Annotated in this window: 44 protein-coding genes; 27 read left to right on the forward strand and 17 right to left on the reverse strand. The window is 72.7% G+C overall.

From position 1 onward, the window contains the following. Nucleotides 1-372 precede the first annotated feature (372 nt). The 3 genes from ABZT74_RS15275 (at nt 373) to ABZT74_RS15285 (ending at nt 3143) form a co-directional block, all read left to right on the forward strand. The gene (locus ABZT74_RS15275) at nt 373-1272 is read left to right on the forward strand and encodes a universal stress protein (protein WP_356435238.1); all 900 of its coding nucleotides are present in this window, start codon (nt 373-375) and stop codon (nt 1270-1272) included. A gap of 240 nt (nt 1273-1512) precedes the next feature. After that, nucleotides 1513-2433: an NADP-dependent oxidoreductase gene (locus tag ABZT74_RS15280; protein WP_356174997.1), complete on the forward strand. Its 921-nt coding sequence runs from the start codon at nt 1513-1515 to the stop codon at nt 2431-2433. Beyond that, the gene (locus tag ABZT74_RS15285) at nt 2430-3143 is read left to right on the forward strand and encodes a GNAT family N-acetyltransferase (protein ID WP_355872779.1); all 714 of its coding nucleotides are present in this window, start codon (nt 2430-2432) and stop codon (nt 3141-3143) included. The genes ABZT74_RS15280 and ABZT74_RS15285 overlap by 4 nt, the downstream gene beginning before the upstream one ends. A gap of 41 nt (nt 3144-3184) precedes the next feature. Here ABZT74_RS15285 and ABZT74_RS15290 read toward each other — a convergent pair whose 3' ends face one another. After that, a complete protein-coding gene (locus ABZT74_RS15290; protein WP_356175118.1) occupies nt 3185-3652 on the reverse strand; it encodes a MarR family winged helix-turn-helix transcriptional regulator in 468 nt (155 codons plus the stop codon). A 183-nt stretch (nt 3653-3835) separates the two neighbouring features. Here ABZT74_RS15290 and ABZT74_RS15295 point away from each other — a divergent pair, with 183 nt between their 5' ends. The 6 genes from ABZT74_RS15295 (at nt 3836) to ABZT74_RS15320 (ending at nt 10347) form a co-directional block, all read left to right on the forward strand. After that, a complete protein-coding gene (locus ABZT74_RS15295; protein ID WP_356435340.1) occupies nt 3836-4897 on the forward strand; it encodes a hypothetical protein in 1062 nt (353 codons plus the stop codon). A gap of 190 nt (nt 4898-5087) precedes the next feature. Beyond that, on the forward strand, nt 5088-5897 hold the full coding sequence (locus ABZT74_RS15300; protein ID WP_355872776.1) for a putative protein N(5)-glutamine methyltransferase: 810 nt from the start codon (nt 5088-5090) through the stop codon (nt 5895-5897). 114 nt (nt 5898-6011) lie between these two features. Further along, the gene (locus ABZT74_RS15305; protein ID WP_356435241.1) at nt 6012-6815 is read left to right on the forward strand and encodes an alpha/beta hydrolase; all 804 of its coding nucleotides are present in this window, start codon (nt 6012-6014) and stop codon (nt 6813-6815) included. A gap of 136 nt (nt 6816-6951) precedes the next feature. After that, nucleotides 6952-8967, forward strand: a complete 2016-nt coding sequence (locus ABZT74_RS15310; RefSeq protein WP_356175006.1) for an NADPH-dependent 2,4-dienoyl-CoA reductase — start codon at nt 6952-6954, stop codon at nt 8965-8967. Nucleotides 8968-9163: 196 nt separating this feature from the next. After that, nucleotides 9164-9613, forward strand: a complete 450-nt coding sequence (locus ABZT74_RS15315; protein ID WP_356175009.1) for a spore-associated protein — start codon at nt 9164-9166, stop codon at nt 9611-9613. A 191-nt stretch (nt 9614-9804) separates the two neighbouring features. Then, nucleotides 9805-10347, forward strand: coding sequence for a PadR family transcriptional regulator (locus tag ABZT74_RS15320; protein WP_356435244.1), 543 nt, complete (start codon nt 9805-9807; stop codon nt 10345-10347). A 63-nt stretch (nt 10348-10410) separates the two neighbouring features. Here ABZT74_RS15320 and ABZT74_RS15325 read toward each other — a convergent pair whose 3' ends face one another. Together ABZT74_RS15325 and ABZT74_RS15330 are read right to left on the reverse strand one after the other, a co-directional pair. Then, entirely contained in the window at nt 10411-10956 is a 546-nt protein-coding gene (locus tag ABZT74_RS15325; RefSeq protein ID WP_355872765.1) for a hypothetical protein, read from the reverse strand. 221 nt (nt 10957-11177) lie between these two features. Continuing rightward, nucleotides 11178-12161, reverse strand: a complete 984-nt coding sequence (locus ABZT74_RS15330) for a fibronectin type III domain-containing protein (protein WP_356435247.1) — start codon at nt 12159-12161, stop codon at nt 11178-11180. Between the two features lie 408 nt (nt 12162-12569). Here ABZT74_RS15330 and ABZT74_RS15335 point away from each other — a divergent pair, with 408 nt between their 5' ends. Then, entirely contained in the window at nt 12570-13277 is a 708-nt protein-coding gene (locus ABZT74_RS15335) for a glycoside hydrolase family 75 protein (protein ID WP_356175018.1), read from the forward strand. A gap of 105 nt (nt 13278-13382) precedes the next feature. Here ABZT74_RS15335 and ABZT74_RS15340 read toward each other — a convergent pair whose 3' ends face one another. Continuing rightward, nucleotides 13383-14147, reverse strand: coding sequence for an SDR family NAD(P)-dependent oxidoreductase (locus ABZT74_RS15340; RefSeq protein WP_356175021.1), 765 nt, complete (start codon nt 14145-14147; stop codon nt 13383-13385). Between the two features lie 170 nt (nt 14148-14317). Between ABZT74_RS15340 and ABZT74_RS15345 the strand changes: the two genes are divergently transcribed. Then, complete coding sequence (locus tag ABZT74_RS15345; RefSeq protein WP_356435251.1) at nt 14318-14977, forward strand: helix-turn-helix domain-containing protein; 660 nt, start codon at nt 14318-14320, stop codon at nt 14975-14977. Between the two features lie 439 nt (nt 14978-15416). Here ABZT74_RS15345 and ABZT74_RS15350 read toward each other — a convergent pair whose 3' ends face one another. From ABZT74_RS15350 to ABZT74_RS15365, 4 genes are all read right to left on the reverse strand, one after another. Then, nucleotides 15417-15860: a PTS fructose transporter subunit IIA gene (locus ABZT74_RS15350; protein WP_356435253.1), complete on the reverse strand. Its 444-nt coding sequence runs from the start codon at nt 15858-15860 to the stop codon at nt 15417-15419. Further along, the gene (gene dhaL, locus ABZT74_RS15355) at nt 15853-16452 is read right to left on the reverse strand and encodes a dihydroxyacetone kinase subunit DhaL (RefSeq protein WP_356435257.1); all 600 of its coding nucleotides are present in this window, start codon (nt 16450-16452) and stop codon (nt 15853-15855) included. Before dhaL ends, ABZT74_RS15350 begins: the two co-directional genes overlap by 8 nt. Before the next feature lie 151 nt (nt 16453-16603). Beyond that, entirely contained in the window at nt 16604-17596 is a 993-nt protein-coding gene (gene dhaK / locus ABZT74_RS15360; RefSeq protein ID WP_355872745.1) for a dihydroxyacetone kinase subunit DhaK, read from the reverse strand. A 327-nt stretch (nt 17597-17923) separates the two neighbouring features. After that, entirely contained in the window at nt 17924-19105 is a 1182-nt protein-coding gene (locus tag ABZT74_RS15365) for an acyl-CoA dehydrogenase family protein (RefSeq protein WP_356175031.1), read from the reverse strand. A gap of 320 nt (nt 19106-19425) precedes the next feature. Here ABZT74_RS15365 and ABZT74_RS15370 point away from each other — a divergent pair, with 320 nt between their 5' ends. Beyond that, nucleotides 19426-19998 (forward strand): TetR/AcrR family transcriptional regulator, encoded by a 573-nt coding sequence (locus ABZT74_RS15370; protein ID WP_355872740.1) that lies wholly within the window; start codon nt 19426-19428, stop codon nt 19996-19998. 36 nt (nt 19999-20034) lie between these two features. Here ABZT74_RS15370 and ABZT74_RS15375 read toward each other — a convergent pair whose 3' ends face one another. From ABZT74_RS15375 to ABZT74_RS15385, 3 genes are read right to left on the reverse strand one after another with little or no spacing between them, the layout of a single operon-like run. Beyond that, nucleotides 20035-20955 carry an ATP-binding cassette domain-containing protein gene (locus tag ABZT74_RS15375; protein ID WP_356435260.1) on the reverse strand — a complete coding sequence of 307 codons (921 nt, stop codon included), beginning with the start codon at nt 20953-20955 and terminating at the stop codon, nt 20035-20037. 8 nt (nt 20956-20963) lie between these two features. After that, nucleotides 20964-22037 carry an ABC transporter permease gene (locus ABZT74_RS15380; protein ID WP_356435263.1) on the reverse strand — a complete coding sequence of 358 codons (1074 nt, stop codon included), beginning with the start codon at nt 22035-22037 and terminating at the stop codon, nt 20964-20966. Beyond that, nucleotides 22037-23056, reverse strand: coding sequence for a sugar ABC transporter substrate-binding protein (locus ABZT74_RS15385; RefSeq protein WP_356435265.1), 1020 nt, complete (start codon nt 23054-23056; stop codon nt 22037-22039). The genes ABZT74_RS15380 and ABZT74_RS15385 overlap by 1 nt, the downstream gene beginning before the upstream one ends. Before the next feature lie 372 nt (nt 23057-23428). On the opposite strand from ABZT74_RS15385, the gene ABZT74_RS15390 reads away from it, so the two are divergent. The 3 genes from ABZT74_RS15390 to iolD all read left to right on the forward strand — a co-directional run bounded on the left by ABZT74_RS15390 (nt 23429) and on the right by iolD (nt 27250). Continuing rightward, complete coding sequence (locus ABZT74_RS15390) at nt 23429-24307, forward strand: deoxyribose-phosphate aldolase (protein WP_356435267.1); 879 nt, start codon at nt 23429-23431, stop codon at nt 24305-24307. 187 nt (nt 24308-24494) lie between these two features. Continuing rightward, nucleotides 24495-25379: a 5-deoxy-glucuronate isomerase gene (gene iolB / locus ABZT74_RS15395; RefSeq protein ID WP_356435269.1), complete on the forward strand. Its 885-nt coding sequence runs from the start codon at nt 24495-24497 to the stop codon at nt 25377-25379. Continuing rightward, nucleotides 25379-27250: a 3D-(3,5/4)-trihydroxycyclohexane-1,2-dione acylhydrolase (decyclizing) gene (gene iolD, locus ABZT74_RS15400; protein ID WP_356435343.1), complete on the forward strand. Its 1872-nt coding sequence runs from the start codon at nt 25379-25381 to the stop codon at nt 27248-27250. The genes iolB and iolD overlap by 1 nt, the downstream gene beginning before the upstream one ends. 67 nt (nt 27251-27317) lie before the next feature. Here iolD and ABZT74_RS15405 read toward each other — a convergent pair whose 3' ends face one another. The 3 genes from ABZT74_RS15405 to ABZT74_RS15415 form a co-directional block, all read right to left on the reverse strand. Further along, nucleotides 27318-28475: a Gfo/Idh/MocA family oxidoreductase gene (locus ABZT74_RS15405; RefSeq protein WP_356175047.1), complete on the reverse strand. Its 1158-nt coding sequence runs from the start codon at nt 28473-28475 to the stop codon at nt 27318-27320. Nucleotides 28476-28583: 108 nt separating this feature from the next. After that, entirely contained in the window at nt 28584-29279 is a 696-nt protein-coding gene (locus ABZT74_RS15410; RefSeq protein WP_356175050.1) for a type 1 glutamine amidotransferase domain-containing protein, read from the reverse strand. Nucleotides 29280-29454: 175 nt separating this feature from the next. Next, nucleotides 29455-30018 carry a PadR family transcriptional regulator gene (locus ABZT74_RS15415; protein ID WP_356435272.1) on the reverse strand — a complete coding sequence of 188 codons (564 nt, stop codon included), beginning with the start codon at nt 30016-30018 and terminating at the stop codon, nt 29455-29457. Between the two features lie 82 nt (nt 30019-30100). Between ABZT74_RS15415 and ABZT74_RS15420 the strand changes: the two genes are divergently transcribed. Both ABZT74_RS15420 and ABZT74_RS15425 read left to right on the forward strand, forming a co-directional pair. Next, complete coding sequence (locus tag ABZT74_RS15420) at nt 30101-30493, forward strand: nuclear transport factor 2 family protein (RefSeq protein WP_356175056.1); 393 nt, start codon at nt 30101-30103, stop codon at nt 30491-30493. Between the two features lie 51 nt (nt 30494-30544). After that, nucleotides 30545-30919, forward strand: a complete 375-nt coding sequence (locus tag ABZT74_RS15425; protein ID WP_355872715.1) for a four-helix bundle copper-binding protein — start codon at nt 30545-30547, stop codon at nt 30917-30919. Nucleotides 30920-30937: 18 nt separating this feature from the next. Here the strand turns inward: ABZT74_RS15425 and ABZT74_RS15430 are convergent, their stop codons facing one another. Further along, on the reverse strand, nt 30938-31522 hold the full coding sequence (locus ABZT74_RS15430; RefSeq protein WP_356435275.1) for a histidine phosphatase family protein: 585 nt from the start codon (nt 31520-31522) through the stop codon (nt 30938-30940). A gap of 251 nt (nt 31523-31773) precedes the next feature. Here ABZT74_RS15430 and ABZT74_RS15435 point away from each other — a divergent pair, with 251 nt between their 5' ends. From ABZT74_RS15435 to ABZT74_RS15450, 4 genes are all read left to right on the forward strand, one after another. Further along, the gene (locus ABZT74_RS15435) at nt 31774-32964 is read left to right on the forward strand and encodes an acyl-CoA dehydrogenase family protein (RefSeq protein ID WP_356435278.1); all 1191 of its coding nucleotides are present in this window, start codon (nt 31774-31776) and stop codon (nt 32962-32964) included. 9 nt (nt 32965-32973) lie between these two features. Continuing rightward, complete coding sequence (locus ABZT74_RS15440; protein WP_356435281.1) at nt 32974-33828, forward strand: oxygenase MpaB family protein; 855 nt, start codon at nt 32974-32976, stop codon at nt 33826-33828. Nucleotides 33829-33897: 69 nt separating this feature from the next. Further along, nucleotides 33898-36174 carry a serine/threonine-protein kinase gene (locus ABZT74_RS15445; protein WP_356435284.1) on the forward strand — a complete coding sequence of 759 codons (2277 nt, stop codon included), beginning with the start codon at nt 33898-33900 and terminating at the stop codon, nt 36172-36174. Nucleotides 36175-36331: 157 nt separating this feature from the next. Further along, complete coding sequence (locus ABZT74_RS15450; protein WP_356435288.1) at nt 36332-37897, forward strand: NAD(P)/FAD-dependent oxidoreductase; 1566 nt, start codon at nt 36332-36334, stop codon at nt 37895-37897. A gap of 77 nt (nt 37898-37974) precedes the next feature. Here ABZT74_RS15450 and ABZT74_RS15455 read toward each other — a convergent pair whose 3' ends face one another. After that, a complete protein-coding gene (locus tag ABZT74_RS15455; protein WP_356435291.1) occupies nt 37975-39780 on the reverse strand; it encodes a serine hydrolase in 1806 nt (601 codons plus the stop codon). Nucleotides 39781-39962: 182 nt separating this feature from the next. Between ABZT74_RS15455 and ABZT74_RS15460 the strand changes: the two genes are divergently transcribed. The 3 genes from ABZT74_RS15460 (at nt 39963) to ABZT74_RS15470 (ending at nt 44284) form a co-directional block, all read left to right on the forward strand. Then, on the forward strand, nt 39963-41075 hold the full coding sequence (locus ABZT74_RS15460; protein ID WP_355872696.1) for a nitronate monooxygenase: 1113 nt from the start codon (nt 39963-39965) through the stop codon (nt 41073-41075). Continuing rightward, nucleotides 41072-42622, forward strand: coding sequence for an acyl-CoA synthetase (locus tag ABZT74_RS15465; RefSeq protein WP_356175077.1), 1551 nt, complete (start codon nt 41072-41074; stop codon nt 42620-42622). Before ABZT74_RS15460 ends, ABZT74_RS15465 begins: the two co-directional genes overlap by 4 nt. Before the next feature lie 165 nt (nt 42623-42787). Beyond that, nucleotides 42788-44284 carry an acyl-CoA synthetase gene (locus ABZT74_RS15470; protein WP_356435294.1) on the forward strand — a complete coding sequence of 499 codons (1497 nt, stop codon included), beginning with the start codon at nt 42788-42790 and terminating at the stop codon, nt 44282-44284. Here the strand turns inward: ABZT74_RS15470 and ABZT74_RS15475 are convergent. Further along, nucleotides 44250-45290: an NADP-dependent oxidoreductase gene (locus ABZT74_RS15475; RefSeq protein WP_356435297.1), complete on the reverse strand. Its 1041-nt coding sequence runs from the start codon at nt 45288-45290 to the stop codon at nt 44250-44252. The two genes, ABZT74_RS15470 and ABZT74_RS15475, sit on opposite strands and share 35 nt — an antisense overlap. Nucleotides 45291-45389: 99 nt before the next feature. Here ABZT74_RS15475 and ABZT74_RS15480 point away from each other — a divergent pair, with 99 nt between their 5' ends. The 3 genes from ABZT74_RS15480 to ABZT74_RS15490 all read left to right on the forward strand — a co-directional run bounded on the left by ABZT74_RS15480 (nt 45390) and on the right by ABZT74_RS15490 (nt 48161). Continuing rightward, complete coding sequence (locus ABZT74_RS15480) at nt 45390-46298, forward strand: LysR family transcriptional regulator (protein ID WP_356435300.1); 909 nt, start codon at nt 45390-45392, stop codon at nt 46296-46298. Nucleotides 46299-46472: 174 nt separating this feature from the next. Next, nucleotides 46473-47492: a winged helix-turn-helix domain-containing protein gene (locus tag ABZT74_RS15485; RefSeq protein WP_356175088.1), complete on the forward strand. Its 1020-nt coding sequence runs from the start codon at nt 46473-46475 to the stop codon at nt 47490-47492. A 255-nt stretch (nt 47493-47747) separates the two neighbouring features. Further along, nucleotides 47748-48161: a hypothetical protein gene (locus ABZT74_RS15490; RefSeq protein ID WP_355872679.1), complete on the forward strand. Its 414-nt coding sequence runs from the start codon at nt 47748-47750 to the stop codon at nt 48159-48161. Nucleotides 48162-48332 lie beyond the last annotated feature (171 nt).

A 48332-nucleotide genomic window follows, 5' to 3' on the forward strand; every position in this document is an offset into this window, starting at 1 on the left:
CGACTGATCCGCGCCCGCCGTGGAACCCGCGGACCACTGCGCCGGCGAACAGGAGTCCCGAAGACGTGACTCCGGCCGCCTCCGCCGTGACACCCGGTGCGACCCGGCTGCCCCGACGTCGGTCGGATACACCTGCCCGTCGGCGGACCGGGTCATGCGGGCAACTCCGGTGCGGCGCGCGCCGGTGGCTCGCCCGCGCCCCCTCGGGCGGAACACCGCCGACACGGGCCGACGCCATGCGCACCGCGACCGATCACCGAAGACCGATCACCGAGACGGGTCACCGAGACGGATCACCGAAGTCGGATCACGAATGGCGAACCGGCCACCGACCCACCAACCCTCGAACGACGAGAGACGAGAGGCAGCACCATGAACCCCGGCACCCGCACCATCACCGTGGGGATCGACGGCTCGCGAGCCAGCCTGGACGCGGCCGACTGGGCGGCCCGTGAAGCCGGACGCCGCCGACTCCCGCTGCGCCTGCTGCACGCGAGTCCGCGGCCGCACGTGCCCGTGCGCGTCCCGGACGTCGACGTGCCGGCCGGCCGGACGAGGTCCCCGCTCGACCGCGCGGCCATCCAGCTCTCCTACGCCCACCCGGCGTTGGACATCGTCGCGCGGGGCGCCGAGAGGCCGGCCGTGCCCGCGCTCATCGAGGCGGCCGCCGCGTCGCAGACGCTCGTGCTCGGCTCCCGCGGCCACACCGACCACACGGGCGTCGCCGGATTCCCGGCCGGCTCCGTCGCCCTGGCCGTCGCCGAGGGCGCCGAACGCCCGGTGGTCCTCGTGCCCGCGGGCGAACTCCCCGCGGACGAACGGGTTCCCGTCCCCGCGGGCGCCTCGCCGAGCGCGGCGGCCTACCGTCCCGTGGTCCTCGGTCTCGACCTGGCGCGCCCCGCCGACCAGTTGATCGGCCATGCCTTCGACACCGCCGCCGTCCGCGGCGCTCCGCTCCATGTGGTGCACGCCTGGACGCTGCTCGGGCCGGACGGTGCCACCAGCGTCGTTCCGTCCGCTGACGCGTCCGACGAGGAGACCGCCCGGCGGCATGCCCTGACCGGCGCGCTGCGGCCGTGGCGCAGCCGGTTCCCGGACACGCCGGTCGCGGAGCAGGTCGTCCACGGACGCCCCGGCCACCACCTCCTCGGCGCCTGCACCGGTGCGGGGCTGCTGGTGGTCGGCCGCCGCGCCGGCGAACGCCTGGGCCGCGCCGTGCGGACCCTGATCCACCAGGTCACCTGCCCGGTCGTGGTCGTTCCCCATGGCTGACGCCCCGGCCGGCGCTCCGCCGACGCCCGCACGGGACGCGGCCGCACCCGCCGCCGCATCCCCGTGCCGGGCCCCGGCGGCACGCTGATCATTGCGGCCGTATGAACTCTCCCGGCGGCCGGGAATAGCCGCGCCGCGATCATCCTTGCTGCTGAAGCCGACTCCGGTGGCCCGTACACCCACAACGGGTGAGCGGTCCGCGGCGACCGGTGACGACAGCGAGGGAGAGTGAGGGAGCAGATGCCCAAGGCGTACGTCTTCACACGCTACGGGGGCCCGGAGGCCGAGGCCCTGGTGGAGCGGGACAGGCCGAGCCCCGGCCCTGGCGAGGTCCTCGTCGCGGTGCGCGCCGCCGGCGTGAACCCGGTGGACTGGAAGCAGCGCACCGGTCACCGCCGCCCGGGCGGCGAGCCGCGCCCGCTGCCCGCCGTCTTCGGCAACGAGGTCGCGGGAGTCGTCGTGGAGACCGGCGCCGAGGTGACCACGTTCACCGTCGGTGACGAGGTCTTCGGCAACCCGGTGGACGGCGGATACGCCGAGTACGCCCTGCTGCCCGTCGCCGTCACCGCCCGCAAGCCCGCCGGTCTGTCCTTCGCGGACGCCGCGGCCCTGCCCGTCGCGGCGGCGACCGCGTACGACGGCATCCGGCAGCTCGGCCTTCCCGCCGGCGCCACCGTGCTGATCACGGGAGCCGGCGGTGGAGTGGGTGTGGCCGCCGTGCAGATCGCGCGGGACGCCGGGCTGCGCGTCGTCGGGGTCGCGAGCGAGGGCAAGAAGGACTTCGTCGAGTCGCTCGGCGCCGTGCACGTCCCGTCGGGGCCCGGCCTCGCGGAGCGGCTGCGCACGGCGGAGCCCGACGGCGTGGACGGCGTGTTCGACCTCGTCGGGGGAGAGGCACTGGAGGACGCGGCGACCGTGCTGGCCGACGCCGGGAAACTCATCACCGGCGCCGACCGCGAGACGGTCGCCAGGCTGGGCGGCACCGGAGTCGAGCGGGCGCGTACGGCGGCCGTGCTCGACGAGGTGGGCCGGCTCGCCGCCGACGGCAGACTGCGGCCCCACGTCACCCGGACGTTCCCGCTCGAACGCGCCGGTGAGGCACTGCGCGCCGTCGAGGACGGGCACGTCCGCGGCAAGATCGTGATCGAGGTGGCCGCGTGAGCACGCACCCCCTCGACAACCCGGCCCTCGGTTCCCTCACCGGCCCGCACGCCCACTTCGCCGAACGGCGTGGGCGCGTCCTGCGCTACCCGGTGGACGTGTCGCCCTGGCTGGCCCTCCCGGACGAGCCCGACGCCGACGACTGGGCGGATCTGGCGGCCCTGGTGGGACCCGGAGGCGAGGCACCGCTCGCCGGCTACGTCGGCGCGACGCCGGAGGGCTGGGAGGTGACGTTCAGCATCGAGGGTGTCCAGCTCGTCGACGACGGGCTCGCCGCGGCGCCGGACCCCGAGGCGGTACCGCTAGGCCCCGCGGATGTCCCCGAGATGCTCGACCTGGTGGAACGCACCCGGCCCGGACCGTTCCTGCCCCGCACGGTCGAACTCGGCACGTACCTCGGGATCCGCCACGAGGGCGCCCTGATCGCCATGGCGGGGGAGCGGCTGCATCCGCCGGGCTGGACCGAGATCAGCGCCGTCTGCACCGACCCCGCCCACCGCGGCAAGGGCCTGGCCGGCCGGCTGATCCTGGCCGTCGCGCACGGCATCCGCGAACGCGACGAGACCCCCTTCCTGCACACGGGAGCGGGCAACACCAACGCCATCCGGCTCTACGAGTCCCTGGGGTTCCGGCTGCGCCGCCCGACCCGCTTCCTGGCCGCGCGCGTCCCCGAGCACCTGGACGACGGGCGGACCGTGGGCGTCGGGTGACCCGCCACCGCTGAACCCCGGCGGGCCGCGGGCCCGTCGGCTCAGCGGCCGGGCGGACCCGCGGCCGGCCCGCCCGGCGCGGCGAGGTCCGTTCCCGTCGCGTTGTAACGCAGCAGATACGAGGCGAATCGGGCGAGGTCCTCCTCGGGCCAGCCCGTGAGCCGCTCCCGGAACGCCACCCGGCGGCTGCGGGTCACCTGGGCGAGGATCTCGGTACCCGTGCCGGTCAGATGCAGCACCTGGACCCGGTGGTCCTCGGGGTCCGTGCGCCGCTCGATGAGCCCGGCCCGCTCCAGTGCCGCCACCTGCCGGCTCACCGTCGACTTGTCGAGCGCGTAGTGCGCGGCGAGGTCGGTGGCCCGGCAGCCGCCGACCTCCTCGAGATGCCCGAGCAGGGTGTACGAGACCAGGGACAGCTCGGGGTGCATGCGGCCCGCCGAGGCGCGGGCCCGCCGGGCGAACACGGTCATCTCGCGCTGGATGGTCTCGACCGCCGTGTCGGCCGTCATGCCGCTCGGCGCCGAGGTGCCGCGTGCGCCGCCGTCCGTCGTCGACGGCGTCCCGGTGGTGACAACGGTCTCACCGGAGGCTTCGGATGCCATCACGGGACCTCCCTTCCCAGTCCTGGTTGTATAGTACAACTGGACAGAGAGTTGTATTTGCCAACCAAAGGAGTTCGCGTGCTCACCGGCCTGCGCTCACCGGCCCTGCGCCATGTGCTCACGCACCTGGTCACCCCGTTGCTGATGTGTCTCGGCATGGGGCTGGCCTACATGGGCGCGTTCGTGACGCCGGAGCCCCACCACCTTCCCGTCGCCGTCGTCGGCAGCGGCCCCGAGACCAAGGCCTTCGCCCAGACGGTCAAGGACCGGGCCGGGGACAAGCTCGACGTCCGTACCGTCACCGACCGCGCGCAGGCCGTGGACCTCCTCACCTCCCGTGACATCACGGGCGCCTACGTGCCGAGTGCCGAGGCGCCCGAACTGATCGTCGCCACGGCCGCATCCGACATGGGCGCCACCGCCGTCGAGCAGGTCTTCACGCCGGTCGCCGCGCAGCAGGGGCTGCCCCTGAAGGTCACCGACGTCGCCGCACCCGTCGACGACGACCCCACGGGACAGGGCCTGTTCTTCCTGCTGATCGCGCTCAGCATCGGCTCCTACGCGTCCGTCGCCGCGCTCGGCGCCGCGGGCACCGGACTGGCCCTGCGCGTACGGGCGTTGCTCGCCGTGGGAGTCTCCGCCGTGGTGAGCGGTATCGGCGCGGCGCTCGCCGGGCCGGTCTTCCACCTCGCGCACCACGACCTCACCACCGTCTGGGCGATGAGCTGGCTCTACTCCGCGGGCATCCTCTTCGTCGGCGTCGGACTCCACACCTTCCTCAAGCGGTGGACCACGCTCGCGATGATGGTGCTGTTCGTGATGCTCAACTTCACCAGTTCCGGAGGCCTGTTCCGGCCGGAGCTCCAGAACGGCTTCTTCGGCACCCTGCACTCCTTCTGGAACGGCGCCGGCTTCGTCGAGGGCGTCCGCAGCCTCCTCTACTTCGACGGTGACGGCCTCGCCGGCGACGTGGGGACGCTCGTGGGCTGGCTGGCGGCCGGTCTGGCGGTGACCGCGGTCGCCGGTGTCGTCGAACGGTCGCGCGGCCGGCACGCGGCGCAGGGCCCCGTCGTACCGGAGCGGCCGGAGCCGTCGACGACCCACGCGACGGAGGGCGCCGAGGAGGAGTTGGAGGAGTCGGTCGGCGTCTGATCGTCGGGCGCCGAGCGCTCCTGTAAGGTGGCCGTCCCGGCCGCGGACCGTCGCCGCCGGACGAGTGGACGAGGAGGTGAGACCCATTACCGCTGTGTCAGGTCGGGTGCTCTCCTCCGTGAACGACCGGGTCGCCTTCTCCAGGTGACCGCGAGAGCGCCCTTCGTTTCGTCGAAAGGCCCTCGGCTCCATGCCTCTGTCTCCTGATGGTCCCGGTTCCGCGTCCTCCCGCGACGCCACGGACTCCGTGGTCACCGCCCTTCGCTCCGCCGGCTGTGTGTTCGCCGAGGACGAGGCGGAACTGATCCTCACCACCGCCCGCACACCGGACGAGGCCGCCTCGATGGTGGACCGGCGCGTCGCCGGACTCCCCCTCGAACACGTCCTCGGCTGGGCGGAGTTCCACGCCCTGCGCATCACCCTCGAACCCGGCGTCTTCGTGCCCCGCCGCCGCACCGAATTCCTCGTCGACCAGGCGGTGGCGCTCGCGCCCGGCGCGTCGGTCGTCGTGGACCTGTGCTGCGGTTCGGGCGCGGTCGGCGCCGCGCTGGCCGCGTCCCTCGGCGGCCCCGAACTGCACGCGTCCGACATCGACCCGGCCGCCGTCCGCTGCGCCCGCCGCAACGTGGCGCCGTTCGCCGGCCGGGTCCACGAGGGCGACCTCTTCTCGGCCCTGCCCGACACCCTGCGCGGGCGCGTCGACATCCTGGCCGCCAACGTGCCGTACGTGCCCACCGACGAGGTCGGACTGCTGCCGGCGGAGGCCCGGGACCACGAACCCCTGGTCGCGCTCGACGGCGGGGCGGACGGGCTCGACCTCGTGCGCCGGGTCGCCGAGGGCGCGCCGCGCTGGCTGGCCCCCGGCGGCTGCCTCCTCGTCGAGACGAGCGAAGGCCAGGCCGCGACCGCCGTCGAGGCCTTCGCGCGCGCCGGCCTGATCGCCCGTCTCGCCGTCCCGGAGGAGGGCTGGGCCCACGTCGTGGTCGGCGTGAAGCCCTGACCGTACGGGACGCGTGGTGCGCGACATGCCGCGTTCGGGCCCCGGTCGACCGTTTGCGCCGCCCCGCGCGCCACACTCCCTCTGACCCCGCGCAGGCCAGAGGGAGACCCGGACATGAGCAGCGCCCCCGAACAGTTCGACGCATGGGAGATCCAGGAGTCCGGGCCCGCCGACGCGTCCACCCGGGTGCTGCTGCTGGCCGGCGCGCTGTGCAGCGCTCCGTTCTACGACGACCTCGTCGCCGCGCCGCCGCTCGCCTCCGCGCCGGTGCGGCTGGTGGCCGCGACGCTCCCGGGCCACGCGGGTACCACCCCGCCCGAGGACCTCTCCCTGGAGAACTACGCCGCGCTGGCGGGCACCCTGGCCGCCGAGCGCGGCTGCGACGTCGTCGTCGGCCACAGTCTCGGCGCCAACATCGCCCTGGAGATGGCGGCCGGAGGCCACTTCGACGGCCCCGTCGTCCTGCTCTCCCCGGCCTTCTCGGCGTCCGACGAGGACAAGGCGCTGGCGGTCGCCGACACCCTGGGGAGGGTTCCCGGCGTCGGCGCGCTGGCCTGGTCGGGGCTCCTGAAGGTGGCGCCCCGCGCGATGGCCGGCCATCTGCCCGAGGAGCGCCGCGCGGCGCTCACCGCCGAGTTCGGCAAGAACGATCCCGCCTTCTGCCGCGCGGCGGTCCGGCACTACTTCGCGTATTTCGGCCGGCACGGTTCCCTCGTCGACCGGCTCCGGGACTCCGGTGTGCCCGCCTGGGTCGTGCGCGGCGACCACGACGACGTGGGCCTCTCGCCGGAGGAGCGGGCCGGGCTCGAAGCGAGTCCCGAAGTGACGCTCGTCGACGTCCCCGGCGCCGGTCACCTGGTCATGATCGACCAGCCCGTGGCGGTCGCGGAACTCGTGGCCCGGGTCGCCCTCGGCTGAGCGGCCCGTCCGAAGCGCTCCCCGGCCGGGACCCCGACGTCCGTCGGCCGAGTGACCCTCCTCATTGTGCAACTAGTTGCACAATGCGTGGCGCGTCGTCTACAACAGACGTACGACACCGCCCACGGAGGGGCCGATGAGCCGTTACCCGCACCTGCTGAACCCGCTCGACCTGGGCTTCACCACCCTGCCCAACCGCGTGCTCATGGGCTCCATGCACGTGGGCCTGGAGGAGGCCGAGCGCGGCTTCGAGCGCATGGCGGAGTTCTACGCCGCCCGCGCGCGCGGTGGTGTCGGCCTGATCGTCACCGGCGGCATCGCCCCGAACGACGCCGGACGGCCGTACGAGGGCGGCGCCAAGCTGACCACCGAGGCCGAGGCCGACCAGCACGCCGGGATCACCGCCGCGGTGCACCGCGAGGGCGGCAGGATCGCGATGCAGATCCTGCACTTCGGCCGGTACGCCTACCACCAGGATCTGGTCGCCCCGAGCGCCCTCCAGGCCCCGATCAGCCCGTTCCCGCCGCACGAACTGAGCGACGCCGAGATCGAGCGGACCATCGACGACTACGCGCGCGCCGCCCGCCTCGCCCGGCGCGCGGGGTACGACGGCGTCGAGATCATGGGCTCCGAGGGCTACCTCATCAACGAGTTCATCGCCCAGCAGACCAACCGGCGCGAGGACCGCTGGGGCGGCTCGTACGAGAACCGGATGCGCTTCCCGGTCGAGATCGTCCGCCGTGTGCGCGAGGCCGTCGGCGACGACTTCATCATCATCTACCGGCTGTCGATGCTCGACCTGGTGCCCGGCGGTTCCACGCTCGACGAGGTCATCACCCTCGCCCGGGCCGTCGAGGCCGCCGGGGCGACGATCATCAACACCGGTGTCGGCTGGCACGAGGCCCGCATCCCCACCATCGCGACCTCGGTGCCGCGCGGCGCGTACGCCTGGGTGACCAAGAAGGTCATGGGCTCCGTCTCGATTCCCCTCGTCACCACCAACCGCATCAACACCCCCGAGATCGCCGAGCAGTTGCTCGCCGACGGGCACGCCGACATGGTCTCCCTCGCGCGTCCGATGCTCGCGGACCCCGACTTCGTGGCGAAGGCCGAGGCGGGCCGGCCGGAGGCCATCAACACCTGCATCGGCTGCAACCAGGCCTGCCTCGACCACACGTTCAGCGGCAAGATCACCTCCTGTCTGGTCAACCCGCGCGCCTGTCACGAGACGGAACTCGTCCTCGCGCCGACCCGGCTGCGCAAGCGCGTCGCCGTCGTCGGCGCCGGACCCGCCGGACTCGCCTGCGCCGTCAGCGCGGCCGAACGCGGCCACGACGTCACCCTGTTCGACGCGGCGGCCGAGATCGGCGGCCAGCTCAACGTGGCCCGCAAGGTCCCCGGCAAGCAGGAGTTCGACGAGACGATCCGCTACTTCCGCACCCAGCTCGAACTGCACGGCGTGGCCGTCCGGTTGAACACCCGGGCCACCGCCGACACCCTGGAGCCCTACGACGAGGTCGTCGTCGCCACCGGCGTCAGCCCGCGCACCCCCGAGATCCCGGGGGTCGACCACCCGAGCGTCGTCGGCTACCTCGACGTGCTGCGCGACGGCGTCCACGTCGGTGACCGCGTCGCCATCCTCGGCGCCGGCGGCATCGGCTTCGACGTGGCCGAGTACCTCACCGACAGCGGCGACAAGGCGAGCGAGGACCCGGCGACGTACTTCCGCAACTGGGGCGTCGACATGGACTACCGGGCACCCGGCGGTCTCATAGCCCCCGAGCGGCCGGCCCCGCCGCGCACCGTCCACCTGCTGCAGCGCAAGGCCACCAAGGTCGGAGCGGGACTCGGCAAGACCACCGGCTGGATCCACCGCAACGAGCTGAAGCACCGGGGCGTCACCATGGTCCCGGGCGTGACGTACGACCGGATCGACGACGCCGGACTGCACGTGACGGTGGACGGGCACAGCTCGGTCCTGGAGGTCGACACCATCGTGCTGTGCACCGGGCAGGACCCGCGCCGCGACCTCTACGAGGAGCTGCGCGCCATGGGCCGCGGCGTCCACCTGATCGGCGGCGCCGACGTGGCGGCCGAACTGGACGCGAAGCGCGCCATCAAGCAGGGCACCGAACTGGCGGCGGCGCTCTAGGTCTTCGCGCCAGGGGGCGATCGGGGGAGCGTTTCTCACCTGGTCGGTCGTGTCGACGGGCGAGCCCGCCGCCGCGGGCTCGCCCACCGGATTTCGTTCCGGCCGAACATCTTTCGCCGAGGCGCACAACCGTTTCGGAGTGTCGCGGGTCACATGAGGCAGGAGCAAACGTCTCCAAAGATCGCAAGGGGGAAATATGCGATTCAACCGTTCCGTCCTGGTGGCCGGCGCGTCCGCCGCACTGATGGTCGGTGCCACGACCGCACTGGCGGCGCCCGCCTCGGCCGCACCCAACACCACGCCGCAGAAGGTCTGCGGCAGCGCCTACAAGACGGTCAACTCGGCGCCCATCGGCTCTCAGGGCACCGTCTACCTGACGTACAACGCCTCGAACGGCAAGAACTGCGTCACGACCATCCGCAACAGCCCGGGCACCGCCGTGGACATGGCAGCGTGGCTCTACGTCTCCGACACGGGCCTGAGCGACGACGACTACGGGCGGTACACGTCGTACGCGGGACCGACGTACGTGTACGGCAAGGGCCACTGCATCGACTGGGGCGGCCAGATCAAGAACGTGTACACCCAGGTGTCCGGCTCCAACTGCGGCGCCTTCAAGGAGCAGCGCGTCACCTTCACGCGCTGACCGCGCGCTCCGCAGGGCCACCACGCACAACCCGATGGCGTGCGGGGACGCCTGACCCGACTCGCCCTGGCGGACTCACCGAGTTCCGCCAGGGCGAGTTGCCTGTCGCGCTGTCCGGGGGTGTGGGGCGGTGCGCGGGGGTGCGCGGCCGGGCATCGGGCGGCGTCCATGGCGCTCCTTAGGATGACCTCATGTCACTCCCGCACGCGATCCTCACCGCCCTGCTCGAGAAGCCCTCGTCGGGCCTCGGACTGACCCGGCGGTTCGACAAGTCGATCGGCTACTTCTGGTCGGCGACGCACCAGCAGATCTATCGCGAGCTGGGAAAGCTGGAGGCCGAGGGCTACATCAGGGAGCTGCCCGCGGAACAGCCGGCCCGGGGCCAGAAGAAGAGCTACGAGGTACTGCCCGCCGGCCGCGCCGAACTCGCCCGCTGGACGGCGACCTCCCAGGACCCCAAACCGCTGCGGGACACGATGCTGCTGCGGCTGCGCGCCGCGGCCGTCGTCGGCACCGAGGGCGTCGAGGCGGACCTGCGCCGCCATCTCGCCCTCCACCGGACCCAGTTGGCCGAGTACGAGGAGATCCAGGAGCGGGACTTCCCGCCGGGCAAGGACACCCCCGAGGACCGGCTGCGCCACCTCGTCCTGCGGGCGGGCATCGACCTGGAGACCTTCTGGACCCGGTGGCTGACGCACGCGATCGAGGAGTTCGCCGAGCTGGACAGGCCGTAGCGACCGCCCGCGACGCGAGTCGGCGGAGCGGTCGCCCGGTCCTCATCGATCTCGGGTGCCGGATCAGAGGCGGTGGGGCTTGGAACGGCGGCGCAGGAACCAGGCCGCCGCCACCGTGCCGGTCACGACCAGGGCCGCGCCTCCGGCGACGGTGGCCGTGCCGTAGTCCTTCACGGCGCCGCCGAGGCCGCCCATGACGCCGCGCGACGGCGAGGCCGAGGCGGTCGCCGAGATCGTGGGGGTGGAGGGGGCCGAGACGATGATGGACTGGGTGCCCGCCGTCGACCCGTCCCCGCACACCACGATGACCGTGTACGTGCCGGCGCCCACGCCCGTCCAGGACGCGGACTGACTGGTGCTGGTGCCCGTGAGCGACATCTGCCGCCCCTGTGCGAAGTTCGCCTGTCCGCTGGAGAGCAGCGAGGCGTTGCCGAAGCTGCTGCCGTTGCTCGGACAGGCGCTGGTGGTGACCGAGACCGAGGTACCGCTGGTGCTCACCGAGATTCCGGAACCCCATGCGACGGCCGCAGGAGCGGCCAGGGTGAGCGGAAGCGCAGCGGCGGCGGCCACGGTCAGGCCCGAGCGGAGAAGTGTCTGAGTGGTACGCATAGGAACTGCCCTCCAGCGGCACGGTTGGCGGTACTTCCCGTGCGCCGCCGAGGATCGGAGGGCCCGTGCTGCCTCAGGGAGAGCAAAAGCGCTCCGGGCCCGGCCCGCACGCCGACGGGGACCGGGCAGGTGACGGATTCCATCGTCCGGCGGACCGCGGACGGTGTTCCGGGCCGGCCGCCGGGCGAGGCACCGCACCCCGCCGGGCCGCCGCGCGGGCGTCAGCTCCCGGTCGTCACGGAGCGCTCCGCCGAGAACCCGCCCCAGGTGCCGTCGGGCAGCTTCGCCCTGAGGCGGACCCGGTGTGCCGCACCGGCCTCCCGGCCCACGTAGAAGCTGTAGGTGGCGGTGCCGCGGGGCGGGTCGCCGCCCCAGACGAGCGAGGTCGCGGCGTGTCCGTCGAGATGGATCTGGTACTCGCTGATCACGCCGTCCACCTCGGGCGCGATCCAGGACAGGTCGACGTAGTACGCCCCGTCCGCCCGGTGGGTCTTCGCCCGGAACGCCGTCGGTGCCGTGCCCCGGCCGTCGTCGGAACCCGGCGCGGTGCTGAGCCGGACGGTCTCGCTCGCCGGTGAGGTGTTGTCCGCCGCGTCGCGGGCGCGCACGGTGAAGGCGTAGGCCGTGCCGGGCCGCAGTCCCGTGACGACGGTCGCCGTCTGCGCGCCGCCGACGCTGTGGATCTTCGAGGTGCCCTGGTAGACGTCGTACGAGGCGACGCCGCCCTTGTCCGTCGACCGGGTCCACGACAACTGCACCGCCCGGCTGCCGACCGCCTTGCCGTGCGGGCCGCCGGGGCGGGTGGGCGGCGTGCGATCGGCCGCGACCGCGGCCGGGGTGGTGGCCCGCACCCGCTTGCTCGCCGGTCCCAGGGCTCCCGCGGAGCTCCGCGCCCGGACCGTGAAGAGGTAGGTGGTGGACGGTTCGAGCCGCGTGACGTCCACCATGTGCTCGGAGCCGGCGACCTCGTCGACCTCGGTGTTCCCGCGGTACACCGTGTAGTGGGCGACCGGCGGGTCCTCGGCGGCCAGGTTCCACATCACGTGGACGCTGGTCGCGCTGCCCGCCGCGGCGGTCACACCGAGCGGAGCCGCGGGCACTCGCTCGCCCTGCTCCGCTGACGGCGCGCCCCATCCGCAGGAGGGGAGCACGAGCAGCGCGCCGCACACCAGCACGCGCAGGACGGTGGGGGGAACGCCTCGCACGGGGCCGCCTTCCCTCGACGGGATTGGTCTGTACCTATAAGACACGGCTGACGCGGCCACATCAAGAGGGGTGACGGGCCGATGACCGGAGTGTGCGGGAGGTACGTATGCTGATCCCTGACGCGGCCTGAACTCGCCCTGATCGCCGGGGAGTTCCTGCCCACGGCGCGGACCCGCTGTCGTCGCTGATCCCGCGCCGGCGCGTGCGGTCGAGTGGCCGGAGCCGACCCCGGCTCGGGTCCTCGGCCGTGCGGCGCCCGCGGCGGACAGGGCGTCACGCCCCGGATTCCTTGCCTCGGTCCCGGGCAGGCGCGTGCATCGTCCGGCCCCTCTCCGGTGGACGCACTGTCAGCCGCCCACCACATTGGGGCAGGTGACTCCGTGTCCCCCAGGAGAGGGTCTCCCATCGTGCGTGTCCAGTCGCTGACGCTGGCCGCGGCCGCCGCCGCCCTGCTCGCCTCCGCTCCGGCGGCGCTGCCCTCGGCTCCCACGGCCGGCCACCCGGGCAGCCGCGCCCCGGCCGTCCGGGAGGGTTCCGTCGGGGCCGCCGACCTCCTGGCGAGGACGCGCGACTGCGCTCCCGTCTCCAAGGGGCGCTACCGCACCGACGACGGCACACCCGCCGACATCCCGGTCTGCGGCACCGGGAGCGCCGTCTTCTGGAAGGCCGACATGGACATCGACTGCGACGGCAGACCGGGCAGCCTGTGCAACAGCCGCACCGACCCGCTCTTCTCCGACGCCACGGCCTTCCAGCAGTCCGACGGCCGCTACCTGAGCGCCGAGACCCTGCCCTATATCGTCGTCCCCGCCCCCAGCAGCATCTGGAACCACCGGGACCAGGGCATCGGGGCCGGTTCGGTGGCCGCCGTGATCTACCGCGACCGCGTCCAGTACGCCGTCGTCGGCGACACCGGCCCGAGCGACATCATCGGTGAGGCCTCGTACGCGACGGCCGAGGCTCTCGGCATCCGCCCCGACCCGCGCGGCGGAGGCACCCCGTCCGGGGTCACCTACATCGTCTTCAAGAACTCCCGTGTCTCACCCATCGAGGACCACGCCGCCGCGGTGGCGGCGGGGGAGCGGCTGGCCCGGACGTTCGTGAGCGGGGGCTGAACCCGCCGCGGTGTCCCGAACGGCCGCGTGGCGACGGGCGTTCAACGGCCCGACGATGTGCGTGCCAGGCCGCCCGACGCTGAGCGCGTTCGCCGCGCGGGGCCGTCAGACGGCGGCCCAGCCGTTGTCCACGGGAAGGATCACGCCGTTGATGTTGCTCGCGGCGTCCGAGGCGAGGAACACGATCGCGGCCGCCTGCTCCTCGGCCTCGGCGGCCCGGCCGACGTTGCCCATGTAGGCGGCGAGGGCGGCGGGGCCGTGGGCGCCCGCCTCGATGTCCAGGGTGATCGCGGTCTTCGTGCCGCCCGGCGCGACGGCGTTGGTGCGGATGCCCTTGTCCCGGTACATCACCGCCAGCGACTTGGTGAGCCCCGCTACACCGTGCTTCGAGGCGGTGTACGCCGCCCCGGCGGCGCTGCCGCGCAGGCTCGCCTCGGAGGCGGTGTTCACGATGGCGCCCCGGCCGGCGGCGAGCATGTGCGGCAGGACGGCGCGGGCCAGCAGGAAGGGGGCGGTCAGGTTGACCCGGATGACGCGCTCCCACTCCGCGTCGCTCACCTCGGCCACCGCCGACATGCGGTCCATGATCCCGGCGTTGTTCACCAGTACGTCGATGCCGCCGAAGCGCTCCACCGCCGTGGCCGTCACCCGGTCGACGACGGCCTGTTCGCTCAGGTCGCCCGTCACCGACACGGCGGTGCCACCCGCCGCCTCGATCTCCGCCACGACCGCCGCGGCACCCCCGGGATTCAGATCGGCCACCAGCACGCGCGCGCCCTCGGCCGCGAACGCGAGCGCGGTGGCACGGCCGATGCCCGAGCCCGCGCCCGTGACGATGACGCTGCGGCCGTCCAGTCCCGTGATGGTCATGACGTTCTCCCAGAGGTGCGTACGAAGGTGCGGCGGAGATGCCGCGCGGTAACAGTACGACTTAATGTCGTTGAATGACAGAAAGTCTCGGAGGCTGCGAGGAGATCGCTAGACTCGGGCCCCGCCCCCGGTCCCGGGCGGCGGACGCGGGCGGATCCGAGGAGTCAGCGGTGGCGGACGGTTCGATCGGCGATCACGCGGGCCGGGGGCGCGGCCGCACCGGCCGACCCCCGCTCACCGACGAGCGCCGGGCCGCGTTCCGTCAGGAGATCGCCCGCGCGGCGGTGGAACTCTTCGTCGACCAGGGCGTGACCGCCACCACCGGAGAGCAGATCGCCCAGGTAGTCGGCGTCTCGTCGCGGACCCTGTGGCGCTACTTCCCGAGCAAGGAGAGCTGTGTCAGCCCGCTGTTCGCGGCCGGGATCGACGCGATCGCCGCGGCCCTGCGGGCCTGGCCCGAGGGCGGCCCGCTGGAGACCGCGCTGGAACGCGCCACGAGCGGCGAGGGCCTGATACCGCTCCCGCAGGTGCCACGGGTCCGCGCGCTGCTGCGGCTCACCCGCACCGAGCCGGGACTGCGGGCCGTCTGGCTCCAGGCCCATGACGACGCCGAACCGGCCTTCGCCCGCGCCCTCGCCGACCGGGCCGGGCTCGCCGCCGTCGACCTGCGCTCCGAGATCCAGGCGGCCATGCTCAACGCGGCGCTGCGCGCGGCGGTCGAGCACTACGCCTGGCGCACCGACGACGAGAGCGGTCCGGAGACCGCGCACTCAGAGGTGACCGCGACCGTCCGGTCGGCCCTCGGCGTGGCGGCGCGAGGGATCTCCTGACACGGCGCACCGACGGGGACGAGTCCGTTCCGGAGGCTGTGCGGCGCGAGGTGACCGCGACCGTCCGGTCGGCCCTCGGCGTGGCGGCGCGAGGGATCTCCTGACACGGCGCACCGACGGGGACGAGTCCGTTCCGGAGGCCGTACGGCGCGAGGTGACCGCGACCGTCCGAACGATCGGGTTCCCGCGCGTCTCCGCGCAGGATCCTCTGCCCCGACGCCCCGACGCCCCGACGCCCCGACGCCCCGACGCCCCGACGCCCCGACGCCCCGGCACCCCGACGCCCCGGCACCCCGGCACCCCGGCACCCCGACGCTCCAGGGACGGCGGCAGCCCCGGCGGCCCGCGCGTACGACGGCCCGCGTGTACGACGACAGCCGCGACGTGGACTCCGTCGCGGCTGCCGGGACGTCTCGGACTCGCCGGGGGCAGGTCGTCCTCACTCCTTGCGGTAGCTGTACGCCTCCGCTGCCGCCGCCTCCACCGCGGCGAGGTCCGCGCCCGCCGACGCCGTGACCACCGCGGCCACCGCGCCCTCGACGAACGGGGCGTCCACCAGGCGGGTGCTGTCGGGGAGTTCGTCACCTTCGGCGAGCAGCGCCTTGACCGTCAGTACCGCGCTGCCCAGGTCCATCAGCACGGCTACGCCGGCCCCGCCGTCGACGGAGGCGGCCGCCGCGGCGATGAGTTCCGAACTGGTGCCGAGACCGCCGTCCGTCGTGCCGCCGGCCGCGGCGACGGGAGCGGTCGTGCCGCCACCGGCCAGGCCCGTCGCCAGCTCGGCGACGGACGACGCGACGGCGGCACTGTGGGAGACCAGCACGATGCCCACGAGCCTTCCCGCGGTCCCGGTGGTCCGGGTGGTGTTCGTGGTGTCACTCACCGGCTGCCTCCAGCAGTGCTCCGATCAGCAGCGACGCGGATGTCGCGCCCGGGTCCTGATGGCCGATGCTGCGTTCTCCGAGGTAGCTCGCCCGGCCCTTGCGGGCCTGGAGGGGCGTCGTCGCCGCCGCTCCCTCCTCGGCCGCCGCCTTCGCGGCCCCGAACGACTCGCCCAGCGCGTCGACGGCGGGCACCAGGGCGTCGATCATGGTCTTGTCGCCGGGCGCGGCTCCGCCCAGCGCCATGACCGCGTCGACGCCCGCCTGCAGCGCGTCCGCGAGCTGTTCCTGGCTGACCTCACCGGCGTCCCCGAGTGCCTTGCCCGTCCGGCGCAGCAGGGTTCCGTACAGCGGCCCGGACGCGCCGCCCACCGTCGATATGAGCTGCCTGCCGGCGGTGGTGAGCACGGCCCCGGGGGTGTCCGGGCCCTCCTTCTCCAGCGTGGCCGCCACCGCGACGAACCCGCGCTGCAGATTGCTGCCGTGGTCGGCGTCGCCGATCGGCGAGTCCAGGTCGGTGAGCCGCTGCGCCTCGCGGTCCACGGACGTGGCGGTCGCCGTCATCCAACGGCGGAAGAATTCGGCGTCGAGCACGGAATCTCCTTGCGTGGTAAGGAAGTTGACCTTGAGTCGGCCGCTCGACCTCCGGTGGCGGCCGATTCCTGGCGGCCGGGTTCACGGCCACCGGAGCGATGACCGCGCTGCCCGGCTGTCTGTCTGCCTGCTCATGCCGAGCCGACCGCGCTCACACGCCCCAGCGCAGACCCGCCGTCTTCACCGGCGCGTCCCACAGGCGCAGCAGCTCCTCGTCGACCTGGCACAGCGTCACCGAGGCGCCGGCCATGTCCAGGGAGGTGACGTAGTTGCCGACCAGTGTGCGGGCGACCGCGACGCCGCGCTCGGTCAGGACGCGCTGCACCTCCGCGTTGAAGCCGTACAGCTCCAGCAGGGGAGTGGCGCCCATGCCGTTGACCAGGACCAGGACCGGGTTGCGCGGTGTGAGGTCCTCCAGGATCGCCTGCACGGAGAAGTCCGCGATCTCCCGCGAGGTCATCATCGCGCGCCGTTCCCGCCCCGGCTCGCCGTGGATGCCGACGCCTAGCTCCAGCTCCCCGGCCGGCAGGTCGAAGGTCGGGCTGCCCTTGGCCGGAGTCGTGCAGGCGCTGAGGGCGACGCCGAAACTGCGGGAGTTCTCGTTGACCTGCGTGGCCAGTGCCTGGACGCGGTCGAGAGGGGCGCCCTCCTCGGCCGCGGCGCCCGCGATCTTCTCGACGAACAGGGTCGCGCCCGTACCGCGACGGCCGGCCGTGTAGAGGCTGTCCGTGACGGCCACGTCGTCGTTGACGAGCACCTTGGCGATCTGGATGCCCTCGTCCTCGGCCAGCTCGGCCGCCATGTCGAAGTTCAGGACGTCGCCGGTGTAGTTCTTCACGATGAAGAGCACACCGGCGCCGCTGTTCACGGCCGCCGCCGCCCGCAGCATCTGGTCCGGCACCGGAGAGGTGAAGACCTCGCCGGGACAGGCCGCGGACAGCATGCCGGGTCCCACGAATCCCCCGTGCAGCGGCTCGTGCCCGGAACCGCCGCCGGAGACGAGGCCCACCTTTCCCGCGACCGGGGCGTCCCGGCGGACGATCACGCGGTTCTCGACGTCCACCGTCAGCTCGGGATGAGCCGCCGCCATGCCCCGCAGTGCGTCCGCCACCACCGTCTCCGCCACGTTGATGAGCATCTTCATGGGAACCTCCTGGTGAGAAGAGTCGCTGGGCTCCTTCTCCCATAATGCCCACGTTTGGGGCAGGTCCGTCGGTCGGCGGCCGCGGCGCGGCCCCGCTCGGGCCGACGCGGGCCGGAGGGGACCGGCCCCGCCCGCCGCGAACGCGCCCGACCGGCCGGGTGTCCCGGCCGGGGAGCGGATCGGCGGTGCGAGGAGCTCACCCTCGGAAGTATCGGCGCTCGGGCGGCGATGGTCACGTGCGCGGACGTCCTTCGGTGCACGCGGCGCGCACCCGCACCGGTCCGGCACGCCTCCGGTACGCCGTCTTCGCGTCCGGCCGCCCGGGTCCTACTTCGTCGCGTTGCGGACCTGGAGGGTGCCGCGTTCGCTGTCCTTCAGGCCGCGGCCGATGATCAGGCGCTGGATCTGGTTGGTGCCCTCGAAGATCTGCATCACCTTGGCCTCGCGCATGTAACGCTCGACCGGGAAGTCGCGGGTGTAGCCCGCGCCGCCCAGTACCTGGACCGCGTCGGTGGTGACCTTCATGCCGTTGTCGGTCGCGATGAGCTTGGCGATCGAGGCCTCGGACTGGAAGGGCAGGCCCTCGTCCTTCAGGCGGGCGGCGGCCAGTGTGGTGGCCCGGGAGGCCTGGACCGCCGCGGCCATGTCGGCGAGGACGAAGGCGAGGCCCTGGTGTTCGATGATGGGCCGGCCGAAGGTCTCCCGCTCCCGCGAGTAGCGCAGCGCGTGGTCCAGTGCCCCCTGGGAGAGGCCGGTCGCCACCGCGGCGATGCCGAGTCGTCCGCAGTCCAGTCCGGCGAAGGCGATCCGCAGGCCCTCGCCCTCCGCGCCGAGCCGGCGGCCGGCGGGGACCCGGGCGTTCTCGAAGCGGACCGTGGCGGTCGCGGAACCGGTCAGGCCCATCTTCTGCTCCGGGGGATCGGCCACCACGCCCGGTGTGTCGGCGGGGACGAGGAAGCAGGAGATGGCGTGCGAGTCCGAGTCCGAGGTGCGTGCCATGACCGTGTAGAAGTCGGCGTGGCCGCCGTGGGTCGTCCAGGCCTTGGCGCCGTTCAGCACGTAGTCGTCGCCGTCCCGTACGGCGCGGGTGCGCATCGCCCCCGGGTCGGAACCGGCGTGCGCCTCGGACAGGCAGTAGGCGCCGAGCAGCTCGCCGCCGAGCATGTCGGGCAGCCACTCCTTCTTCTGCTCCGGGGTGCCGAACGCGGCCAGGGCGTAGCAGGACAGGGCGTGCACCGAGACACCGACGGCCACGCTCGCCCACACGGCGGCGATCTCCTCCAGCACCTGGAGGTAGACCTCGTACGGCTGGTCGCCGCCGCCGAACTCCTCGGGGTACGGCAGGCTCAGCAGGCCGGCCTGTCCGAGCGTCCGGAAGACGTCACGGGGGAAGCGTCCCTCGGCCTCCGCCTCGGCGACGCGCGGGGCGAGCTCCTTCTCGGCGAGCTCGCGCGTCAAGGCGATCAGGTCGACGGCTTCCGGTGAGGGGAGCGTGCGGGTCGCGGGCATGGGACGTCCTCGGGGGTGCGGTCCCGCGCTGCGGGATTTTGATACTCCAGGCGATACAAGAGTATCGTTTTTGGTACCGCTCGGCCATGGGTGACCGTGCCGGCCTGTCGGGCGTCGGGTTCTGGGCGCCGAAGGTCCGGGTGAGGGCGTGTCCGGTCGTGTCCGCCCTCCCCGCTGAGTTCTCCGCAAGAGGGTTCGTCGCCGAGTCGCGGGGTCGCGCATTTCAGGAGTCGTCGGGTCGCCGGGCGGAGTCCGCCGTGTCCGGAGGCGCCTCCCAGGGGTGACGGTCGCCTCCGAGGGGGAGCGGTTACGCTGAGATCATGCCGTCCCCTCGCCGCACCGCGCGCCAGACCGACCTGTTGGAACGGCTCGTAGCGCTGCTGGTGGCCGAGGGGTTCGCGGCCTTCACGCTCGACGAGCTGACCGAGCGGCTGCGCTGCTCGAAGACCACTCTGTACCAACTGGCCGGCAGCAAGCAGGAGTTGGTGCGCGAGGCGGTGAAGCACTACTTCCGCGAGGCCGCCCAGTCCGTCGAGAAGCAGGTCGCCGACACCTCCGCGCCCTCCGAGCGTGTGGTCGTCTACCTGAACGCGGTCGCGCAGCAGCTGAGGCCGCTGTCCCGCCAGTTCCTCGACGACATGGCCGGGTTCGAGCCGGCCCGCGAGGTGTACGAGGCCAATACGCGGCTCGCCGCGGCCAGGATCAGGCAGCTGATCGCGGACGGCGTCACCGCGGGAGCCTTCCGCGATGTCCACGCCGCGTTCGTCGGCGAGGTCGTCGCCGCCACCATGCAGGAGATCCAGCGCGGCGAGGTGGCCGCGCGCACGGGGCTGAGCGACGCCGAGGCGTACGCCGAGCTGGCGTCCCTGATCGTCCACGCCGTCTCCCCCTGACGCGGCCGGCCCCGCAGGGCGGGAAGCGTGTGCGCCTCAGGGGGTCCCTTCCGTCGCCGCCTGCCCAGGGACCGGCGTGCGCAGGTCGTCCGCCTCCGGCAGCCCCGCCACGTCGACGCCACTCACCTGGGCCAACTCGTGCTTGAGCGCGGCGAGTTCGACGCCGCCCGCCATGTGGTGGGTGAGGTCCTCCAGACTCACCTCGCTGCGGGCGGCGCTGAGTTCGAGAGTGCCGAGGCGCAGCACACTGAAATGGTCGCCGACCATGTAGGCGTGGTGCGGGTTGTGGGTGATGAAGATGACGCCGAGGCCACGCTCCCGGGCGGCCGCGATGTACTTCAGGACGACACCGGACTGCTTGACGCCGAGTGCGGCGGTCGGTTCGTCGAGGATCAGGACGCGGGCGCCGAAGTGGACGGCGCGGGCGATCGCGACGGACTGGCGCTGGCCGCCGGAGAGGGTGCCGATCGGCTGGTCGAGGTCGTCGAGGGCGATGCCCATCGTGCGCAGTTCCTCGTCCGCGGTCCGCTTCATCCGTGCTGTGTCGAGACGGCGTACGGGCCACGGGCCCCTCGTCAGCTCGGAGCCGAGGAAGAAGTTCCGCCAGACCGGCATCAACGGCACGGTCGCCAGGTCCTGGTAGACGGTCGCGATGCCCTTGTCGAGCGCCTCGCGCGGAGTGCTGAAGCGCACCGCCGTGCCGTCCACGAGGAACTCGCCCTCGGTGTGCCGGTGCAGCCCGGAGACGATCTTGATGAGGGTGGACTTGCCTGCGCCGTTGTCGCCGAGCACGCAGGTCACCCGGCCGGGGTGGACGGTCAGCGAAACCCCGTGCAGGGCGCGGATGTTGCCGTACGACTTGCCGGCCCCCCGCAGTTCGACGATCGCGCGGGTGCCGTCCTCGGGCGGAGTGTCCGGGAGGTCGGCGCCCGATGGTCCGGATCCGTTGGCTGTCATGGGTCGGTTCACCTCCGGGTCGCCGTGCGGCGGACCAGCAGATTGACGAGCGTGGCGCCGAGCAGCATCACGCCGAGGAAGGCCTTGAACCAGTCGGGATTCCAGCCCGCGTACACGATGCCCTGGTTCACCATGCCGAACATGAAGGCGCCGAAGACCGGGCCGACCGCCGAGCCGTAGCCGCCGGTGAGCAGGCAACCGCCGATCACGGCGGCGGCGATGTAGATCAGCTCCTGGCCGACGCCCTCTCCGGACTGCACGGTGTTGAAGGAGAACAGCTGGTGCATGCCGACGAACCAGGCGCCGAATCCGACCGCCATGAACAGTGTGATCTTGGTGAACGTCACCGGGACGCCGACCGCGCGGGCGCTGTTCCGGTCGCCGCCGACCGCGAAGATCCAGTTGCCGTACTTGGTGCGCAGCAGCACCCAGGTGGCCAGCGCGGCGAAGACCAGCCACCAGACGATGGTGATCTTCACCTGCACGCCGCCGACGTCGAAGGACGACGCGAAGACCTTCTTCGCCTGGCCGAAGCCGTCCATGGTGCTGATGTCGTCGGTCGCGACATTGCCGGTGACCAGCTTGGTGACCGCGAGGTTCACGCCCTGGAGGATGAGGAACGTGCCGAGCGTGACGAGAAAGCTGGGCAGCCCGGTGCGGACCGTCATCCAGCCGTTGAACGCCCCGACCGCGAGCGAGGCGACGAGCGCGACGATCACACCCACCCATATGTTCATGGTGAGTTGATAGCTGAGCATGCTCGCGGTCAGCGCCGAGGTGATCACCGCGACGCCGGAGGACAGGTCGAACTCGCCGCCGATCATCAGCAGGGCGACGGGCAGGGCCATGATGCCGATCGTCGACGACTGGTACAGCACGGTCGCCATCGAAGCGCCCGAGCGCACCGGCGGCGCCGCGATCAGGAAGAAGACGAACACGGCGGCCGCGCCGAGGAAGACCCCGACCTCCGGGCGGGCGAGCAGCCGCAGCGTGAGCGGACGCCGCGTCCTTCGCCCCCCGGTCCGTGCGGGGCCGGGATCCGGCGGCGCGCTCACCGCCGGTTCGGCCTGCCGGGCGCTCATCACCTGGTGCCCTTCGTGGCGAACCTGGCGACGGAGTCGGCGTTGTTCTTGTCGACGAAGGCCGGACCGGTCAGCGTCGGCTGCTCGCCGCCACCGCTGTAGTTGCCGTTGTTCTTGTAGAGCCACAGTGAGTCCACCGCCAAGTAGCCCTGCAGATAGGGCTGCTGGTCGACGGCGAACTGGATGGTCCCCTTGCTGATGGCGCCCGTGAGCTCCTTGTTGAGGTCGAAGGTGGCGATCTTCGCCTTGCTGCCGGCGTCGGCGACCGACTGCACGGCGGTCAGGGCGTGGGGGGCGCCGAGCGTGAGGACGTAGTCGATCGCCGTGTCCTGCTTGAGTTTCGCGGTGATCGTCGACTTCACGGAGGGCATGTCGGTGCCGTTGACGTAAAGGGTCTCGGTCTTGCCGTCGAACGTCTTCTTCACGCCGTCGCAGCGCTGGGTGAGCCCGACGTTGCCCTGTTCGTGGACCACGCAGACGGCTTTCTTGGCGCCCTCGGAGTTCAGCCGCTTGCCCAGGGCCTCGCCCGCGACGGTCTCGTCCTGGCCGAAGAACTCCATCAGGCCGAGCTGCTTCCAGTCGCTGACACCGGAGTTGAGGCCCACGACCGGTATGCCGGCCGATGTCGCCTTGCCGACCACGGACTTCATGGCGCCCGGCTTGGCGAGGGTGATCGCGATGCCGTCGACCTTCTGGTCGATCGCGTTCTGGACGAGGTTCGCCTGGCTGCCGGCGTTCGGGTCGGCGGAGTAGACCAGCTTGATGTTGTCCTTGGCGGCGGCGGCCTCGGCCCCCTTGCGGACGATGTCCCAGAACGTGTCCCCTGGAGCCTGATGGGTGATCAGGGCAACTTTCATCTCAGGGGTGTTGGCCTTGCCGGCGGCGGCGCCGTCCGCGCTCTCCTCGGCCTTCTTGCCACCCGAACCGCTGGAGCAGCCGGCGGCGAGCAGGGCGGACGCGGCGACCAGAGCCACGAGGGGAGCGATTCTCCGTGAACGGGGGTGGGGCGTGCGATCCATCTTTCCAGCACCTCACTGTGCGGCCGGGGAAAGGGAACGGGGCGGCGTCGGGAGCGGGGCCCGTGCGGGACCCGGACGGCGAGGTCCGGGCGTGAGCCGGTGGAGCGGCGGTTCGTTGGGACGGGATACAAGCCCCTGCGACACCCCGCTGTCAAGACTTTGTTAAGACATCATTTCAGGAGCAGGTCCGAATGTCCGTACAAAGTCTTGACAGTCGGGAGTCGCGGGTCCTAGACCTGGATCCACCGGGCGTCCCGTTGCCCGCACCCCCACATCGGGAGCGTCCTGCCGGCGCGGGCCGGCCGTACCCCGGCCCACCACCGAGGCGCGGGTGAACGGGCTGACCGACGCCACCCCCGAACGGAGCCCGACGTGAGCATCACCATCCCCGACCTCGTCACGGTGCGCGCCCTCCACCCCGAGGCCATCGCCGAAGCGGCCGCCCGCCGGACCCGCCGCCCGCTCGTCGGCCCCACCGGGCGCCTGATGATCGTGGCCGCCGACCACCCGGCACGCGGCGCCCTCGGCGCGGGAGACCGCCGGCTCGCCATGGCCAACCGCGCCGACCTCCTCGAACGGCTCTGCGTCGCACTGTCCCGGCCCGGCGTCGACGGCGTGCTCGCGACCGCCGACATCCTGGAGGACCTGCTGCTGCTCGGCGTCCTGGAGGACAGGGTCGTGATGGGTTCCCTGAACCGGGGCGGACTCGCCGGCGCCTCCTTCGAGATGGACGACCGCTTCACCGGACACCGCCCCGAGGACATCGAGCGGCTCCGCTTCGACGCCGGCAAGCTCCTGCTGCGCATCGACCACGACGACCCCGGCTCGTTGGAGACGCTGGCCACCGCCGCCGGTGCCGTCGACGCCATGGCGTCGCGCCGACTGCCGCTGTTCGTCGAGCCATTCATCTCCGGGCGGGAGGCGGGCGAGGTCCGCAACGACCTCGGCGCCGAGGCGGTGACCCGTTCCATCGCCATCGCCTCGGGACTCGGCGGCACCTCCGCGTACACCTGGCTCAAACTGCCGGTCACCCGCGACCCCGACGACATGGCCCAGGTCCTGGAGACCTCCACCCTGCCCGCCGTCCTGCTCGGCGGCGAGGTCGGCAAGGACCAGGAGGCCGCCTACGAGAGATGGCGCAAGGCGCTGCGGCTCCCCACCGTGCAGGGCATGGTCGTCGGCCGCTCGCTGCTCTACCCCGCCGAGGGAGATGTGGAAACGGCGGTCGACACCGCGGTCGGCCTGCTCTGAAAGCCCGTACGAACTCCGCGCGAAAGCGGGTACGGGTACTCCGGGCACCCCGCGGACATTCACCGCCCCGCAAAACCCCGCGAACGCCCCCGCCCCGGGAGGGAGTCACCCGCCACCGACGCCCCACCGAGCCGCCGCCACCCCGTACCGCGTCACAGCGCGCGCACCCCCGTACAGGAGCCACCCGATGACCACCACGCACCACCTGCCCGCAGGCAGGGCCGGCACCGGCGGCTACGCCGTCGAGGTCTCGCCCGCGTCGGCCGGCTGGGCCCACTCGTCCCTGCGGGTACTGGAGCTGCCGCCCGGCGGCCGGCACACGTTCGCCACCGGCGACAGCGAGTGGATCGTCCTGCCGCTCGCCGGCGGCTGCACCGTCGCCGTCGGCGACGACACCTTCCCGCTGGCCGGGCGGACCGGCGTGTTCGACGGCGTGACCGACTTCGCGTACGTCCCGCGCGACGCGGAGGTCGCCCTCACCTCCCGCGACGGCGGCCGGTTCGCGCTCACCGGCGCCCGCTGCGACCGCCGGCTGCCCGCCCGCCACGTACCCGCGTCCTCGGTGCCGGTCGAGCTGCGCGGCACCGGCAGCTGCTCGCGGCAGGTCAACAACTTCGGTGCGGCGGATGTCTTCGACTGCGACCGGCTCATCGCCGTCGAGGTGATCACACCGGGCGGCAACTGGTCCTCCTTCCCGCCGCACAAGCACGACGAGCACCGGCCCGGCGAGGAGTCCGAACTGGAGGAGATCTACTACTTCGAGTTCACCGCGCACGACGGCGTCCCCGGCCTCGGCTACCAGCGGGTCTCGCCCTCCGGCCGCGGCACCGGAACCGATGTCCTCGCCGAGGTGCGCGACGGCGACGTCGTGCTCATCCCGGACGGCTGGCACGGCCCCTCCATGGCCGTGCCGGGCCACCACATGTACTACCTCAACGTGATGGCGGGCCCCGACCCCGACCGCGCCTGGCTGATCAGCGACCACCCCGACCACGCCTGGATCCGCGCCACCTGGCCCGACCGGCCGGTCGACCCCCGCCTGCCCCTCTACACCGCCCCCGAGAGGTCATGATGAGCCCGACCACCCGCCGGCTGACGACCGCCCAGGCCCTCGTCCGCTTCCTGGCCGCGCAGTTCAGCGAGCGCGACGGGGTCCGCCGCCGGCTCATCACCGGCACCTGGGGAATCTTCGGCCACGGCAACGTGGCGGGCGTCGGCCAGGCGCTCCTGGAGGCCGGCGAGGACGTCATGCCCTTCCACCAGGGCCGCAACGAACAGGCCATGGTGCACGCGGCCGTCGGTCACGCGCGCCACCTCAACCGCCTCTCCGCCCAGGCCGTCACCACGTCGATCGGACCTGGAGCCACCAATCTCGTCACCGGCGCGGCCCTCGCGACGATCAACCGTCTCCCCGTCCTGCTGCTGCCCGGCGACTACTTCGCGACGCGCCCCGCCGACCCGCTGCTTCAGCAGCTGGAGCACCCCGTCGAGGCCGACCTGTCCGTCAACGACACCCTGCGTCCCGTGTCGCGGTACTTCGACCGCGTCACGCGCCCCGAGACGCTGATTCCGTCCGCGCTGAACGCGATGCGCGTCCTCGCCGACCCCGCCGAGACGGGCGCCGTCAGCCTCGCCCTGCCGCAGGACGTGCAGGCGCAGGCCCACGACTGGCCCGAGGAGTTCTTCGCCGAACGCGTCTGGCGGGTCCGCCGTCCCGGCCCCGACCCGGCCGAACTCGCCGCGGCCGTCGGGGCGATCCGCATGGCCCGGCGCCCGCTCATCGTGGCCGGCGGGGGAGTGCACCACAGCGAGGCCGAGGCGGCGCTCGAGGCACTGGTCGACGCCACCGGCATCCCCGTCGCCTCCACCCAGGCGGGCAAGGGATCCCTGCGCCACGACCACCCCGCCGACCTCGGCGGCATCGGCCACACCGGCACCGCCGTCAGCGACGACATCGCCCGGACCGCCGATCTGGTCATCGGCGTGGGCACCCGCTACAGCGACTTCACCACCGCCTCCGGCACCCTCTTCCAGCATCCGGACGTCCGGTTCGTCAACCTGAACATCACCGCCTTCGACGCCCACAAGCTGGCCGCTCGCCCCCTCGTCGCGGACGCCCGGACCGGACTCACGGCCCTCGCCCAGGCACTCTCCGGCCACCGCGTGGACGCCTCCTACGAGGCCGAGTACCGCGCGGGACGGGCGCGTTGGGACGCCGTGGTGGACGCGGCATACGCGGCCGAGGACTCAGCGGTGCCCACCCAGACCCAGGTTCTCGGCGCGCTCGACGCGGTCGTCGGCGACGACGACGTGGTCATCAACGCGGCCGGCTCGCTCCCCGGCGACCTGCACAAACTGTGGCGGACCCGCGGCCCGCGCCAGTACCACCTGGAGTACGGCTACTCCTGCATGGGCTACGAGATCCCGGCGGCCATCGGTGTCCAGCTCGCCGCCCCGGACACACCCGTCTGGTCGCTCGTCGGCGACGGCACGTATCTGATGATGCCGACCGAGATCGTCACCGCCGTGCAGGAGGGGCTGCCCGTCAACCTGGTCATCGTGCAGAACCACGGATACGCCTCCATCGGCGGCCTCTCCGAGGGGACCGGCGGTGAACGCTTCGGCACGGCCTACCGCTACCGGGCCGCCGACGGCACCTTCACCGGGGACCCGCTCCCCGTCGACCTCGCTGCCAACGCCGCCAGCCTCGGCATGGACGTCGTCCGGGCGAAGACCGTGGGGGAACTGCGCGAGGCACTCGCCGCGGCCCGCGCCTCGGACCGGCCGACCTGTGTCCACGTCGAGACCGACCCGGCGCCCACCGCACCGCCCGCGGCGGCCTGGTGGGACGTGCCCGTCGCCGAGGTCGCCTCGCGCGAGGCCGCGTCGGCCGCCCGTGAACGCTACGACCGCGAGGTGACGGCCCGCCGCCACCACCTCTGACCCCCTCTGCCCCGCCCTGAGCCGACCGCTTCCTCCGCTCGTTCCGGCAGCCCGTCGGAGCGAGCCCTCACCCGCCGACGGCGACCCAGCCCCCCGACGCCGCGGAGCGCGCCATGGCGTCGAGCGCCGTCGCGGCGCGCACGGCGTCCTCCGGGGTGGCGCCGTAGGACGCGCCGTCGGCGATGGACCTCAGGAAGTCGTACGCTTCGATGACCTTGAGGTCGTCGTAGCCCATGCTGTTCGCCGCGCCCGGCTGGAAGGCGCCGTACTCCCCGGCGCCCGGACCGACGTACACGGTGCCGACCGGCTGGTCCTGGTAGCCGGTGCCGCGGCTGACGCCCAGTTCGCCCATGCGGCGGAAGTCCCAGAACACCGCGCCCTTCGTGCCGTGGACCTCGAAGCCGTAGTTGTTCTGCTCGCCCACCGAGACCCGGCACGCCTCCAGGACTCCGCGCGCGCCGGAGGCGAAGCGCAGCAGACAGCTCACGTAGTCCTCGTTCTCCACCGGCCCGAGGTCGCCGCCGGCCGCGCGGGTGTGGCCCGCCGTGGCACCGCCGGGGCGGGGCCGCCGCGGCACGAACACCGCGCTGTCCGCCGCCAGCGCGTCGATCTCGCCGAGGAGGAAGCGGGCCAGGTCGACTCCGTGCGACGCCAGGTCGCCGAGGACTCCGCTGCCGCCCCGCTCGCGTTCGAAGCGCCAGGTGAGCGCCGACTCGGGGTGCGCCGCGTAGTCGCTGAACAACCGCACGCGCGCGTGCGTGACGTCGCCGAGCTCGCCGGAGGCGATCAGCTCACGGGCGCACACGACGGCGGGCGCGCAACGGTAGTTGAAGCCGACCGCGCCCCGGACGCCCGCCGCGGCCACCGCGTCCGCGACCGCCCGGGCGTCCTCGGCGTCCCGTCCCACCGGCTTCTCGATCCAGAGGTGTCTGCCGGACTCCGCCACGGCCGTGCCGATCTCACGGTGCAGGAAGTTCGGCGCGGTGACGCTCACGGCCTCGACCCGGGGGTCGGCGAGGATCTCGCGCCAGTCGCGGGCGGCGGTGGCGAAACCGTAGTGGTCCGCCGCCTCCTCGGCCCGGCCGGGCACCTCGTCGGCGACGGCCACCAGCGCGGGCCGCAGAGCGAGCCCCGGGAAATGGTGCGGCACGCGCGCGTAGGCCTGGGTGTGCACCCGGCCCATCCAGCCGAACCCCACGACGGCGACCCCGAGCGTACGCATCACGACTGCTCCTTCCTCGGACCGGTCCGACACCCGCGCCGTACGGCTGCGCCGCGCAGGGCGGGTCAGCGGTCGCCGAGGGTCTTCCACGACCGGCCGGCCGTCATGCGCTCAGGCCACCTTCTTCAGCAACTCCGTGGCGAGCGGGGCGGCGGAGGCAGGGTTCTGGCCGGTCACGAGGTTGCGGTCCACGACGACCTTCGGGGCCCACGCCTCGCCCTCCTGGAAGTCGACGCCGGCGTCGACGAGCCGGTCCTGGAGCAGCCACGCGGCCTTGTCCGCGAAACCGGCCTGTGTCTCCTCGGTGTTGGTGAACGCCGTGACCCGGTAGCCCGCGAACGCGTTGGAGCCGTCGTCCCGGGTCGCCGCCAGCAGGGCCGCCGGACCGTGGCAGACGACGCCGAGCGGCTTGCCCGAGTCCAGCGCGGCGGTGAGCAGCCCGCCCGATTCGGTGTCGACCGACAGGTCCTCCATCGGACCGTGGCCACCGGGGTAGAACACGGCGGCGTAGTCGTCGAGGTCCACGTCGGACAGCTTGACCGGGTGCTTCAGCTCGCTCATGGACGCGACGGTGCGCGCCACCCGGTCGGAGCCCTCCTGACCGCCGTTGAGCTCGGGCGCCAGGCTCCCCTGGTCCATCGTGGGCTCGACGCCGCCCGGCGTGGCCACGACCACGTCGTGACCGGCGGCCCTGAAGGCCTCGTACGGGGCCGCGGCCTCCTCGGCCCAGAAGCCGGTGGGGTGGCGGGTGCCGTCGGCGAGCGTCCAGTGATCGGCGCCGGTCATCACGAAAAGGATCTTCGACATGGTGCGTCCTTCCGGGTGTGCGGACCCTGCTGGGCCGAGGTTCCGGCTACCCGTCCAGGTGTTCCGCACACGGATCGTCGGGGGCGGTTGCCTCCTCGACCGTAGGCGGGCCGGACGCGGGAGACCAACCGAGGTGCGCCCGGCGATCCCGGACGCCCTACCGTCACAGAGCGCTCTACCGCGGCACGGACGCGCGCCGTTCCAGGACGAGCAGCGCCCGTTCCGCCCACGCGATGTTCGCCTGCTCGAAGGCGCGTCCCCCCAGGAGGGTGAGATACGGGCCGACGCGGTCGGCGGTGGCCAGGTACGCCTCCTCCGTCCGCCCGTCGAGCAGGCGGTCGCCGATCCGGTCGTAGTGCGCCAGCTTGGCGCGCGCCCCCTCCAGCCGCTCGGCGATCGCCGCCCGTACGGCGTCGTCGTCCCCCTCGTCGAGGGCGTACACCTTGACCATCAGCTCGTCGCGCAGGGCGGTGGGCCGTGCGGGCGCCGCGGTGAAGGCGGCCAGCGTGTCCAGGCCCGTCGCGGTCAGGGAGAAGACCCTTTTGTTGGGCCGGCGTTCCTGGCGCACCAGCCGGGCCTCGATGAGGTCCTCGGACTCCATGCGGTCCAGCTCGCGGTACAGCTGCTGCGGGGTCGCCATCCAGAAGTTGGCCACCGAGGCGTCGAACCCCTTGGCCAGGTCGTACCCCGAGGCCTCGCCCTCCAGGAGCGCGGCCAGAACCGCGTGTCGCAATGCCATCCCCCAAGGCTAGACGGCATACACCGGCACGACTAATCTTATGCGCACCTAATCAATTAGTTGAGTATGAGAGGTGGGCGTGATGAACGCGTTCCGCAAGGCCGTGGAGGCCGGAGACCTCGCCGCTGTCGAGGAGCTGCTGGCCGACGACGTCGTGTTCACCAGCCCGGTCGCCTTCAAGCCCTACCCGGGCAAGCCGATCACCGCGGCCATCCTCCGAGGTGTCTGGCGCGTCTTCAGCGACTTCCGCTACGTCCGTGAGATCGCCGGGGCCGACGGCCGTGACCACGCGCTCGTCTTCGTCGCCAAGGTGGGCGACAAGGAGATCAACGGCTGCGACTTCCTGCACTTCGACGAGGACGGTCTCATCGACGAATTCACCGTGATGGTGCGCCCGTTGTCGGCGGCGCAGGCGCTCTCCGCCGCGATGGGCGCGGAGTTCGAGCAGATCTCCCGGGAGGCGGCCGGCGCGTGAGGCGTCCCTCCCGCGCCGTTTGAACCGACTCCGCGCGGCTACACGGTAGTTGTGACTTCCACGACATCCCAGCAGGAGCTCTTCCGCTTCCTGGAGGACCGCTTCGCCTGCGCCCAGGCATGCAGTCAGTGCGCCCGGGCCTGTGCGCTGCGCGCGAGCCTCATGAATCCCGACGGGCCCGAGGAACAGGCACTGGTGCGGCGCAAGGGCGTGCTGTGCGCGGAGGTCTGCGAGGCCACCTGCCACATGCTGTCCCGGCAGGCCGGACAGGACGAGCGAGATGTCCGGGCCCAGCTGGAGTGGTGCCGCGACGTCTGCCTGGAGTGCGCGGAGGTCTTCGACGGCTTCCCCGGCGCGGAGGGCTCGGCCAAGACTTGCCGCGAGTGCGCCCAGGCCTGCGCGGACTTCCTCGCCACCCTGCGCTGAACGCGCGGACGCGCGGGCTCAGGCCCGTCCCTCCAGGGGGCGTCCCGCGCGGACGTTCCACCGCCCCGCCCGCCCGCTGAACTCCGTGGCGGTGAGCGGCGCCACGTCGACCCGCCAGAACGCCGACTCCGGCGCCCCCAACGCCCGTACCAGCAGGGCCCGTACGACCTCGGGCTCCACGACCGCGACGATCCTGCCGTCCTGCTCGGCGGCCCGCTCCAGGCACCCCGCCACCCGGTCGCAGAACGCCCGTACCGACTCCCCGCCGTGCGGCGCCGCCGTGGGGTCCGCGAGCCACCGCCCGACCGCCTCGGGCTCCGCCGCGCTCACCTCGCCCAGAGTCGCCCCGCGCCAGCGGCCCACCTCCAGACCGGCCAGCTCCGGCACGTCGACGGCGCCGTCGAGGCCGAGCGCCTCCGCGGTCTGCCGGCAGCGCACGCCGGGGGAGACCCACAGCCGGTCCCCGGCCGGCACGGCACCCGCGTCGACGGCCGCCGCGGCGGCCCGCAGACCCGAGGCGTCTACCGGGCTTCCGTCGTCGAAGCGGGCCTCGCGCAGCGCCTCACTGATCGCCGCTGAGATCAGCGTCACTCGGCTCGTCATGCCTTCACTCTCACGCGTCCTCGGAGCCCTGCGAACGCAAGGACCCCGTCCTGTACGGGAATTGCCCCGCCGGCCGTCCGGCGGGCCCGCAGCACCCGGTCGCGCCACCCTAAGGCCCACCGCGCCGCACCCCGGCGGGCGCTCCCCGGACCATGTGCCCGCGTCATCGCCATTCCCCATTTGTGGAACACGTTCTACGGTGTGCGCCGTCAGGTCGGGTCCGGGAAGGTCCGGGAAGGCAAGGAGGCACCGTGCACCTCGAATACACGCCGGAGCAGCAGCGGTTGCGGACCGAACTGCGGGACTACTTCGCCGAGCTGGTGCCGGACAACGCCTACGCGCGCTACGGCGACCCGGCGGCCCAGAAACGCTTCTACCGCGAGACCGTCCGACGGCTCGGCACGGACGGCTGGCTGGGCGTCGGCTGGCCGCAGGAGTACGGCGGGCGCGGCCTGAGCCCGATGGAGCAGTTCATCTTCTTCGACGAGGCCGCCCAGGCGGGCGTACCGCTGCCGCTGATGGCCCTCAACACCGTCGGACCCACGATCATGCAGTTCGGCACCGACGAGCAGAAGGCCTACTTCCTGCCGCGCATCCTCTCCGGCGAACTCGACTTCGCGATCGGCTACAGCGAGCCCGACGCCGGAACCGACCTCGCCGCCCTGAGGACCAAGGCCGTACGCGAGGGCGACGAGGAGACCGGCCACTACACCGTCGACGGACAGAAGATCTGGACCACCAACGGCGACACCGCCGACTGGGTGTGGCTCGCCGTCCGCACCGACACCGACGCCCCGCCCCACAAGGGCATCACCATGCTCCTCGTCCCGACCTCCGACCCCGGCTACTCCTGCACCCTCATCAACACGCTCGCCTCGCACGACACCACCGCGAGCTACTACGAGAACATCCGCGTCCCCGCCACGCGCCGGGTCGGCCGGGAGAACAAGGGCTGGCGGCTGATCACCAACCAGCTCAACCACGAGCGCGTCACCCTCGCCGCGCACGGCACCATGGCCATCCGGGCCCTGCACGACGTCCAGCGCTGGGCCATGGAGACCAAGCTCGGCGACGGCCGCCGCGTCGTCGACCTCCCCTGGGTGCGCCGGGGCCTCGCCCGCACGCACACCCGCCTCGACGCCATGAAGCTCATGAACTGGCAGATGGTGAACGCCGTCCAGCAGGGCACCCTCACCCCGCAGGACGCCTCCGCCGTCAAGGTCTACGGCTCGGAGGCCCGCCGGGACGCGTACGCCACGCTCATGGAGATCGTCGCCGCGCCCGGCGTCCTGAAGGAGGGCTCGGCCGGAGCCGTCCTGCACGGCGAACTCGAACGCGGCTACCGGTCCGCGGTGATCTTCACCTTCGGCGGCGGGAACAACGAGATCCAGCGGGAGATCATCGCCTGGATCGGACTGGGGATGCCCCGGGTACGGCGTTAGCCTGGTCCGATGCAGCCCGACGGACGCGGCGACCCCGGCCTCTTCGGGCCCGGCTCGGTCACCTGGCAGATGCACGGCGACCCCATGATGTGGGTCGCCGGGGTCCGCGCGCTCTACCTCCAGGCGCTGCACCCCCGGGCCGTACGGGGTGTCTTCCAGAACTCGGACTTCCGGCGTGACGCCTGGGGCCGCCTGATGCGCACCGCCCACTTCGTCGGAACGACCACGTACGGCACGACCGCCGCCGCCGAGAAGGCCGGCGCCCGGGTACGCGGGATCCACCGCAGGCTCACCGTCACCGCCCCGGACACCGGTGAGCCGTACCGGGTCGACGAGCCGGAGCTGCTGCTGTGGGTGCACTGCGCGGAGATCGACTCCTACCTCCAGGTGCTGCGCCGCTCGGGATTCCGCCTCACGGACGCGCAGGCCGACCGGTACGTCGAGGAGAACCGGGTCGGCGCCCGCCTCGTCGGACTCGACCCCGCCGGAGTGCCGGCGGACCAGGCCGAACTGGCCGCCTACTTCGACAGGACGCGCCCGGAACTGGCCGCGGGCGCCGAGGCCCGCGAGGTGGACGACTTCCTCAGGCGTCCCCTCGTCCACCCGCTGCTCGTACCGGCGCGCGCCCTGCTGTGGCGGCGCGTGGCCCGGCTCGCGTACGAGGCTCTGCCGCCGTACGCCCACGCGCTGTACGGCCGGCCGGTCCCGTCGCCCGCCGCGGTCACCCGGAGTCTGCGCACCACGGGCACCACACTGCGCCTCGTGCCCGCGACACTGCGCTGGCAACTCCCGCCCAAGCACATTCTCTCGGCCGTGTCACGGCTCGGCCCCGGGTCCCGCCCGGCGCCGTACAAAGTCGGCTGACGGCTCGCCATACTGGACGGGGCCCGGGGGAGGGCCGAGATGGAGCAGTGACGGGGGCGATCACACGCGATGGCGGAGAGCAGGCTGATCCAGGGCCGGTACCGGCTGCTGGATCTCATCGGGCGCGGCGGAATGGGCGAGGTGTGGCGGGCGCGCGACGAGTCGTTGGGGCGCCACGTGGCCGTCAAGTGCCTCAAACCGCTCGGCCCGCACCACGACCAGGCCTTCACCGGCATCCTGCGGGAGCGGTTCCGGCGCGAGGCCCGGGTGGCGGCAGCCCTCCAGCACCGCGGCGTGACCGTGGTCCACGACTTCGGCGAGGCCGACGGCCTGCTCTATCTGGTGATGGAGCTGCTGGAGGGACTCAACCTCGGCCAGGCCCTGGAGGAGAACGAGAACCGCCCGCTCGCCGTCGACGAGGTGATCGACATCGCCGGGCAGGTGACCGCCGCGCTCGACTACACCCACCGGCAGGGCATCGTGCACCGGGACCTGAAGCCGGCGAACATCATGCGGCTGAACGACGGCACCGTGAAGATCTGCGACTTCGGCATCGCCCGGCTCGGGCACGACATCGGGTTCACCTCACGGCTCACCGGCACCGGCATCGCGATGGGCACCCCGCACTACATGTCACCGGAACAGATCAGCGGTTCGGACGTCGACGAGCGCAGCGACCTCTACTCGTTCGGCTGCGTCCTCTACGAGATAGCCACCGGGGCACCGCCGTTCGACCTCGAGGACGCCTGGTCGGTCCTCGTCGGGCACCGCGACACCGTGCCCGAGCCGCCCCGCCGCCACCGCGCCGAACTGCCCGAGTTCCTGGAGCGGATCATCCTGGACCTGCTCGCCAAGGAGCCCGAGCAGCGCCCGCGGGACGCCCGTGAACTCGCCCAGCGCATCGACGCCGGGCGCGCCACACCCCTGTACGTGCCGACGGTCGTCACCCCCGCGATCGGGCAGTCCTCCTCCGCACAGGGATCGCTCCGGTCCGTCGCCCCGTCGGGTCCGGGGCAGTCCGCCCGGGCCTCGCGGCTGCCCGCCTGGACACAGGGCATGACGACCGGCCACAAGGCCACCGGCGCGGGACTGCGCACCACACCACCGGACCCCTCGGCCGGACTCACCGGAGAGTGGATCGCCCGCCCCTCCACGACCGCGACGCCTCAGCGGTCCGCCCCCGAACGGCCCGCACCGTCGAAGGAGTCGCTCACCGCGCTCGCCGGGCGGCACGACGCGGGACTGAACCTCGGACGGCTCGGCCGGTGGGCCGAGGCGGGCGAGGCCCACCGTTCCGTCGCCGCCGAACGCGAGCACCTCCTCGGGCCCGACCACCCCGACACGCTCACCAGCCGCTACGAGGTCGGCTTCACCCTCAGCCGCACCGGGCGCCCCGCCGAGGCACTGGGCGAGTACGCCCGGGTCGCGCGGTCCCGCGAGCGCGTGCTCGGCGCCGACCACCCCGACACCCTCGCCGCCCGGCAGGAAATGGCGTACGTGCTGGGCCAGTTGGGCCGCCATTTCGAGGCACACCAGGCGTACACGTCGGTGCTCGCCGCCCGGGAACGCGTCATGGGCGCCGACCATCCGGACACCCTGCGCTGCCGCCACAACCTGGCCTTCAACCTGAGCCGGCTCGGACGCCTGGAGGACTCGTACCGCATGGCGAGCGAGGTCGCCGCCGCCCGTGGCCGGGTGCTCGGCGCGGCGCACCCCGACACCCTCGTCACTCGCTTCGAAGTCGGCTACGCGCTGGGCCAGTTGGGGCGTTGGACCGAGGCGCTGCAGACCTACCAGGAAGTCGCGGAGACACGCTCCCGGGCGCTCGGCCCCGACCATCCGGACACCCTCGCCGCCCGCTACGAGGTGGGCATCAGCCTCGGCCGGCTCGGCCGCAGCGCCCAGGCACTCGACCTGTACAGAGCGCTCGTCGACGACCGCACCCGGGCGCACGGCCCCGCCCATCCCGAGACCCTGCGCGCCCGTCACGGCCTCGGGGTGAACCTCGGCCGCATGGCCCGCTGGGAGGAGGCGCTGGCCGAGTCCCGTGACGTGTGCGCGCTGCGCGAGCGCGTGCTCGGCGGGGACCACCCCGACACGCTCGTCAGCCGCCGTGAGGTCGCCGTCGGCCTCGGCTGGCTCGGCCGCTGGTCCGACGCCCTCACCGAATACCGCCGCGTGGCGACCGCCCGCGAGCAGGTGCTGGGCGCCGACCACCCCGACACCCTGGCCAGCCGCAACGACGAGGCGCACTGCCTGGAACAGCTGGGCCACCGCCAGGAGGCCGTGGAGCTGTACCGGAGGGTGGCCGTACTGCGGCAGCAGCGGGCGGCCGGAGAACGCTAGCGGACCTTTGCCGACGGTCCGGGGCCGGGGCCAGGTCCGGGTCAGGGGCCGGACCTGCGGGAAAGGACCCGGGGAGCGCCGCCGCCCGCTCGTCCGGCCGCCCGCCGCCTGCCGCGCACCCCTGGCCGACGTAGATCATCACGTGCTACGAAGAACCATGCCTGCACACGAGGGATACGACGCCGTGATCGTCGGCGGGGGCCACAACGGACTCGTCGCCGCCGCCTACCTGGCCCGGGCGGGACAGTCCGTGCTCGTGCTGGAGCGGCTGGGGACCACCGGCGGCGCCGCCGTGTCCACCCGGCCGTTCGCCGGAGTCGACGCGCGCCTGTCGCGCTACTCGTACCTGGTGAGCCTGCTGCCCCGGAAGATCGTGCGGGACCTCGGCCTCGACTTCCGCGTCCGCGGCCGCACGGTCTCCTCGTACACGCCCGTCGAGCGGGACGGACGGCCGACGGGACTGCTCGTCGGCGGCGGCGAACGCCGTACCCGCGAGGCGTTCGCGCGGCTGACCGGGTCGGAGCGCGAGTACGAGGCGTGGCAGCGCTTCTACGCGATGACGGGCCGCGTCGCCAAGAACGTGTTCCCGACGCTCACCGAACCGCTGCCCACCCGCGAGGAGCTGCGGGCCCGCGTCGATGACGAGGAGGCCTGGCGGATCCTGTTCGAGGAGCCCGTCGGCGCGGCCGTCGAGGAGTACTTCACCGACGACCTCGTCCGCGGCGTCGTCCTGACCGACGCGCTCATCGGTACCTTCGCCGACGCCCACGATCCGTCGCTGCGTCAGAACCGCTGCTTCCTCTACCACGTGATCGGCGGCGGCACCGGAGCCTGGGACGTGCCCGTCGGGGGCATGGGCGCGCTCACCGACGCGATCGCCGGCGCGGCCCGCGGTGCCGGCGCGGTGATCGCCACCGGGCACGAGGTGCTCCGCATCGACACCGACGGCGAGTCCGCCGAGATCAGCTACCGCACGGCCGACGGCGAGGGCGTCGTCGCGGCCCGGCACGTCCTGGTGAACGCCTCACCGCAGGAACTCGCCCGGCTCACCGGGGACGAGCCGCCGGCCCCCGCCGAGGGCGCGCAGCTCAAGGTGAACATGCTGCTGAAGCGGCTGCCGCGGCTGCGCGACACCTCCGTCGACCCGCGCGAGGCGTTCTCCGGGACCTTCCACATCGCCGAGGGATACGAGCAGCTCGCCGCCGCGCACGCACAGGCCGCGTCCGGGGAACTGCCCGCCGCGCCGCCCTCGGAGATCTACTGCCACTCGCTCACCGACCCGAGCATCCTCGGCCAGGACCTGGCCGAGCAGGGGTACCAGACCCTCACGCTCTTCGGACTCCACACGCCGGCCCGGCTGTTCGAGCGCGACAACGACGGCGTACGGGAGGAGTTGCTGAAGTCGACGCTGGCGCAGTTGGAGGGGCACCTCGCCGAGCCGCTCGCGGACTGTCTGGCCACCGACGCGGACGGCAGGCCGTGCATCGAGGCGAAGACCCCGCTGGACCTGGAGCGCGACCTGCGGCTGCCGGGCGGCAACATCTTCCACCGTGACCTCGCCTTCCCCTACGCGCAGGAGGGCACCGGCCGCTGGGGGGTCGAGACGCGGCACGCCAACGTGATGCTGTGCGGGGCGGGCGCCGTGCGGGGCGGCGGAGTGAGCGGGGTGCCGGGCCACAACGCCGCGAAGGCCGTACTGGAAGCTCTGAGCGCGGCCGGCTAGGCGGCGGACCGGTTCCGCCCTCGTCCCTTCGGCGGGCGGGGCGGGACGGAACCGGCGTCGAGCGGTGGGGCGTGGCGTCAGTCCCGGGACGGCTCCCAGCCCGCCGGCGTGATCCGTGCGGCGTCGGCGGGGCGGCTCTCGTCGAAGACGACGCGCCCGCCCGAGGTGACCCGCAGGGCGTCGACGTACGCGCCCCGGCCGACGTACAGCGTGTCCGTCGTGTACCGCCAGCGCAGCGTGAGTGCCCGGTCGGCCGGCAGGTCCGCGCCGAGCCGGTGCCAGACCCGCCCCGACCAGCCGGTGGCCGTGCCGGCCGGATGCTCCTGCGGGTCCTTTGACCCGCGCCGGGTCGTGAAGGGGACGGGCTTCCAGTTCGCGCCGCCGTCGGTGGAGGCTTCGAGGGCGAGCAGGTCGGACCCGGGCTCCGTGTCCCACCACAGGGCGCAGCCGAGGCGCGGGGAACCGGCGGTGGTGTCGAGCGGGGGCAGCGTCAGGGTCGCCGTCGTGGCGCTCGCGGTCCCGGCGAACCAGGACGTACGGCCGGACGCGGGACGCACCGGGACGGCGCGCGCCATGCCGGTGCCCGCGGCGACCCGGGGAGCGGAGCCGGACCGCCAGGTGCGCACCGGGTGGACGGAGTTGCCGAGCACGATCAGGAACGAGTCGGTCGTCGGGTCGAGGACGATCGAGGTGCCCGTGAAGCCGGTGTGGCCCGCCGTGCGCGGCGTCGCCATCGCGCCCATGTACCAGTGCTGGTAGAGCTCGAAGCCCAGCCCGTGCTCGTCGCCCGGGAAGGCGGTGTTGAAGTCGGTGAACATCAGGTCCACCGTCTCGGGCCGCAGGATGCGGGCCCTGCCGTAGGCGCCGCCGTTGAGCAGGGTCCGGCCGAGGACCGCCAGGTCCCAGGCGCAGGAGAAGACACCGGCGTGACCGGCGACCCCGCCGAGGGAGTACGCGTTCTCGTCGTGGACCTCGCCCCACACCAGTCCGCGGTCCAGTCCCGACCAGGGCAGCCGGGCGTCCTCGGTGGCCGCGATCCGGGGCTTCCAGGAGGCGGGCGGGTTGTAGCGGGTGCGGTCCATGCCGAGCGGGCCGGTGATCTCGTCGCGCAGGAGCACGTCGAGGGTCCGGCCGGTGAGCTTCTCCAGGACCAGTTGGAGCGAGATGAGGTTCAGGTCGGAGTAGAGGTAGGCGGTGCCGGGCGGGTTGAGTAGTTTCTCGTCCCAGACGAGCTGGAGTTTCCCCTCCCGGGTCGGCGCGTTGTAGAGAGGGATCCAGGAGCGGAACCCCGAGGTGTGCGTCAGGAGTTGACGGATCGTCACATCCGGCTTGCCGCCGCCCGCGAACTCCGGGAGGTACGAGGCCACGGCGGCCTCCAGTTCCAGGGCGCCCCGCTCGATCTGCTGCACGGCGAGGATCGACGTGAAGAGCTTGGAGACCGACGCGAGGTCGTAGACCGTGTCCCGTGTCGCCGCGATCTGCTCGTCGGCCGGGAACTCCACGCCGGAGTCGGTGCTCTCGTCGTAGCCCGCGTACCGCACGGCCTTGCCGATCGGCTGGTGCAGGGCCACGGTGGAACCCCGCCCGGCGAGCAGGACCGCACCGGCGTACCAGGGGTGCCGGGGTGAGGGTCCGAGGAACGCCTCGGCGTCCGTCACCAGTTGGCGCAGTGGTCCGCCGAGCAGGCCTGCCTGTTCCGGGGTGCCGTGCCGCAGGGTCCGCCGGCCGTCCGCCGCCGCGGCCGCGGCGGGCCCCGCCGGGAACGGGCCGAGAGCCAGTGCTCCGCCCACCGCCAGGACGCCCGCACCCCATTGACGGCGCGTCAGCCCGCCGCCCGTTCTGTACCGCTCCTCGGCCGTTCCGTCCTTCGCGCCTTCGGTCATCGGGGGATCCTCCCGCTCGGGCCGCCTGAAAGTATCTTTCTGGATCTGCCGTGCCGAGTGAAAGTTTCCCGTCAGGCGTGGGTGTGTCAACCCCTCCACGACGGACGCGCGGGCGTCCAGAAATCTGACGGAGCATCAGAAAAGGTCTTCCCTCGTCCGGAGGTCTGCGGCATCCTGCGGCCATGCAGACGGAGCTGAGCAAGAGACTGGGAGTCGAGCACGCCATCTTCGGCTTCACGCCGTTTCCCGCCGTCGCCGCGGCCATCAGCCGCGCCGGTGGACTCGGCGTGCTCGGCGCGGTCCGCTACACCGCCCCCGACGAACTCGAACGCGACCTCGACTGGATCGAGGCGCACATCGACGGCATGCCCTACGGACTCGACGTCGTCATGCCCGCGAAGAAGGTCGAAGGGGTCAGCGAGGCCGAGGTCGAGGCGATGATCCCCGAGGGGCACCGCCAGTACGTCAGGGACACCCTCGCCAAGTACGGCGTACCCGAACTCGCCGAGGGCGAGGCGTCCGGCTGGCGCATCACCGGGTGGATGGAAGAGGTCGCCCGCGGCCAGCTCGATATCGCCTTCGAGCATCCGATCACCCTGCTCGCCAACGCGCTCGGTTCACCGCCCGCCGACGTCATCGAGCGCGCGCACGCCCAGGGAGTGCTCGTCGCGGCCCTCGCCGGCAGTGCCCGGCACGCCCGCAAACACGCCGAGGCGGGCATCGACATCGTCGTCGCGCAGGGCTACGAGGCCGGCGGGCACACCGGGGACATCGCCTCGATGGTGCTCACGCCCGAAGTCGTCGACGCCGTCGACCCGTTGCCCGTCCTCGCCGCCGGTGGCATCGGCAGCGGACAGCAGGTGGCCGCCGCGCTCAGCCTCGGCGCCCAGGGCGTGTGGCTCGGCTCCATCTGGCTGACGGTCACCGAGGCCGACCTGCACGCGCCCGGCGTCACCCGCAAGCTCCTCGCCGCCGGATCCGGGGACACCGTGCGCTCGCGGGCCCTGACCGGCAAGCCCGCGCGCCAGCTCCGCACCGAGTGGACCGACGCCTGGGACGACCCGAACGGTCCCGGCACGCTGCCCATGCCGCTCCAGGGACTCCTGGTCGCCGACGCCGTCTCCCGCATCCAGAAGTACGAGGTGGAGCCGCTGCTCGGCACACCGGTCGGACAGATCGTCGGCCGGATGAACAGCGAACGCGCCGTCCAGGAGGTCTTCGACGACCTGACCCGCGGCTTCGAGCGCGCCGTGGACCGCATCAACCGCATCGCCGGCAGGGAGGACCCCGCATGAGCACCGCCCCGAACGGCTTCTGGGCCCAGGCCGCGGCCGACCCCGACCGCGTCGTCCTCGTCACCCCCGCCGGCGAGGAGTGGACCGCGGGACGTCTGCACGCGGCCTCCAACCGGCTCGTCCACGGGCTGCGCGCCGCGGGCCTCTCGACCGGCGACGCGTTCGCGGTCGTGCTCCCGAACGGCGTCGAGTTCCTCGTCGCCTATCTCGCGGCCTCGCAGGCCGGCCTCTACCTCGTCCCCGTCAACCACCATCTCGTCGGCCCGGAGATCGCCTGGATCGTCTCCGACTCCGGTGCCAAGGTCCTCGTCGCCCACGAGCGGTTCGCCGACGCGGCCCGGCACGCGGCCGACGAGGCGAAACTGCCCGGCGACCGGCGCTACGCCGTCGGCGCGATCGACGGCTTCCGTCCCTACGCCGAACTCCTCGACGGACAGCCGGAGTCGGTGCCCGCCGACCGCACCCTCGGCTGGGTCATGAACTACACCTCCGGCACCACCGGCCGCCCGCGCGGCATCCGGCGCCCGCTGCCCGGCAGACTCCCCGAGGAGTCGTACCTCGGCGGATTCCTGGCCATCTTCGGCATCCGCCCCTTCGACGACAACGTGCACCTCGTCTGTTCGCCGCTCTACCACACCGCGGTGCTCCAGTTCGCGGGCGCGTCGCTGCACATCGGCCACCGGCTGGTCCTGATGGACAAGTGGACGCCCGAGGAGATGCTCCGGGTCATCGACGCGCACCGGTGCACCCACACCCACATGGTGCCGACCCAGTTCCACCGGCTGCTGGCCCTGCCCGAGGAGGTGCGCGCCCGCTACGACGTCTCCTCCATGCGGCACGCCATCCACGGCGCGGCCCCCTGCCCCGACCATGTGAAGCGCGCCATGATCGAGTGGTGGGGCCACAGTGTCGAGGAGTACTACGCGGCCAGCGAGGGCGGCGGGGCCTTCGCCACCGCCGAGGACTGGCTGAAGAAACCCGGCACCGTCGGCAAGGCCTGGCCCATCAGCGAACTCGCCGTCTTCGACGACGCAGGAAACCGGCTGCCGCCCGGTGAACTCGGCACCGTCTACCTGAAGATGAGCACCGGCGGGTTCTCCTACCACAAGGACGAGAGCAAGACGCGGAAGAACCGGATCGGCGACTTCTTCACCGTCGGCGACCTGGGCTACCTGGACGAGGACGGCTACCTCTTCCTGCGCGACCGCAAGATCGACATGATCATCTCGGGGGGCGTGAACATCTACCCGGCCGAGATCGAGTCCGCGCTGCTCACCCACCCCGCGGTCGCCGACGCCGCGGCCTTCGGCATCCCGCACGACGAATGGGGCGAGGAGGTCAAGGCCGTGGTCGAACCCGCTCCCGGCCACGAACCCGGCCCCGCCCTCGCCGAGGCAGTCCTCACCCACTGCGCGACCCTGCTCGCCGGCTACAAGCGCCCCAAGAGCGTCGACTTCGTCGAATCGATGCCCCGCGACCCCAACGGAAAGCTCTACAAACGACGCCTGCGGGACCCGTACTGGGAGGGGCGGACCCGGGTGGTGTGAACGGGGCGCGGCGGTCGGTCGCGTGCGGCGCCCGGGGTCCCGGGCGCCGCACACCTGCCGGAGAGTCCGACGACGGCCGTCCGGCCGACCGGGTCCCGGACGAACGGTCTCCGCGGGGCGTCGGGTACTTGACCTCCTCCTTGTGTGGATCGAGGATCACGTGTCATGACGCCTGGACACGGCAGTACGGTTGACGGGGTGCTGCGGCGCAGTGCCCGGCGGACTCCGGCGCGACGCGCGGTCGACTACCGCGAGCGCTCCTGGACGTACGCGGAGCTCGACGAGGCCGTGTCCCGCGCGGCGACCGTGCTGCTCGGCGAAGGGCTGGCCCCGGGCGACCGGGTCGGCGCCTACGGCCACAACTCGGACGCCTACCTCATCGGCTTCCTCGCCTGCGCCCGCGCCGGCCTCGTGCACGTGCCGGTCAACCAGAACCTGACCGGCGACGACCTCGCCTACATCGTCGGGCAGTCGGGCAGCGCCCTCGTGCTGACCGACCCCGACCTCGCCGGGCGGCTCCCCGACGGTGTACGGACCCTCCCGCTGCGCGACGCCGACGACTCGCTTCTCGCGCGCCTGGACACCGCCCTCCCGTACGACGGGGACGAGCCGCGCGGCGACACGCTCGTGCAACTGCTCTACACCTCGGGCACCACCGCCCTGCCCAAGGGCGCGATGATGACGCACCGGGCCCTCGTCCACGAGTACCTGAGCGCGATCACGGCCCTCGATCTCAGCGCCGGGGACCTCCCCGTCCACTCGCTGCCGCTCTACCACTCCGCGCAGATGCACGTGTTCCTGCTGCCGTACCTCGCGATCGGCGCGACGAACACCATCCTCGACGCGCCGGACGCCGGGCAGCTCTTCGACCTGATCGAGGCGGGCCGCGCGGACAGCCTGTTCGCCCCGCCCACCGTGTGGATCGGTCTGTCCAACCGCCCCGACTTCGCCGACCGCGACCTGAGCGGACTGCGCAAGGCGTACTACGGCGCCTCGATCATGCCGGTGCCCGTCCTGGAACGGCTGCGCGAGCGGCTGCCGAAGCTGGCCTTCTACAACTGCTTCGGGCAGAGCGAGATCGGCCCCCTCGCCACCGTCCTCGCCCCCGACGAGCACAAGGGCCGGATGGACTCCTGCGGACGCCCGGTCCTCTTCGTGGACGCACGGGTCGTCGACGAGAACGGCAAGGACGTACCCGACGGCACGGCGGGCGAAGTCGTCTACCGCTCACCGCAGTTGTGCGACGGCTACTGGGACAAGCCGGAGGAGACGGCCGAGGCGTTCCGCGACGGCTGGTTCCACTCGGGCGACCTCGCCGTGCGGGATGCCGACGGCTACTTCACCGTCGTGGACCGGGTGAAGGACGTCATCAACTCCGGTGGCGTACTGGTCGCCTCACGCCAGGTCGAGGACGCCCTCTACACCCATGAGCAGGTCGCCGAGGTCGCGGTGATCGGGCTCCCCGACGAGCGCTGGATCGAGGCCGTCACCGCGGTCGTCGTGCCGCACGGCGAGGTCACCGAGGACGAACTCATCGCCCACGCACGGGAGAAGCTTCCGCACTTCAAGGCGCCCAAGCGGGTCCTCTTCGTGGACGAACTGCCCCGCAACGCCAGCGGGAAGATCCTCAAGCGTGAGCTGCGTGACCGGTGGGGATCCTGACCTGCGTGCGGTCCCGGACGATGATCTTGCCGGTGTTCTCCCCGCGCAGCATGCCCAGGAACGCGTCCACGATGTGCTCGAACCCGTCGACGACCGTCTCGTCCGAGGCGAGTCGGCCGCTCTGCAGATGCGGCACGGCGAACTCGTACAACTCCTCCTGCAGATCACGGTGGTTGCTGACCAGGAAGCCCTCCATGCGGATGCTCTTCTCGACGATGTCCGCGTAGTCGAAGCGCGGCGCCGGCGCGTCGGGAGTGTTGTACTGGCTGATCGTGCCGACGCGGACGATCCGTCCGAAGGGGCGCAGCGCTCCCACGGCGGCGGCCAGTTGCCCGCCGCCGACGTTGTCGACGAACACGTCGATGCCGCGCGGCGCGGCCTCGCCGAGCAGGGCGGCCGCGGGCCCGTCGTGATAGTCGAAGGCCGCGTCATAGCCCACCTCCTTCACGAGGTGGGCGGCCTTCGCCGCCGAGCCCGCGCTGCCCACGAGCCGCCCGGCGTCGAGCAGCCTGGCGAACCGCCCGGTCGCCGTGCCGACCCCGCCCGCGGCGGCGGACACGAACAGGTCCTCTCCCGCTCGAAGCCGCGCGATCCGGGTCAGGCCGACGTAGGCGGTCAGGCCGGTGCCGCCCAGGGTGCTCAGGTACGCGGTCGGAGGCACCCCGTCGAAGCGGGGGAGGCGCCGTACCTCCTCGGGTGTGACCATCGCGTGCGTGCGCCAGCCCTGCCGGTGGAACACGATCTCGCCCTCGGCCAGCCGAGGAGTGCGCGAGGCGATCACCCGCCCGATGGCGCGGCCCTCCAGTGGCGCGTCGAGCGCGAAGCCACCGGGCACGTCGTCCATCAGCTCGCGGTGGTAGGGGTCGACGGACCAGTAGAGGTTCTCCACGAGCGCGCCGCCGGCGGCGGGGCCGGTGAGGGGGGATTCGACGAAGGCGAAGTGCCCCGCGGTGGGAAAGCCGTGGGGGCGGGCGGTCTGGTGCACGGTGAGCGCGGTCTCGTTCATGACCGGACCGTAGGACGGGAATGCGCCTCGCGGGCAGCCCGTTGGGCTCATGCGACGCCCCGTTCCATGAGCAGTTCTCATACATGAGGTGAGCGCCCCGTGGCCCGCACGACCGATTCCGATCTCCTCCCACAGGAACTGCGTGTCCTGGTGGCGGTCGCGGACACCGGCGCCTTCTCGTCCGCCGCCGGGACACTCGGCACGACCCAGTCCGCGGTCTCCCACTCGGTGCGCGGCAGCGAGCGCAAGATCGGTGCCGTCCTCTTCGAACGCGGACGCGCCGGAGCCCGCCCCACCCCGGCCGGAGAGAAGGCCGTCGCACACGCCCGCCGCGTCCTGCGCCTGCTGGACGTCCTGACCGTCGAGGCACGCGACGCGGCCCGGCCCGGCGCCGCACGGGGCGAGCTGCGGATCGCGGCCTTCCGCAGTGCGGCACTCCACCTTCTCCCGGACGTCCTCGGGCGGTTGCGCGCCCGGCACCCCGGGATCGAGCCGCGGGTGCGGATCGTACGCGAGACGGGGCGCGGCACCGCGGGCGAAGTCGCCGACGGGAAGGCCGACATCGCCATCGCCACGCTGGGCGGCTCCGTCCCGCTTCCACCGGGTCTGGTCGCGCGCGAACTCCTCGAGGAGCCCTATGCCCTGGTGCACCCGACGGGGCACGGCTCCCCGCGCGCGCTGCCGCTGGTCGACTGGGCCGAGAACTGCGGCTCGTACACCCGGGACTGGTGGGCCGCACAGGACTGGATCCCGAAGGCGACCGTGGAGGCCGAGGACGACGGAGCGGTGCTCTCGCTGGTGAGCGGAGGTCACGGCATGGCGATCATGCCCGCGCTCTCCCTGGTCGGAGCGCCGGATTCGGTCGGGATCACCGACCTCGGCCCCCGGCGACCGACCCGCCGGGTCGGCTACGTCACGACCACCGAGCTGGCCGCGTCCGCCGCGGTGAGCGCCCTGGTGAGAGAACTGCGTGCCGAGGCCACCGGTGCGCGAAGTGGCATACGGTGAAGGGGAGTTCGGCACGCGGAAGTCCGTACAACCCTCTTGCCGCCCGATGGGTCGTAGGGGCATCAGGACTTCTGAGGGGGATCCGGGTGGATCGCTGACGTTCTGATCCTTCGTATCGGAAGACGCCCACGTCGCCCCCCGAGCCGGACGACAGTCGATTCGGGGGCGGATTCCGTGCTGCGCATCCACTTCACGCCGGAGGACCTCACCCGTATCCGGGTGGCGGGCACGCCCGATCCGCTCTGGGAGATCGCGTGCAGTCTGCACCGGCTCCAGACCACACGCGGACGCTGGGCATACGCGGACTGGTACCGCACCACCCGGGACACCCTCGCGGGCACCGGACTCGGCGCGGCGGTCCGCCGGCTGCTCATCCCGGTCCTGCCCCGCGCGTCGTACTTCCCCGACTGCCTCACCCCGTACGAGACCGTCGACGGGCTGGACAGGGGGCTGGCGGCGATCGTCGACACGCCGCCCGCCCGTGTCGCGCACGAGGTGGCCCTGCTCGACCGGGTCGGCGCCGGCCCGTCCTGGGCACCGCGGTTGGTGGAGCGCGGCACCCGTGAGGAGCTCGTCAGGGCGTTGCGCGCCTACCACGACGCGGTCGTCGCGCCGCACCACGACCGCATCTGCGCGGCCATCGCCGGGGAGCGCGCCCTGTGGGCGCGCCGGACCCTCGACTCCGGCATCGACGGACTGCTCGCGGGGCTGTCGCCGGTCATGCGCTGGCGATCCCCGGTCCTCCATGTCGACTACGTGGAGGACCGGGACCTGTATCTCGGCGGCCGCGGTCTGCGCCTCGTCCCGTCCTACTTCTGCTGGCAGTTACCGATCTCGATGGCCGACGAGACCCTGCCTCCGGTGCTGGTCTACCCCCTGAACACCTCCCGGCCGCCCGCCGCCGCCCCGGAAGCGGACGCTCCCCTCGCCGCGCTGCTCGGCGGGACCCGCGCCGCCGCGCTGCGGTCCCTGGCCGTCGGCGCCACCACCTCGGAACTGGCGCGCTTCCTCGGGGTCTCACCCTCCACCGCCACGCACCACACCACCGTGCTGCGCGACGCGGGTCTGATCACGAGCCGGCGGTGGCACAACATCGTGCTGCACACCCTCACTCCGCTGGGGGCGGCCGTGCTCCGCCGGACAACGGCGGCACCGGGGGGCTCGTCGGCCACAAGCGTCGACTTTCGGTCATGACAGCGTCCGCGGCAGGTTGAGCGTGCCCCGAGAGCCTCTCTGGCTCCGCAGGTCCCGCAGGCACCGCTGGAGCAGGGGAATCCGCCGTCTGGCCGGGCACTTTCGAGGACGGTCGAAGGCCGTGGCCCGCGAGGCCCCGCTCTGCGAGCGTCTGCGGCGTGCACCCCGGACGCGGCCGTCACCGCCCGTCCGGACCCGCGGCCGTGTCCACTCGTGTGGGGACGGCCGAAGACCGGAAGACCGAAAAGGGGAAGCATGACCAGAGCCATCGCCGCCGGCGCGTTCGCACTCGTCTCCGCCGCGACCTGTCTGACGCTCGCTCCCGCGGCCTCCGCCGCTCCGCAGGCCTGCGTGACCTCGACGCTCACCACCGGGGGCAACCAGGGCGTCGGAACCATCCGCAACAAGTCCGCCACGAGCAGCTGCGGCGACCTCAACCTCACCTACTCCGACGACTCGACCTCCCCGTACGGGGACTACTACGCCGGCCGGCTGCGCAACTCCAGCGGCGTCTGGCACACCTGCAGCAAGGGCTACGTCTGGGCCTCCGACGGCAGCCACAGCGTCAACGACTCCACGTACTGGCTGTGCACCGACGTCTCGGACAACACCCCGTTCACGGTGGCCAGCCAGCTCGACGGCGGCGACTCCGTCAAGATCACGCACTGACCCGGAGGACGAGCGACCGTCACCCGGTCCGCGCACACCACAGGGGTGGGCGCGGGGGGGGGGGGGGGCCCCCCCCCCCGGGGGGGGGGGGGGGGGGGGGGGGGGGGGGGGGTGGTTGAAAGTTGGTGGGCCCCGCCCCCCACCACCCCCGCCCCCCCCCCCCCCCCCCAC

The organism is Streptomyces sp. NPDC005302 (assembly GCF_040607345.1).
Lineage (GTDB): Bacteria > Actinomycetota > Actinomycetes > Streptomycetales > Streptomycetaceae > Streptomyces.

Bases quoted from the DNA above. Each gene is read 5' to 3' on its own strand.
- ABZT74_RS15320 (WP_356435244.1), top strand. From the start codon at position 9,805: ATGTCACTCCCGCACGCGATCCTCACCGCCCTGCTCGAGAAGCCCTCG.
- ABZT74_RS15280 (WP_356174997.1), top strand. From the start codon at position 1,513: ATGCCCAAGGCGTACGTCTTCACACGCTACGGGGGCCCGGAGGCCGAG.
- dhaK (WP_355872745.1), bottom strand. From the start codon at position 17,596: ATGAAGATGCTCATCAACGTGGCGGAGACGGTGGTGGCGGACGCACTG.
- ABZT74_RS15445 (WP_356435284.1), top strand. From the start codon at position 33,898: ATGGCGGAGAGCAGGCTGATCCAGGGCCGGTACCGGCTGCTGGATCTC.
- ABZT74_RS15375 (WP_356435260.1), bottom strand. From the start codon at position 20,955: ATGACAGCCAACGGATCCGGACCATCGGGCGCCGACCTCCCGGACACT.
- ABZT74_RS15490 (WP_355872679.1), top strand. From the start codon at position 47,748: ATGACCAGAGCCATCGCCGCCGGCGCGTTCGCACTCGTCTCCGCCGCG.
- ABZT74_RS15300 (WP_355872776.1), top strand. From the start codon at position 5,088: ATGCCTCTGTCTCCTGATGGTCCCGGTTCCGCGTCCTCCCGCGACGCC.
- ABZT74_RS15365 (WP_356175031.1), bottom strand. From the start codon at position 19,105: ATGCCCGCGACCCGCACGCTCCCCTCACCGGAAGCCGTCGACCTGATC.
- ABZT74_RS15305 (WP_356435241.1), top strand. From the start codon at position 6,012: ATGAGCAGCGCCCCCGAACAGTTCGACGCATGGGAGATCCAGGAGTCC.
- ABZT74_RS15465 (WP_356175077.1), top strand. From the start codon at position 41,072: ATGAGCACCGCCCCGAACGGCTTCTGGGCCCAGGCCGCGGCCGACCCC.
- ABZT74_RS15455 (WP_356435291.1), bottom strand. From the start codon at position 39,780: ATGACCGAAGGCGCGAAGGACGGAACGGCCGAGGAGCGGTACAGAACG.
- ABZT74_RS15325 (WP_355872765.1), bottom strand. From the start codon at position 10,956: ATGCGTACCACTCAGACACTTCTCCGCTCGGGCCTGACCGTGGCCGCC.
- ABZT74_RS15315 (WP_356175009.1), top strand. From the start codon at position 9,164: ATGCGATTCAACCGTTCCGTCCTGGTGGCCGGCGCGTCCGCCGCACTG.
- ABZT74_RS15410 (WP_356175050.1), bottom strand. From the start codon at position 29,279: ATGTCGAAGATCCTTTTCGTGATGACCGGCGCCGATCACTGGACGCTC.
- ABZT74_RS15380 (WP_356435263.1), bottom strand. From the start codon at position 22,037: ATGAGCGCCCGGCAGGCCGAACCGGCGGTGAGCGCGCCGCCGGATCCC.
- ABZT74_RS15290 (WP_356175118.1), bottom strand. From the start codon at position 3,652: ATGACGGCCGACACGGCGGTCGAGACCATCCAGCGCGAGATGACCGTG.
- ABZT74_RS15370 (WP_355872740.1), top strand. From the start codon at position 19,426: ATGCCGTCCCCTCGCCGCACCGCGCGCCAGACCGACCTGTTGGAACGG.
- ABZT74_RS15460 (WP_355872696.1), top strand. From the start codon at position 39,963: ATGCAGACGGAGCTGAGCAAGAGACTGGGAGTCGAGCACGCCATCTTC.
- ABZT74_RS15385 (WP_356435265.1), bottom strand. From the start codon at position 23,056: ATGGATCGCACGCCCCACCCCCGTTCACGGAGAATCGCTCCCCTCGTG.
- ABZT74_RS15470 (WP_356435294.1), top strand. From the start codon at position 42,788: ATGACGCCTGGACACGGCAGTACGGTTGACGGGGTGCTGCGGCGCAGT.
- ABZT74_RS15450 (WP_356435288.1), top strand. From the start codon at position 36,332: ATGCCTGCACACGAGGGATACGACGCCGTGATCGTCGGCGGGGGCCAC.
- ABZT74_RS15475 (WP_356435297.1), bottom strand. From the start codon at position 45,290: ATGAACGAGACCGCGCTCACCGTGCACCAGACCGCCCGCCCCCACGGC.
- iolD (WP_356435343.1), top strand. From the start codon at position 25,379: ATGAGCCCGACCACCCGCCGGCTGACGACCGCCCAGGCCCTCGTCCGC.
- ABZT74_RS15415 (WP_356435272.1), bottom strand. From the start codon at position 30,018: ATGGCATTGCGACACGCGGTTCTGGCCGCGCTCCTGGAGGGCGAGGCC.
- ABZT74_RS15340 (WP_356175021.1), bottom strand. From the start codon at position 14,147: ATGACCATCACGGGACTGGACGGCCGCAGCGTCATCGTCACGGGCGCG.
- ABZT74_RS15310 (WP_356175006.1), top strand. From the start codon at position 6,952: ATGAGCCGTTACCCGCACCTGCTGAACCCGCTCGACCTGGGCTTCACC.
- ABZT74_RS15430 (WP_356435275.1), bottom strand. From the start codon at position 31,522: ATGACGAGCCGAGTGACGCTGATCTCAGCGGCGATCAGTGAGGCGCTG.
- ABZT74_RS15275 (WP_356435238.1), top strand. From the start codon at position 373: ATGAACCCCGGCACCCGCACCATCACCGTGGGGATCGACGGCTCGCGA.
- ABZT74_RS15420 (WP_356175056.1), top strand. From the start codon at position 30,101: ATGAACGCGTTCCGCAAGGCCGTGGAGGCCGGAGACCTCGCCGCTGTC.
- ABZT74_RS15440 (WP_356435281.1), top strand. From the start codon at position 32,974: ATGCAGCCCGACGGACGCGGCGACCCCGGCCTCTTCGGGCCCGGCTCG.
- iolB (WP_356435269.1), top strand. From the start codon at position 24,495: ATGACCACCACGCACCACCTGCCCGCAGGCAGGGCCGGCACCGGCGGC.